Genomic DNA, 54,267 nt, shown 5'->3' with positions numbered 1-54,267 from the left:
CGCGCGCTGCGGTCCGATCACCCGCTCCAGCACTGCCGAGATGCCGAATCCCGGATGGAACCCGATCTGGACGAAGTTCGCCACGAACCGCGCCTCCGGACACGCCACCCGCAAATCGGCGACCAGCGCGAGCCCCAGTCCCGCGCCCACCGCGCTCCCCTGCACCGCCGCGACCACCGGTGTCTCGACCGCGAACAGCTTCGCCGCCGCCACATAGAACGGATTGCGCGCGCCCGTCGGCTGCGGTTCGGCGACGGGATTGGCGTTGACCAGGTCGGCCCCTGCGCAGAAAACCCGCCCCTCCGATCGTAGCACGATCGCGCGCACGTCGCGGTCGGCGTCGGCCTCCACGAACGCTGCGCCGATCTCTTCGATCATGACCAGATCGGCAAAATTATGCGGCGGTCGGGCAAAGGTGACGACGGCGACATGGCCGTCGCGGCGGGTTTCCACGGTCATCGCTCCCTTGTACCGTCGCCCGCGGCCATGCCAAGGTCCGTCGACGGGAGAGACAAGCACATGCGGTGAATCGTACGCCGCCCCGCCCCCGCTCTTTAGAAAGCCCCACCCATGCGCGAAGCTGCCATTGTCGCCACCGCCCGCACCGCCATCGGCAAGGCCTATCGCGGTGCATTCAACGCCACCGAAGCGCCGGTGCTCGCGGGCCACGTCATGAACGCCGCGGTCGAGCGCGCGGACATCGACCCCGCCCGTATCGACGAAGTCTTCTGGGGCGTCGGCAACGAATGGGGCACGCAGGGCGGCAACGCAGGGCGGATGGCGATCTTCGCAGGCGCGTTGCCCCACTCCGTTCCTGCCTTCACGCTCGATCGCAAATGCGGCTCCGGCCTGACCGCAGTAGCGCTCGCCGCGCGCTCGATCATCTGCGACGAGGTCGACGTCGCGCTCGCGGGCGGGATGGAGTCGATCAGCTACACCGTGACCAAGGACGCGCCGCGCTTCGTCAACGAAAGCGTCACCGCCCAAGTCCCTGCCGCCTACACCCCGATGATCGAGACCGCCGAGATCGTCGCCGACCGCTATGGCATAACCCGCGAAGCGCAGGACGAATACGCCGCACGCAGCCAGCAACGCGCCGCCACCGGGCTCGCCAACGGCGCGTTCGCCGAGGAGATCGTGCCGATCACCGTCGGGAAGGCGACTTTCGACAAGGCGGGCGAGCGCACCGGCACCGAGACGGTGACGATCACCCAGGACGAAGGCATACGCCCCGGCACCACCGCAGAAGCGCTGAGCGGCCTGAAGACCGTCTTCCCCGGCGGTGACTTCAGCGGCCCCGGCACCAGCGTCACCGCAGGCAACGCCAGCCAGCTCTCCGACGGCGCATCGTGCCAGCTGCTGATGGACCGTCAGACCGCGCAGGCCGAAGGCAAGACCATCCTCGGCCTCTACCGCGGCTTCCAGGCAGCGGGATGCGAGCCCGATGAGATGGGCATCGGCCCCGTTTTCGCCATTCCCAAATTGCTCGACCGCGCCGGGCTGTCGGTCGCCGACATCGGCTTGTGGGAACTGAACGAAGCCTTCGCCTCGCAATGCCTTTACTGCCGCGACCACCTCGGCATCGACCCCGAGAAATACAACGTCAACGGCGGCGCGATCGCGGTCGGGCACCCGTTCGGCATGACCGGCAGCCGCCTCGTCGGTCATGCGCTGATCGAGGGCCGCAAGCGCGGCGTGCGCTATGTCGTCGTCTCGATGTGCACGGCAGGAGGCATGGGCGCGGCGGGTCTGTTCGAGATAGTCTGAGGAGATAAGCACATGGCCACCCTCATCACCGGCGCATCCGCAGGCCTCGGCGAAGGCTTCGCCCGCGCCGTCGCGGCGCAAGGCGACGACCTGATCCTCACCGCCCGCCGCATCGACCGGCTGGAGGCGCTCGCCGCCGACCTGCGCGCTGCGCACGGCGTCAAGGTCCACGTCTTCGCCGCCGACCTCGCCCATCACGCCGCGCCCGACCACCTGGTTGCGGACATCGCCGCCGCCGGGCTCACCGTCGACACCCTCATCAACAACGCAGGTTTCGGCACCCGCGGCGTGTTCGCCGAGGCGGCGCTCGAGACGCAGACCGGCCAGATCGACGTCAACTGCCGCGCGCTGGTCGCGCTCACCCATGCGTTGCTCCCCCCGATGGTGGCGCGCAAATCGGGCGCGATCCTCAACATCGCCTCGGTCGCCGCCTTCCAGCCCGGCCCGTGGATGGCGGTCTATTACGCGACCAAGGCGTTCGTCCTGAGCTTCTCCGAAGCGCTCCACGAGGAAGTGAAGCCGAGCGGCGTCCGCGTCACCGCCCTCTGCCCCGGCCCCACCCGCACCGAATTCGCCGAAGTGGCGGGGATGGGCGACAGCGAACTCTTCGAACGCTTCGCCAGCGCGCCCGATACGGTAATCCGCGACGGCCTGTCCGCGCTGAAGGCCGGTCAGGCAATCAAGGTTTCAGGCCTGATGAACACCCTTATGGCCGACTCGATCCGTTTCACCCCGCGCGTGTTCGCCCGCCGCATCGCCGGGGCCTTGCAGAAGGCGCGGGGCTGAGGCGAGCGTGCGCCCGTTGCCACCGTCTGGCCAAGCTGCGATACGGCGTTCATGATAACCCGGCCAGGGGACACGTTCGCGGCCGAAACCGCCCGTCGCGGCGACGACGACGCGTTGCGTGCCATTCTGGCGGAGGTCTGCCGAACGACCGGCATGGGCTTTGCCGCCATCGCACGCGTGACGGAGGCGCGGTGGATAGCCTGCCAGGTTCTCGATCGGATCGAATTCGGGCTGGAGCCCGGCGACGAGTTGCAGATCGCGACCACGATCTGCAACGACATCCGCGAATGCGGCAACGCGGTCGTGATCGACCACGTCGCGGCCGACGCCGCGTGGAGAACCCATCCGACACCCATGCTCTACGGGTTCGAGAGCTATGCGTCCTTTCCCATCGTGCTGGAGGACGGCACCTTTTTCGGCACCTTGTGCGCGATCGACCCCGCCCCGCATGCGGTGAGTTCTGCCACGATCGTGAACGTGCTCGAAGGCTGCGCCCGGTCCGCCGCGAGGATATTGTCCGCGCGCTGACGCTGGCGCGGCGTCAATCCGCGAACAGCAGCACCGGCGTCTCCAGCATCCGCTTGAGCGCTTGGACATAGCTCGCCGCGTCCCAACCATCGACGACGCGGTGGTCGCAGCTGATCGACAGGTTCATCAGCTTGGCGCGGCGGATATCGTCGCCGTCAAAGACCGGCCGCTCGACGATCTTGTTGGGCCCGATGATCGCCACCTCGGGCCGGTTGATGACCGGCGTCGTCGCGATGCCCCCCAGCGGCCCGAGCGAGGTGATCGTGATCGTGCCGCCGCCCATCTCGTCCGGCTTCAGCTTGTTCGCCCGCGCGGCGTCGGCCAGGCGCGCGATCTCCGTCGCGAGCTGCCAGACGTTGCGGTCCTGCGCGTCGTGGATGACGGGGACGGTCAGCCCCGCGTCGGTCTGCGTCGCCATCCCCATGTGCACCGCCCCCGACCGCGTCACTACGCCTGCCTCATCGTCGTAGCGCGCGTTGAGCATCGGGAAGTCGGGCAGCGTCCGGCAGATCGCGACAATCATCAGCGGCAGCAGCGTCAGCTTGGGGCGGCCCCCGCGGTTCGCATTGAGGTCCGCGCGCACCGCCTCCAGCGCGGTCACGTCGATCTCGTCTACATAGGTGAAATGCGGAATGTTGCGCTTCGACGCCGCCATGTTCTCGGCGATGCGGCGGCGCATCCCGATGATCTTGATCGTCTCGTCGGCACGCGCGCGGGTTGCGCCGGGAGCTTGGTAGCCCTGGCCCGAGCCGTAGCGGAGGTAGGCGTCAAGGTCCGCGTGGCGGATGCGGTCGGAGTCGGTCTTTACCGATGCGAGGTCGACCCTCAGATCACGCGCACGGGCGCGCACCGCGGGGGAGGCGAGGACCGCCTCCTTGACCTCCCCGGAACGGGGAGGGGGAGCAGAGGGATGAACAGCCCCCAGCTGTTCAAGATCGTTCCGGGGGAACGATCGACCCTCTGCTCCCGCTACTTCAGCGGGTGGTGGAGGGGCAGCAACGGGCGGGGCGCTTGTGGCTGCCCCTCCACCAGCTTCGCTGGTCACCCTCCCCGTGCCGGGGAGGTACGCGCCCTGATCCACCGTCGCGGCCGTACGAGCCGCGACCTCCTCAACCCCCGGATTTTCCGCCTCGTACTGCTCCGCCGTCTCGACCTGAGCCTCGGTCTCCGGCGCAGCCACGACCTCCCCGCCCGCAGCCGCATCGGTCTCGATCACCACCAGCGTCGACCCGATCGCCACCTGGTCCCCGACCTCGCCCGCCAGCTCGACGACCACCCCAGACACCGGCGACTCCATCTCCACCGTCGCCTTGTCGGTCATCATGTCCGCGATCTGCTGGTCTTCCTCGACGCGGTCGCCGACCGCGATATGCCAGGCGACGATCTCGGCCTCGGAAATCCCTTCGCCGATGTCGGGCAGGCGGAACGAAAAGCGGGCCATCAGGCGTCCTTCATGATCTTTTTCAGCGCCTCGCCGATGCGGACGGGCCCCGGGAAATACGCCCATTCCAGGCTGTGCGGATAGGGCGTGTCGAAGCCGGTCACGCGCTCGATCGGCGCCTCCAGGTGATAGAAACACCGCTCCTGCACCAGCGCCGACAGCTCCGCGCCGAAGCCCCCGGTGCGTGTCGCCTCGTGGACGATCATGCAGCGCCCGGTCTTCCTGACCGACGCCTCGATCGTCTCGATGTCGAGTGGGATCAACGTACGCAGGTCGACGATCTCGGCGTCGATCCCCATCTCGGCGACCACCGCGGCGCACACATGCACCATCGTCCCGTACGCCGGGATCGTCAGCGCCTCGCCCTCGCGCACCACGTTGGCGGTGCCCAGGTCGATCCGGTAGTACCCCGTCGGCACCTCGCCCGCAGGATGCTTCGACCAGTTCTGCGCGGGCCGCTCCCAATACCCATCGAACGGTCCGTTATAGATGCGCTTGGGCTCGAAGAAGAGCGTCGGGTCGTTGTCCTCGATCGACGCAATCAGCAGCCCCTTGGCGTCGTAGGGCGTCGACGGAATGACGGTCTTGACCCCGGAGACATGGGTGAAGATCCCTTCCGGCGACTGGCTGTGGGTCTGCCCGCCGAAGATCCCGCCGCCGAACGGCGACCGCACCGTGATCGGCGAGGTGAACTCCCCCGCGGAGCGGTACCGCAGCCGCGCCGCCTCGCTGACCAGCTGGTCGAGCGCGGGGTAGATGTAATCCGCGAACTGGATCTCGGGCACCGGCCGCAGCCCATACGCCCCCATCCCGACGGCGACCCCGATGATCCCGCATTCGGTGATCGGGGTGTCGAACACCCGCGTCTTGCCGAACTTCGCCTGCAACCCCGCGGTCGCGCGGAACACCCCGCCGAAATAGCCGACGTCCTCGCCCATGACGATGACGTCGGGGTCGCGCGCCATCATCACCTCCAGCGCGGAGTTGATCGCCTGGATCATGTTCATGCGGGTGGTGGTGGGCGCCTCAGCCTCCGACGCTTGCTCGTTCACATCGCTCACCACACACACTCCGTCACCCCGGCCTTGAGCCGGGGCCCAGCACCACAAACCGCCCGCATGCTCACCGGCTGTGGCACTGGACCCCGGGTCAAGCCCGGGGTGACGAACGAATCGGCGTTCACTGCGTCTTGTCCCATGGCCGTCCGCTCGCCGTCTCTTCCGCCATCATCTGCGCCTGCTGCTCGCGCAAATGCCACGGCATCTCCTCGAACACCCCGTCGAACAAGGTATCCAGCGGCTGGTGCAAGCCATGCCCGAGAATACCGTTCTTCTCGGCCTCCTTCTGCGCCGCCTTCACCTCGTCGGCGAGCTCCTTGTCCTGCGCCGCATGCCGCGCCTCGTCCCACTCGCGCAGCGCGATCAGGTGGTCCTTCAACCGCCGCACCGGATCGCCGAGCGGCCAAGCATTGGGCTCGCCTGCCGAGCGATACTGTCCCGGATCGTCGGAGGTCGAATGCCCCTCGGCGCGATAGGTGAAATGCTCGATCAGCGTCGGCCCCTGATTGGTCCGCGCCCGCTCGGCCGCCCATTGCGTCGCGGCATAGACCGCCAGCGCATCGTTGCCGTCGACCCGCAGCCCCGCCAGGCCGTAGCCGATCGCGCGCGCCGCGAACGTCGTCGCCTCCGCGCCCGCGAACCCCGAAAAGCTGCTGATCGCCCATTGGTTGTTGACCACGTTCATCACCACTGGCGCACGGTAGACGCTGGCAAAGGTGCACGCCGAGTGGAAATCTCCCTCCGCGGTCGACCCTTCGCCACACCAAACCGCCGCGATCCGGCTATCGCCCTTGGCCGCCGACGCCATCGCCCAGCCTACGGCCTGCGGATATTGCGTGGTCAGATTGCCCGAGATCGAAAAGAATCCCGCGTCCTTCGCCGAATACATGATCGGCAATTGCTTGCCCTGCAGCCGGTCCGCGGTGTTCGAATAGATCTGGTTCATCATGTCGACCATCGACCAGCCGCGCGCGATCAGCAGCCCCTGCTGGCGGTAGGACGGAAAGCACATGTCCTCGTAATCGAGCGCATAGGCCGCGGCGACCGACACCGCCTCCTCGCCGGTCGCTTTCATGTAGAAGCTGGTCTTGCCCTGCCGTTGCGCCCGGAACATCCGCTCGTCGAACGCGCGAAGCAGCGCCATGCTGCGCAGCATTCGCCGCAGCATATCGGGCGACAGCCTGGGGTTCCATGGCCCGACGGCCTGGTTCTCGTCGTCCAGAATGCGAACGAGCGAGTAAGCCAGATCGGTGAACTCTCGCGCAGGCGCCGCAGTGTCGGGTCGCCGCGCAGCGCCGGCGGCGGGCACCTCGACCTCGGCGAAATCGACCTCGTCGCCGGGCCGGAACCGCGGCTCGGGAACGTGAAGCGCCAGCGGCGGCAGGTTCGATCGTCGGTCGCTCATCCCGCCCTTTTGCTCCCGCGCAACATAATTTCAAGCCTTCTTCATCTTCCCCCGCACGGGGAGGACAATACTCACTCCACGACCTGTTCGATCACCCCGAAGATCGGATGGTGCCGGTCGTCCTCCGCCCAGATCCGAACGGTGTCACCGCGTTTGAGGAACGGCGTCGCCGCCGCGCCACCAGCGATCGTCTCTACGGTGCGCACCTCGGCCAGGCACGAATATCCCACCCCACCCTCGTTCACCGGCCTGCCCGGCCCACCGTCCGCATCGCGGTTCGACACCGTCCCCGAGCCGACGATCGTGCCCGCCCCCAGCTTGCGCGTCTTCGCCGCATGCGCGACCAAAGTCCCGAAATCGAACGTCATGTCCTCCCCCGCCTCCGCGCGCCCGAACGGCTTGCCGTTCAGGTCGACCATCAGCCTGCGGTGCAGCTTGCCGTCCCGCCACCAGTCCCCCAGCGACTCGGGGGTCACGAACACCGGCGAGAAAGCGCTCGCAGGCTTCGATTGAAAGAACCCGAAGCCCTTGGCCAGCTCGCCCGGGATCAGGTTGCGCAGCGAGACATCGTTGGTCAGCCCGACCAGCCGCACCGCCGCCAAGGCCTCCTCGCGCGAAGCCCCCAGCGGCACGTCGCCGGTGACGACGACGACCTCGGCCTCCAGGTCGCACCCCCAGGACTCATCGGCCAGCGGTATGGGGTCGCGCGCGCCAAGGAACCCGTCCGACCCGCCCTGATACATCAGCGGATCGTGCCAGAAGCTGTCGGGCATCTCCGCCGCCCTTGCCCGCCGCACCAGCGCGACGTGGTTGACGTAGGCCGACCCGTCCGCCCACTGATACGCCCGCGGCAAAGGCGCCGCCGCATCGTGCTCGTGGAAGCGCTCGCGCGGGATCGCCTCATGGTCGAGATCGATCGCCAAATTCTGCAACGCCGGCGCGTGCTGCTCCCAGTCGTCGAGCGCCGCCTGCAACGTCGGCGCGATATGCCCCGCGTCGGCGTACCAGGCGAGATCGCTCGATACGACGACCAGCCGGCCATCGCGACCGTGCTTCAGGCTTGCCAGTTTCATGCGCGTCCTCTCGTTAGCATTTACGCTGTTGTAGCCTTCTCCGTTCGTCCTGAGTAGCCACTGAGCGACGTCGAAGTGGCGTATCGAAGGACAGGACGCCGGGCATGTCCTTCGATATGGGCAGGCTCAGCTCCTACTCAGGACGGACGGCGGGGGATTGACCACTCGCCGCAACGCCCGCACGCTCCCGCCATGACGACACTCGATGCTATCCCCGGCCGCTTCGCCTACAACGACGACCACGAGGCGTTCCGCCGCACCGTCCGTAGCTTCCTCGCCAAGGAAGGCGTGCCGCACGTCGCACAGTGGGAAGAGCAACGCCTGGTCCCCAAATACTTCTGGCGCGCCGCGGGCGAGGTCGGCCTGCTCTGCCCGACGGTGCCCGAGGAATACGGCGGCCCCGGCCTCGATTTCGGCTACAACGCGATCGTCAACGAGGAGCTGACCTACGCGGGCGTCCCCGCCGGCTTCACGCTGCAATCCGACATCGTCGCAGGCTATGTCGAGCATTACGGCAGTCCCGAACAGAAGGCCGAATGGTTGCCCAAGATGGTCTCGGGCGAGATCGTCACCGCGATCGCGATGTCCGAACCCGGCGCGGGCAGCGACCTCCAGGCGATCCGCACCACCGCGAAGAAGGACGGCAACCACTACGTCATCGACGGCCAGAAAACCTACATCACCAACGGCCAGAACGCCGACCTCGTGCTCGTCGTCGCCAAGACCGACCCCGACGCGCAACCGGCGTGGAAGGGCATGTCGATCATCCTCGTCGAGGCGACCCGCGAGGGCTTCCGCCGCGGCCGCAAGTTCGACAAGATCGGCCAGGACGCCGCCGACACCAGCGAACTGTTCTTCGCCGACGTCCGCGTGCCGATGACCAATTGCCTCGGCGAGGAGGGCAAGGGCTTCGTCCAGCTCATGAGTCAGCTCCCCCAGGAACGCCTCTCGATCGCGATCGGGGGACAAGCTTCGGCGCAAAAAGCGTTCGATGAAACCGTCGCCTTCACCAAGGAGCGCAAGGCGTTCGCAGGGGTCGTCTTCGACTTCCAGAACACCCGCTTCGTGCTGGCCGACCTCAAGACCAAATTGCAGGTCGGCTGGGCGCACCTCGACTGGGCGATCAAACGCCACCTCGCGGGCGACCTGACCAACGAGGAAGGCGCCGCCGCCAAGCTCTGGCACACCGAGCTGCAATGGGAGGTGATGGACAAATGCCTCCAGCTCCACGGCGGCGCGGGCTACATGAACGAATACCCGATCGCCCGAAGCTGGCGCGCGGCACGGGTGACGCGGATTTACGGAGGGACGAGCGAGATCATGAAGGAAGTGATCGGGCGGTCTTTGTGAAGATGCCCGTTACCCCATTCTCCGTTCGTGCTGAGCGCAGTCGAAGCACCTTGGCCAAGAACCGCTTTTCGACTTCGCTCAGGGCGAACGGAATATCGTGTGCCTTGGCGTCCCTGGCCCTCGCCACCCCCGCCACCGCCAAACTCACCCCCGCCGAAGTTAAGATGCAAACCGCGGTAACCACCGACGTCCCCCGCAATGAAGCACTTCTCGAAAGACTCGTCCTCCAGAACAGCGGCACCCTCAACCTCGCAGGCGTCCGCAAGGTCGGCGCCATGGTCCGCGCCGAACTCGAACCATTGGGCTTTCAGGTCCGCTGGATCGATATGACCGAAACCGGTCGCGCCGGGCACCTGATCGCGGTCCATAAAGGCGACGGCAAAGGCAAGCGCGTCCTCCTCATCGCCCACCTCGACACCGTCTTCGAGCCCACCTCCACCTTCACCGGCTGGAAGAAGGAAGGCACCCGCGCCACCGGCCCCGGCTCGGGCGACGACAAGGGCGGCGTGGTCGTCGTCATCGCCGCCCTGCGCGCGATGCAGGCCGCGGGCACGCTGAAGGCCGCCGACATCGAGATCGTCATGACCGGCGACGAGGAACGCTCGGGCAAACCGCTGGATGTCGCCCGCCGCGACCTGATCGCCGCGGGCAAGCGCGCCGACGTCGCGCTCGAATACGAGAATCTCGCCACCGAGGACGGCCGCGAATACGGCTCCACCGCCAGGCGCAGCTCGACCGACTGGGTGCTGACCACCACCGGCAGATCCGGCCACAGCAGCGGCGTGTTCGGCCGCACCCTCGGCTATGGCGCCATCTACGAGCTGGCGCGCATCGTCGACCGGTTCCGCCGCGACCTGCCCGAACCCAACCTGACCTACAACGTCGGCGTCATGGCGGGCGGCACGCCGGCCACGTTCGACAGGAACCAGCTGATCGCCACGGCCACCGGCAAACCCAACATCACCGCCGCCAGCGCGGTAGCCCGCGGCGACATCCGCGCCCTGACCCCCGAACAAAACGCCCGCGTCATGGCGAAGATGCAGGCGATCGTCGCGGAGCACCTCCCCGGCACGGGCGCGGAAATAACCTTCTCCGACGGCTACCCCTCGATGGCCCCCACCCCAGGCAACCGCGCGGTCTTGGCGAAGCTGAACGCAGTCAACCGCGACCTGGGCCTTCCCGATATGACCGAATTCGACCCCGCCAAACGCGGCGCCGCGGACAGCAGCTTCGTCGCCGCCGACGTCGACACGCTCGCCGGCATGGGCCCGATCAGCGGCAACGCACATGCGGAAGGGGAGTGGGTCGACCTCGCGAGCCTGCCGCGGCAGGCGCTGCGGAGTGCGGTGCTGATCTCGCGCTATGCGGGGGAACGGCGGTGAGCATAAACCTGTTGATAATTCTGGCTTTCCAAGCGCTCACACCCGCGTTGCCGTCGGCGGAGGCGCTCGCACTTGGGAGGAAGCTGGCAGAACAGAGCATCATAATCGCGACGCTACCAATACAGGCCGATGATGAGTTGGCCGAGTTGGCTGCTGAACCTGAAGCCAAGATGCTGACTGCGGACCAACGCAACGCGTTGATCGCTACGGGAAGGCGTATAGCCGTGCGGACCCGTGAGCAGGCGCTTGAAGGTATGGCGATGACCTATGCTAAAGGGCTGCCGATGAGTGATCTCCGGACCTTGGTCGCCGCTGCCGAACGTCCGGAAACGATCCGTATGCGCGCGCTGGAGCCTCGTGCCACGGCGATGGCATCGCTGTTTCTCGGCATTGTGCCTTTAAAGGTGCAAGCAGCGGCTGAATACTGCGCTCAAACCCGCTTGATGTGCACGCGCTCGAATGCGCATTGACCTCCGTGCTGTTGCGGGCACCCAACCTCTCGTCACCCCGGCCTTCCGCTTCTTCTTCTCTCAACGCCATGAGGCACGGATAACGCGGCGGCGTAGCGAACAGGTTGCGGAATTGTATCTATTCTGATACAGCACTGATATGAAGCCGATTGCGTTCCTCGGCGACAGCCTCGACCGACTCCGGGACTTTCCGGACGACGCCAGATCGGACGCCGGTCACCAGCTTCACGAGGTCCAGAACGGCAACGACCCGGACGACTGGAAGCCGATGAAGACGATCGGCCCCGGCGTCCGCGAATCAGGATCAGGGAGGACTCCGGAGCGTTCCGGGTGATCTACCTGGCGACGCTCCCGGAGGCGGTGCTGGTCTTACACGCCTTTCAGAAGAAGACGCAGGCGACACCGCAACGCGATATCGACCTGGCGGCAACGCGCCTGCGCGCATGGAGGCAGAGATGACGGACGTTCAAACCTACGACAACGTGTTCGACGCGCTGGCCGACACCCCTGCGCAGGCCGCGAACCTCAAGGCGCGTTCCGAACTGCTGTCGGCGCTGAAGGCACGCGTCCGCGCCTGGAACCTGTCGCAGGAACTCGCCGCCGCCCGGCTCGGCATCACCCGCCCCCGCCTCAACGACCTGCTGCAAGGCAAGATGGCAAAATTCTCGCTCGACGCGCTCGTGAACCTCGCCACCGCTTCGGGTCTGGCCGTGCATATCCACGTCGACGAGGCAGCCTGACGCAACGACCAGCGACTGGCCAACCACGTCTCGTCACCCCGGGCTTGATCCGGGGTGACGAGGGGATGGCGGCGAGCGGCGGGGGTGACGACAAACTTCTGTCCTACGGCCCGCCGGCCGTGCTATCGTTCGCGTGAATCGGCGTTGTCCAGCGCCCGCTCTTTCTCACTTCTGCAATTTGACCACGACCGCGACGCATTTGCGCGTCCGCAAAATGCAACGATACGCGACAACTTCGCCAACATCCGGCGAGCGCCCCAACCGTGTAGGGCATGACCTTCCAGTGACCTTTCGAGCAGACGAACAGCGTCATTGGCCTCACCTTAGCCTCACCTTCCGCCCTCTAAACCACGAGCACATTGCTCCCGAACGTCTCCCCCGCCTCCAACGCCCGATGCGCCTCCGCGGCGTCCTCCAGCGGAAACTCCCGCCCGATCTCCGGCCGGATCGCACCCGCGGCGAGCATCGCGAACACCCGGTCGACGCTCGCCTGCTTCTCCGCCCGCGTCACGCAATAGTCGAACAGCGTCGGCCGCGTCAGGAACAGCGATCCCTTCGCCGCCAGCACCCCCAGATTGACCCCCTCGATCGTCCCGCTCGCGTTCCCATAGCTGACGATCAGCCCCCGCCGCGCCGCGCAGTTCAGGCTGACCGGCCACGTCGCCTTGCCGACCCCGTCGAGGATCACCGGCACGCCCACGCCCCCGGTCAGCGCCCGCACCCGCAGCGCGACGTCGTCATCGCGGCTGTGAAGCACATGGTCCGCCCCCGCCGCCTTCACCCGCTCGACCTTTTCCGCCGTGCCCGCCGTCCCGATCACCGTCGCGCCGATCGCCTTTAGCCAGCCGACCAGCAGGTGCCCCACCCCGCCCGCCGCCGCATGGACCAGCACAATCTGCCCCGCCTGCACCTTCGCGCAGCGCTCGATCAGGAACTCCGCCGTACATCCCTTGAGCAGCAACGCCGCCGCGGTCTTCGCATCGACGCTGTCGGGCAGCTTCACCACGTCCCCCGCATCGACGTTTCGCACGCTGGCATAGGCCCCGCGGTGCCCGGTGAAGCTCCCCACCCGGTCGCCCACCGCGACCTCGACGACGCCCTCGCCGACCGCCTCGACCACCCCCGCCGCCTCGAACCCGAGTCCCGCCGGAAAGGTCACCGGATACACCCCGTTGCGGTGGTACACGTCGATGAAGTTCAGCCCGACCGCCTCGTGCCGCACGGTCACCTCGCCGGGCGCGGGCGGTGGCAGGTCGACGTCGTGCCACTCGATGACTTCGGGTCCGCCGGTGCGGTCCAGACGGGCGACTCGGGCGTGCATACGCTGTCTCCTGAATTGGGTTGCCACCGCTCTACCCCCGCAATACCCGATGTTCCAACCAACACACGCGAGAGGGTGCCCCATGAACCGCTACCTGCAGCATTACATCGACGGTGCCTGGATCGACAGCGACGGTGGCAGCGTTCACCAGGTCATCGACCCCGCGACCGAACAGCCGGTGACCGAGATCACGCTCGGCACGCAAGGAGACGTCGACAAGGCGGTCGCCGCCGCCCGCCGCGCGTTCGAGACATACTCGCAGACCACCGTCGCCGAACGCCAGGCGCTGCTGACGAAGATCATCGAGGTCTACAAGACCCGCATCCCCGATCTGGCCAAGGCGATCAGCCAGGAAATGGGCGCGCCGATCGGCCTCGCCTCGATGGCGCAGGCTCCCACCGGCCTCGCGCACTTCGCCGCGACGCTGAAGGCGCTCGGCGCGTTCACCTTCGAGGAGCAGATCGGCAAGGCGCGCGTCGTCCACGAGCCGCTGGGCGTCGTCGCGATGATCACCCCTTGGAACTGGCCGCTCAACCAGATCTGCGCCAAGGTCGCCCCCGCGCTCGCCGCAGGCGACACGATGATCCTCAAGCCCTCGGAGGAAGCCCCGGGGTGCGCCGCGATCCTCGCCGAAATCCTCCACGAAACGGGGGTGCCTGCGGGCGTCTTCAACCTGGTCAACGGCGACGGCCCCGGCGTCGGCGCGGCGCTTTCCGCACACCGCGACGTCGACATGGTCAGCTTCACCGGCTCCACCCGCGCCGGCATCGCCATCGCCCAGGCCGCCGCGGCCACGGTCAAGCGAGTCCACCAGGAACTCGGCGGCAAGGCCGCGAACCTCGTCCTCGAAGGCGCCGACCTCGCCGCCGTCCTGCCGCCGACGGTCTCTGGCGTGCTGGCCAATTCGGGGCAAAGCTGCATCGCCCCCACCCGCCTGCTGGTCCACGAAAGCCAGGTCGCCGACGCCACCGCCTTCGTCAAGGCAATGATGGAAAGCACGCAGGTCGGCGACCCGTCCGAGATGGGCGTGCACATCGGCCCGGTCGTCAACAAGGCGCAGTTCGAGAAAATCCAGGGCCTGATCCAGTCCGCCATCGACGAAGGCGCGACGCTCGTCACCGGCGGCACCGGTCGCCCCGACGGGCGCAACGCGGGCTTCTACGTCCAGCCCACTCTCTTTGCCGACGTGACGCCGGGAATGCGGATCGCGCAGGAGGAAGTGTTCGGCCCAGTCGCCACGATCACGTCCTACGCCACCCGGGACGAGGGCATCCGCATCGCCAACGACACCGCCTACGGCCTCTCCGCCGCCATCTCCGGCGACCCCGCCGAAGCCGCCAAGGTCGCCCCGAAGCTGCGCGCAGGGCTGGTGACGATCAACTCCTGGAGCCCCGACGCGGGCGCCCCCTTCGGCGGCTACAAGCAATCGGGCAACGGCCGCGAGAACGGGCGCTACGGCCTGGCGGACTTCATGGAGGTGAAGACGATGGTCGGACTGCCGGGATAGCGGTTGCGGCGGTCGGGCTCTACCTGTATACACCGTAGATACGGAGGGCGGCATGGGTGTAATCGAAACCAAGACGTTCAAGAGTGGCAACAGCAGCGCGCTTCGCTTGCCCAAGGAACTCGGCCTGCCGCCCGGCACGCGCGTGACGATCGAGCGGAACGGCAGAGGCTTTGCGGTGCAACCGCTGGAGGATCCGGAAGACGTCCGGCGCGATCTCGAAACGATGGCAAGTGAGATCAGGGCGATTTGGGACGCTGCTGGAGGTCCGCCGCCGCGCGAAATACGTGATCCCGATATCTTCCCGGATCGCCCCGGACTATATTGATTGCCGCTGCTCATCGACACCAACATCGCCATACACCTTCGCGACGGCGACGCGGACGTGACCGCACGTATCGTCGCCAGACGCGAACGCCCCGCCATTTCGCTCGTGACGCTCGTGGAGCTGGAAGGGGGCATCTATGCGCATCCCGAGCGAATAGAAGGCCGCAAGCGCGGCGTCGTGTCGTTGCTGCGCAGGGTGACGGTCGAGCCGGTGGACCGGGTTGTCGTGGAGGCTTACGGGAACATCGCTCGTCATCTGGGCTTTTCGAGACGGCTCATTCTCGACCGCCTCATCGCCGCAACCGCCATCGTCCACGACCTCACCCTCGTCACGATCAACGGCGACGACTTCCGCGATATTCCTCGCCTCCGCCTCGAAGCATGGCCCGCGCCCGCTCAATAATCCCGCGACACCCGCACGTTCGCGCTCTGCCGCCCCAGCGTCGAGATGCTCGACAGCACCGACAGCCAGCGGGTCAGCTGGAACTCCAGCCGCGTCGCCGAATAGCCCTGACCGTCGGTGACGATCTCGGCATACACCCGCCGCGTCACGTATTTGCCCGCGGCGATGGAGGTGCCCTGCCCCGTTTGCGGGTCGGCGGGCAGGATGCGAAGCCGGTCGAGCCCCGCCGCCCGGCGTACCGCATTGATCGGGTTCAACCCGCTGTTACCCCCCTGCAGCGCCGCCACGGCCGCAGCAAGCTGGAGCGCTTCGGGCGCGGACAAATTGGTAATCGACGTCCCGAACAACAGCCGTGACAGCAGCTCGTCCTGCGGCAACGCAGGGGTGCTGGTGAAGCCGATCTCGGGTTTCAGCGCCGTCCCGGTCACGCGGATGGACGCGTTCAGCCCCGTCGAGTCCGCATTCGCCTCGATATCGAGCGCCGGATTGGCAGGCACTTCGCCAGCAAAGCGAATGACGCCCCGATCGAGCTCGAACTCGCGCCCGGCGAACTCATAGTCGCCGCGGATCAGGTTCGCCCGGCCTGTGATCGCCGGATTGGTCGGCGTCCCCGCGATGCGCAGGTCGGCGCCCCACTCGCTGGTCAGCCCCAGCCCACTGACCAGCACCTGCCCCGGCGCGCGGGCATGCAGCGCCAGCGTCCACGGCCTGACGGCAGGCGCGTCGTCCTCATCGCCGCCACCGGGCACGTTGATCTCGCGGACGTTGATCCTGGGGGTCGCAGTCGCGGCGGTTGCCTGGCCCAGCCGGTAGCGACTGCGGTTCAGCACGACATCGCCCGAGATCGTCCCCCCTGCACCGTCGGATGCGAACACCAGCGGGCCACTGACCGTGGCGCCGATCTCGTCGCGCCCGATCATCACCGCATGATCGGCCTGCAGCCGCAGATCGATGCCGATGCCGCGCGCCGCGGCAAAGTCGAACCGGCCCGTGCCCGTCACCCGGCCGCCGCGTCCGGCATCGGCGGCGAACCGGTCGATCGCGAGGCGCGAGCCCCCGAACCGCCCGCTCGCCTGGACGTTGGTCAGGATCGTGCCGGTGGTCGCGCTCTCGATCCGCGCGCCTGTTGCCTGGATCGTGCCTGCGATCACGGGCGCGGAGAGCCGTCCGCGCACATCGGCACCGATCGCCACCGGCCCCGACAGGTCGAACAGCTCGATCCCGGTCAGGCGCCACAAGGTATCCGCAGGCCCGCCATAGCGGAGCTGCGCAAACAGCGGCGCATCGGCGATCCGGCGGACGAAGCTTCCCGAGCCGAGCGGGGCCAGCAGTGCCTGCGCCCGCCCGACCGTCTTGCCCCCCGAAGCCGCGACCGCGCGCAGTCCCAGCCGATCCGCGGTCAGCACGCCCGCCACGCCGACATCGATCGGCCGTGACGAGAGCACGAGCCCCGAACGCGTCAGCCCACGGATCGTCAGGTCGACGCGGCCTGTGGGCGGAGCCTCGGGAGCGATCGCGAAGGCCAGCTTGCCCGACGCCGCCCCGCCGAGCCCCAGGCCGGGAAAGCCGATGTCGAGCACCGTCAGCGGCATTGCGGTCAGCGACGCGTCGATCGCGCCGCCACCGCCCGCAAGTCGCCCGCCGACCTGCGCCTCGCCGCCTCCGAAGCTGAGCCGCGTGGGGGCGAGACGCCAGCCGTCGCCATCGCGGGCAATCACGGCCGGTGTCAGCAGCGCGAGCGGGCGGCGATCGAGCGTGCCTTGCGCCGCGACCACGAAACGATCGGGTGCGATCCGGGTCACGGTCTGGATGTCGAACGCCCGCCCGCGCGAGCCCGCGATGGAAGCGCGGACCGTTCCGACACCGCCACGCACCGAGGCGGTGCCGGCGAAGCGCGCCAGGCTCAGTCCGCCGCGGCGCAAACCTCCGCCGGTCGCGGTCGCCTCGATTGTGGTGCCCGCCGGATCGAGCCCCGCGACGAGATCGAGGTGACCCCGCCGCAATGACGTCGCCCCCGCGCGCGCGCCGCTCGCATCGAGGTGCGCTTCGACTTGCTGGATGTCGCCCACTGGGCGGAACAGGATGGCGCCCGCGATGCCGCCGCCCGCCACGCCCAGCCGTCCGTCGAACCCGCCGGGTACGACGTCGAGTGCGCCGCTCGCGCGCGTCCCTGCCACGTCGAGTCGCGCAACCGCGATGCGCGCCTGTCCGCCGGGCGGCAGTAGGATCGCACCGTCGCCGGTGAAGCTCCCCAGTCGCGAGCCTCCGGCTGCGCGGAACGCGAAGCCTTGCGGCGTGGGGTCGAGGTGCGCGCGGACCTGCGACAGTCCCAGCGCCGCGTTGGGACTTGCCAGCAGCAGATCGAGGGTCGGCTTGGCGATATCCCCGTCGAGCACCAGCCGCACCGGGCCGTAGCTCGCCTGCCGTCCGGCGCCCTCGAAATGGAACGTCCCGTCACGACGCCGATATCCCTCGCCCGCCAAGCGGATCAAAGGCGCGGTCAGCACCAGTCCGCGCAGGTGGAGGATACCGTCGGGCGTGCGTTCCAGCCCGGTGGTGATCCGCGGCAGCCCGCCCGCCAGGCTGCGGAAGAAGGCGTTGTCGAGCCGCAGCATCCGCGCCACGCCGCGCCCGACGACACGCGTGCCCTTGCCCTCGGGGCCCGGCACGACGGTCAACCGCGACTGTACGTCGACGACGCCGAGCCCGGGAATGAGATACCGGCCGAGGGCGCCATTGAGCCCCACCTCGAACCGCCCGGAGCGGAGGTCCAGCGTCAATGCGATCCGGGCGGCAAGTTTATCCGACGTCAGCCGCAGATCGTTGCCCGTCACCGTCTGCGGCGTGACCCGCAGCACGCCGGCCACCCCCAAATTGCGCAGAATGCCCCCCGCGACATCACCCACACCGGTGACCCGCGCCGCAACGAAGCGGATAGGCACGAGCACCGGGGGCGTCGACAGCCGCCCGCGTCCGCTGGCGCGCGCAATTTCGAACCCGGTCTGGTCGAAGGCGAAGCGGTCCGCGCTTAGCCGGTAATCGAACGCTGCGCTCGCGAACGCGCCGTCGACGATGGCGCGCAGCGCCACGCCACGCCCGGTCATGTTCGGAAACAGCGCCTCCGGCCGCAGCAGCCGCGCCGCGATACGAACGTTGCGATACGCGCCTCCCGCCAGATCGATCGTGCCCGTCGCATCGACCGCCAGTGCCGCCGAGCGCAACGACAGGTCGCCGCTCAACCGGCGATCGGCGAAGGTCGCGCCGCCGTTCACCAATACCTTCGGGCTCGACAGCCGCTGGAGCTTGCCCCCGACGAACGGCGCGGGCACCAGCGCGCCCTGTAGCGTGTACCGTCCAGCACGCGCCGCGAGCGCCAGGTCGATCGCGCGCACGCTCCCGGCCTGCCCAGTTGCGCGGCCGTTCCACGCCGCCCAGCGCCCGTCGCCGGACACGCCGAGGCGAACGGGCGCCCGCACCCCCGCCATCCGCGCGAGCACACCGTTGGCGGTGCCGCGCGCGGCGACGTCGATGTCGAACCGGTCGCGCGCCGGTTCCGCGTCGATCGTCAGGCGTACCCGGTCGGTCCCGGCGACGAGCGCGGCGAGATCGATCAGCGCGCGGCCCTGACGAATGTCGGCGCGGCCCTCGATCCGCCCCACCCGCTCGCGCCCCAGCACGGGCGGGGCCAACACCAGCCGGTCGACCCTCAGCGCCCCGATCGCGATATCGAACGCGGGCAGGATCGCGCTGCGCTTTGCGCTCGGCCGGGTCTGCGGCGCGTGCAGCAGCGTCGCCCTGGGCATCTCGAGCGCGCGGATGTCGAGGCGATTGGCGAACCAATTCCACGGCCGCCAGTCGAGCCGCACCGACGGTGCCTGAAACACCAATCCGTCGAGATCGTAGACGCGCAGGTCGGTGATCCGCGTGTCGGCATACAGCGATCCGTCGATCCGACCGACCCCGAACCGCAAACCGTTGGCGGTACGGATGCCATCGATCCGCTGCGCCACCCAGCGATGACCCACCTCGCTGTCGACGACTGCCAGCAGCAGGCCGAGCCCGGCCGCCAGCCCCAGCAGCGCCAGCGCGATCCGCCGCAGCCACCTCAAAACGCCTGCCCCAGCGACACGTAGACCGCAATGCGCGTATCGCCCGGCTGCGGGTTGACCGGCGTGCCGACATCGACGCGGATCGGCCCGAAGCTCGAATAATAGCGTAGGCCCAGCCCGGTGCCGAAGCGCATTCGCGTGAGATCGGGCAGGGCGGCGGTATAGATGTTGCCCGCGTCCAGGAAAGGCACCAGCCCCACGTTGCCGAACAGCTTGACCCGCGCCTCGATCGCGAACTCCGCCAGGCTGCGCCCGCCGATCGGATCGTTGTTGGGGTCGCGCGGTCCGATCGACTGGAAGCCATAGCCGCGCACCGACGCGCCGCCGCCCGCGTAGAACCGCCGCGAAGGCGCGACCTGATCACGCGGCGCCCCCAGTATCGTGCCAAGCCGCGTCCGTGCCGCCAGCACCACGCCGCCGATCGCGCGATATCCGGTCGCGTCGATCTGCGCGCGCGCATAGCCGAATGCCGTCCCCTGCAGCGACAATTCGGGGCTGATGCGCCCGCCCAGCCGAAAGCCGCGCGTCGGATTGAGCAGGTCGTCCGACCCGTCGTAATTCAGGCTGGTCGGCAGTGCTGCGATGAAGAAGGTCCGCCGTCGCGGCGCTCCCGTCGATACGACCACGTCGCGCTCGTCCGACGCCAGCAGCTCGGCGCCCAGCGACCACGTCCAGGTCTTCTGGAAGAAGATGTTGGTCTGCCGCTCCAGCGATCCCGACAGGCTGAAGGTCTTCGCCTCGTATGCGTCGCGCTGGGTATTGGCAGCGGCAAGCTGCAATGTCAGCACGCGGTCGCGGGCATGGAAATTGTTGCGCCGGAACACCACCGAGCCGAGCTGCTCCTGTGTCCCCAGCACCGAGCGCAAGGTCAGCGCGCCTTCGGGCGGAAACAGGTTGCGGTGTGTCCAGGTCAGCTCCGCACGCGCGCCCTCGCCGGTGCCATAGCCCAGTTCGCCCGCGACGGTGCGCGGCGGCGCCGGGTCCATCCGCACCGACACGTCGACCGTGCCCGGCGCGGTCCCCGGCACCGGCTTCACCTCGACGGCGGACACCAAGCTCGTCTGGATCAGCGCGCGCCGCAGGTCGTCGAGCGAGGAGACGTTGTAAGGGTCGCCCGGCGTGAATCGCGCGATATCCTGGACATGGCGTGCATCGAACACCCGGTTGCCCGGCGCCGCGACGACCTGCCCGAAGCGAAGCGAAGCGCCGGGATCGACCTTCACGTCCAGTGTCGCGGTGCGGGCGGCACGATCGACGACGATCTCGGGCTCGCTCACCGTGGCAAAAGGAAATCCCTGCCGCGCCAGTCCGGTCGTCAGCGCCGCCTGACCGCCGACGATCGTGTCGGCGTTGACCGGCGCGCCCTCCTTCACCCCGAACGCTTCGCTCAGCGGTGCCGCCTTGTCGCCCGCCGCCGCGATCCCGTCGATCGTCACGCCCGCAAACCGGTAAAGCGTTCCCGGCGTTGCATCGAGCACCACCCGCGGCAGCGTGCCCGGCTCGACTCGGGTCGCCACCCGCGCGTCGTAATAGCCCTCGCCGCGCAACAGGCTGGCAAGGAGGTCGGCGTCCTCGCGCGCGCGCCGGTCCAGTTGCGCCGCATTGGCAGGCTCGCCGTCGTTGGCCTTTAGCGTCGAAGCCTGCTCGAAGCGCTGTCGGAGCAGCGCCGAGCCAACATCGTCGATTCCCTCGATCGTCCAGCCGTAGCGCGCCTCTGTCGATGCGTCGGTGGTCGGAGCGGAGGGTGTATCGGGCGCCTTGGTCGTCAGGTCGGGCCAGTCGACGCCGATGTCGGGCAGCGGCGCCAGCGGCGATGCCAGATCGAGCCCCGCCTCCGGCGGCACCGGCGCATCTTGCGCGGCCAGGCTGGAGGGCAGGAGAAGACACACGACCGCACCCCCGCACAGCCGCGCCAAGCGGTACATCATGCGCGAGCGTCTAGGCGGTGTGTGGAGGAGGATCAACGCCAGCGGTTCAGGCCCTATACCGGCAGCACGATCCGTGCCACCAGCCCCGGTGCATTGTCGGCCAGCTCGAACCGTCCGCCATGCAGCCGCGCCACCGCCTCGATCAACGCCATGCCCAGCCCGGCGCCCGGCGTCGAGCGCGCGGTATCGAGCCGGCCGAACCGCTTCATCGCCTGCGCGCGGTCGGCCTCCGCGATCCCCGGCCCGCGATCCTCGACCTGGATGGCGACGCCCTCCGCAACCCGCGCCAGTCGCAGCACCAGCGATCCGCCGCCGCCGGCATGCTTCATCGCATTGTCGATGAGGTTGCCGATCGCCTGGCTCATCAGCTCGCGGTGAAACGCCATCGGCCGCGGCCGCACGTCGATCGCGACGCTGAACGCCAGCCCCGCATCCTCGACCACCGGCTCGTACAATTCGGCGATCTCCTCGATCAGCTCGCCGGGAGCGACGCGCGTGAAGCGATCGCGCGAGACCGACTCCGACCGACTGATCTCGATCACCATCGTCAGCATCCGCAGCACCAGGTCGGTCTCGACCACCAACCCGCTCAGCGCCGCCTCGCGCGCCTGCGGGTCTGCCAATGTCACCGCCTGCTCGGTCTTGGTCCTCAATCGCGCGAGCGGCGAACGCAGGTCGTGCGCCAGGCTGTCCGTAACGACGCGCAGTTCGCCCATCAGCGCCTCGGTCTTGTCGAGGGTGGTGTTCAGCCGCTGCGCCAGCCGATCGAACGCATCCTGCCCCCCCGCGACGACGTCGACCCGGCGCGACAGATCGCCCTCACCGACCGCATCGACGACGCCGGCGATCGCGTCCAGCCGCTGCGCGACATAGCGCGCCAGCACCAGCCCGCCGACGACGCCGAGCGCCAGGCTCAGGAACACCGCCAGCGCCAGCGCCCGCTCGATCGCGCGCTGCTCGGCGGCGATCAGATCGAGGTTGCGCCCGACCAGCAACCAGCGCCGCCCAATCGGCCTCAGCGAATAGCCGGTCTCGCGGTCGACCCACAGACCGCTGTCGCCCAGCCGCGCGATCCGGAACCCCGTCGGCACCAGCCGCGTCGCGAAGCGCTCCGGCGCGACCCCCACGATTCGCCGCCCGGCATCGTCGAGCATCGCCAGCACCAGCGACACATCGCCCGGCGCGCGTGCGCTCAGGATCGCGCGCGAAAGGGCCGCGTCGCCGCCGCTGGCCCACACTTCGCGCAGCGCATCGGCCTGTTCGATCGTCTCGCGCTGCACCGCCTGTATCGCATCGCTCTGCGTCTGCTTCCACACGAAGCCGACGAGCGCCAGGTTGGACACGAGCGCCAGCACGATCGAGAGCAACGCGATCCGCGCAGTGACCGAAAGCCGCATCACCCCTCAGGCGACAGCCGGTATCCCGCCCCGCGCACGGTATGTAGGATCGGTGTCGCGAACCCGTCCTCCAGTTTGCGCCGCAGCCGCCCGATATGGACGTCGACGACGTTGGAGCCCGGATCGAAATGATAGTTCCAGATCTTCTCCAGCATCATCGTCCGCGTGACGACCTGCCCGGCGTGCCGTGCCAGGAACTCCAGCAGGTTGAACTCGCGCGCGCCCAGCGGAATCGTCTTGCCCGCGCGCACGACATGGCGCGCGAGCAGGTCGATCTCCAGATCGCCGACCGCCAGTTTCGTTTTCTGCGGCTCGGGAACCGCGCGATCTGAACGGCGGACCAGCGCCTCGACCCGCGCCGACAGCTCGGCGAACGAGAACGGCTTGCACAGGTAATCGTCCGCTCCCGCCTTCAATCCGTCGACCCGGTTGTCGACGGTGGCGAGCGCGGACAGGATCAGTGTCGGCGTCGCGATCCCCGCCGCGCGGATCGCACTGATCATCGCCAGCCCGTCGAGCCCCGGCAGCATGCGATCGGCGACGATCAGGTCGAACACGCCCTCGCTCGCCAGGAACAGCCCGTCGCGTCCATCGTGCGCCTGCTCGACCAGATACCCCGCCTCCGCCAGCCCTTTGGCCAGATAGGTGGCGGTGGAGGCGTCGTCCTCGACGATCAGGATCCTGCGGGTCATGGCTGCTCCATAACAGGGCCCGTTCCAAATAGGGAAGGCCGGCGGAAGGCATCCCTTCCACCGGCCTTACGGCGCCCCCGGGAGTGTCGGGCGCCGATAGCGGTGCCGGAGCGTTTGGGGGAGAGTCGACGCTCCGGCTATAAACCCGGCGATAGCGCGCGGGAGCGGCCGAGGCGGTGAAGGTGCGGTGACATTTGCGTCATGGGGGCAGGATCGGGAATGGACGAGGTAGGGTTCGCTCGTTCGTGCTGAGCGAAGTCGAAGCACATCGCCCAGAGCCATACCCTTCGACTGCGCTCAGGGCGAACGGAGGATCTGGTGCAAGGACAAGCGAGCCTTACGCCTCCAATATCCCAGAAATCGCCGCCCCGACCGCATCCATGTCCGCCATCCCGTCGACCCGCCGCACCAGCCCCCGCGCTTCGTACAGCGGCAGGATCGGCGCGGTCTTCGCGCGATATTCCGCCATCCGCGTCCGCACCGTTTCGGCATTGTCGTCCGGGCGCCGCTTGAACTCGGTCGATCCGCACACGTCGCAGACCCCGGCGACCATGGGCAGCTTGAACCGGTCATGATACCCCTCGCCGCATTTGGCGCAGGTGTAGCGTCCGACGACACGCTCAATCAGCGCCGCCTCGTCGACCTGAAGTTCCACGACGAAGTCCAGCGCGCGCGCGCGCTCGCTCAGCAGCAGGTCGAGCGCATGCGCCTGCGCCTCGGTGCGCGGATAGCCGTCGAAGATCGCGCCGCCCGCACTATCGGCCTGGTCCAGACGCTCGCCGATCAGCGCAGAGACGATCGCGTCGGATACGAGCTCCCCGGCTTCCATCACCGCCTTGGCCTGCAAGCCGACCGGCGTCCCCGCCTTCACCGCCGCACGCAGCATGTCGCCGGTCGACAGCTGCACCATCTGCCGCTCAGCGACGAGCCGCGCGGCTTGCGTGCCCTTGCCGGCGCCCGGCGGGCCCAACAGAATGATATTCACGCGAACGCTCTCCCTTCGTTCGTGGAAACCGATGACGGCGCTTAACGCAAACGTCCGCCCTTGAGCTTGGATTTTTTGATAAGGTCGCCGTATTGATGCGCCAGCAGGTGGCTCTGGATCTGCGTCACCGTGTCCATCGTCACGTTGACGACGATCAACAGGCTCGTGCCTCCCAGATAGAAGGGTATCGACAGCGCGGTTACCAGATATTCCGGCAGCAGGCAGATGATCGCCAGATAGCCCGCGCCGATAACGGTGATCCGGGTCAGCACGTAATCGAAATACGTCTCGGTGTTCTTGCCCGGCCGGATGCCCGGCACGAAGCCGCCATAGCGCTTCAGGTTCTCGGCCGTCTCCTCCGGGTTGAACACCACCGCGGTGTAGAAGAATGAGAAGAACACGATCCCCGCGCCGTACAGCAGCATGTACACGGGCGAGCCGTGCTGGAGATATTGGTTCAGCGAGATGATGAAGTCGCCCCACGCGCTCTCGCCCGCCACCCGCTGACCGGCGAACTGACTGATCGTTAACGGCATCAGCAGCAGCGATGAAGCGAAGATCGGCGGGATCACGCCGGCGGTGTTGATCTTGAGCGGCAGATGGCTGCGATCCGCCTGCATCCCGCGCTGCGTCGCGCGCTTGGGATATTGGATCAGGATGCGCCGCTGCGCGCGCTCCATGAAGCAGATGAACAGCACCAACCCGATCACCGCGACAACGATGCCGACGATCCGAATCGGATCGAGCGAGCCCGTACGCCCGCCCTCCAGCAGGTTGACGAGTGTCGTCGGCAGATGCGCGACGATGCCCGCCATGATGATGAGCGATACGCCGTTGCCGATGCCGCGGTTGGTGATCTGCTCGCCGATCCACATCAGGAACATCGTGCCGCCGATCAGCGACACGATCGCCGCCACGATGAACAGCGGCCCCGGCTCCGCAACCGCGCCGCCCGCCTCCAGCCCACGGGCGATGAAATAGCCCTGCACCGCAGTCAGCAGCACCGTGCCGTAGCGCGTATACTGGTTCAGCCGCTTGCGCCCGCTCTCGCCCTCCTTCTTGATCGCCGCCAGCGTCGGCGACAGCGAGGTCGACAGCTGCACCACGATCGACGCGGTGATGTACGGCATGACGCCCAAAGCGATCAGGCTGGCCCGCGACAGCGCTCCGCCCGAGAAGGTGTTGAAGAAATCGAGCACCCCGCCCTGCGACCGGTTCGCCAGCGCCGCGATCCCGACCGGGTCGATCCCCGGCAGCGGCACGTAGCTCAGCAGCCGGAACACGATCAGCGCGCCGATCGTGAACCACAAACGCTTCTTGAGGTCGGTCGCCTGCGCGAATTTCGACAGACTGATGCTTTGCGCCATCTGGTCGGCTGCGGATGCCATCGTATTCAGGTGTCCTGGAAACAAGAACGGCGGGATAGGTCAACCCCGCCCCACCGCTCATATAGGCGCCCGGGAGCGCTTGTCTAATGCTTGGCCGCCAATGGAAGAGGCGGACCGCCCCGCCCGCCTCCGTTCGCCCTGAGCGAAGTCGAAGGGCATCGCCCGGAGCGAGATGCTTCGACTTCGCTCAGCAAGAACGGCAATTTGTCAGCAAACGGGGTTAGAGATCACGCCTTGAACGACGCCTTATGCGCCTTGCGCTCCTGGTACTTCACGCCCTTCTTGGCCGCAGCCTTTTCAGCCGCCGGCACGACGTGGATCACGTCGACCTTGCCGCCCGCCTTCTCGACCGCCTCGATCGCACCCTTGGACGCGCCCGCGACGGTGAACGACAGGACCGTGGTCAGCTCGCCCTTGGCCAGCAGCCGGACGCCGTCCTTGCCGCCACGCGCTAGGCCAGCGGCCTTCAGCGCGTCGTGATCCAGGGTCGTGTTCGCCTCGATCTTGCCCGCGTCGACCGCCTTCTGGATGGCGCCCAGGTTCACCTCGGCATAATCCTTGGCGAAGATGTTGTTGAAGCCGCGCTTCGGCAGCCGCATGTGGAGCGGCATCTGCCCGCCCTCGAAGCCGGCGATGGACACGCCCTCGCGGCTCTTCTGGCCCTTCTGGCCACGCCCGCCGGTCTTGCCCTTGCCCGATCCGATGCCGCGCCCGACGCGCATCTTGGACTTGCGGGCACCTTCGTTGTCGCGGATTTCATTGAGTTTCATGATCTGCACTCGCTTTCGCTTTTGTCGCGCTAAATTCCTTCTCCCGTCGGGAGAGGGAGGGAGCCGCTGAAAGCGGCGGAAGGGTGAGGGCGACGCGATCTTGTCGCACTCACCCTCACCCCGCGGCGCTTACGCGCCTTGCCCCTCTCCCGGCGGGAGAGGGGAAGAGGGCTCAGCCCTCCACGCTCACCATATGCTGCACCTTGCGGATCATCCCGCGAACCTCGGGGCTGTCCTCCAGCTCCGACGTCCGGTGCATCTTGTTCAGCCCCAGGCCGATCAACGTCGCGCGCTGGTCCTGCTTGCGGCGGATCGGCGATCCGGTCTGCGTGATCTTGACGGTTGCCATGTTGCTTACTCCACCCCGCTCTTACTCTACGAGCGCCGCGGCGTCGGCCTCGGCGGTCTGCGATCCGCCGCGACCGAGCAGGTCGGCGATCTTCTTGCCGCGCCGCTGTGCGACCGCCTTGGGCGAGGTCTGCTCGCCCAGCGCCTCGAACGTCGCGCGGATCATGTTGTACGGGTTGGACGTGCCGACCGACTTGGTCACCACGTCGGCGACACCGAGCGATTCGAAGACCGCGCGCATCGGCCCGCCCGCGATGATCCCGGTGCCCTGCGGCGCCGAGCGAACCGTGACGCGACCGGCACCGAAGTGGCCGTTGACGTCGTGGTGCAGCGTGCGGCCATCCTTCAGCGGCACGCGGACCATCGCCTTCTTGGCCGCCGCGGTTGCCTTTGAGATCGCCTCGGGAACCTCGCGCGCCTTGCCGTGACCGAAACCGACTCGGCCCTTGCCGTCGCCGACGACGACGAGCGCCGCGAAGCCGAAGCGCTTGCCGCCTTTGACCGTCTTGGACACGCGGTTGATGTGGACCAGCTTCTCGATCAGCTCTTCGCCGCCGTCGTCGCTGCCGGGACGCCCGCGGTTACCGCCGGGGCCGCCACGACCGCCGTCACGGCCGCCACGGTTGCCGCCCGGGCCGCCGCCGCGATTGCCGCCACGGCCACCGCCGCCGCCACCGCCGGGACCACCGCGACCGCGACCACCGCCGCCGCCACCCTGGTACCCGGTGCTCTGCGGAGCCGCCTGCTGCGTCGATTCCTGCGCGGCGGCTTCGGGAACACCCGTTTCGACCGGCGTGTTGTTGTCGTCAGCCATGTCTTAGAACTCCAGTCCGGCTTCGCGCGCGGCGTCGGCCAGCGCCTTGACGCGGCCGTGATACAGGAAACCGCCGCGATCGAAGACGACCTGCGTCACGCCCGCAGCCTTCGCCGCTTCCGCCACGCGCTTGCCGACCTCGGTCGCCGCCGAGATGTTCGCACCGGAAACCCCGCGCACGTCCTTTTCCAGCGTGGAGGCCGACGCGACCGTCGATCCGGCGACGTCGTCGATCACCTGCGCGTAGATGTGCTTGCCCGAACGATGCACCGAAAGCCGTGGACGGACCCCGGCACGCGCACGGAGCGCGGTGCGGTTGCGGCGACGCCGCTTGGCGAAAAGAGAGAGACCCTTGGTCATTACTTCTTCTTCCCTTCCTTGCGGAAGATGAACTCGCCGGCGTATTTGATGCCCTTGCCCTTGTACGGCTCGGGCTTGCGCCAGCGGCGGATTTCGGCGGCGAGCTGGCCGACCTTCTGCTTGTCGGCGCCCGAGATCTCGATCGTCGTGTTGTCCGGGGTCTTGACCTCAAGATCCTCGGGCACGTCGATGTCGACGTCGTGGCTATAGCCGAGCTGCAGCTTGAGCTTCTTGCCCGTCGCGTTTGCGCGGTAGCCGACGCCGGTGATCAGCAGCTTTTTGGTGAAGCCCTCGGTCACGCCCGTAACGAGGTTCTGCACCAGCGTCCGCTGCATGCCCCAGAACGCCCGCGCACGCCGCGTGTCGTTCGCCGGGGTCACCGCAATGCCCTCGCCCGAAACGTCATAGCTGATGTCGTCGGACAGCTTGAGCGAGAGCAGCCCCTTGGGCCCCTTCACGCTCATCACGCCACCGTCGATCGTCGCGGTCACGCCCGCAGGCACGGGGACTGCCTTCTTGCCGATGCGGCTCATCAGAACACCTCCGCCAGGACTTCGCCGCCGACGTTCTGCTCGCGCGCTTCGGCATCCGAAAGCACGCCGCGCGGCGTCGAGACGATGGTGATGCCGAGACCGTTCATGATCCGCGGCAGGGCTTGCGACCCGCTGTAGACCCGGCGGCCGGGCTTGGAGACGCGCGCGACATGCTTGATCGCGGGCTGACCCTCGAAATACTTCAGCTCGATGCGCAGGCCCGCGGCGGGGCCCATCTGCTCTTCGCTGTAGCCACGGATGTAGCCCTCGCGCTGGAGCACGTCGAGCACCCGCGCACGCAGCTTGGATGCGGGCGTCAGCACGCTGTCCTTGCGGGCGCGCTGGCCGTTGCGGATGCGGGTGAGCAGGTCACCCACGGGATCGGTCACTGCCATCTATACAGTCCTTACCAGCTCGACTTCGTCAGGCCGGGGATGAGCCCCTTGTTGCCCAGTTCACGTAGCATGATGCGCGACAGTCCGAACTTGCGATAATTGCCACGCGACCGTCCGGTCAGTTGGCAGCGGTTGCGCACCCGCGTCGGATTCGCGTTGCGCGGGAGTTCCGCCATTTTCAGGCGCGCGATCAGCCGCTCGCCGTCGTCGAGGGTCTTGTCGTTGGCCTTCGCCTTCAGCGCTGCATATTTGGGCGCATATTGCTTGACCATCGCCTTGCGGCGGTTGTTCTTCAATACCGAACTCAGTTTCGCCATGGACTTAAGCTCTCTTTTTCTTGGCCCAAGATAGGGCCTTCTTCTCTAGCCCTCTCCCGCTCGCGGGAGAGGGTTGGGTGAGGGTCTTCTTCTGAGCACATCGCCCAGCCCGGCCCTCACCAACTCCGACTAGGCGGCAAGCCGCCAAGTCTCCGTATCCTCTCCCGCGAAAGCGGGAGAGGAGTTATGTCACGCCGCCTTCTTCTCTTCGACGGCCTCTTCGATCGGGAACGGAAACCCTAACAGCCGCAGCAGCTCGCGCGCTTCGTCGTCGGTCTTCGCGGTCGTCGTCACGATCACATCCATGCCGCGCACCTTGTCGATGCGGTCATAGTTGATCTCGGGAAAAATGATCTGCTCCTTGATGCCGCAGGCGTAATTACCGCGACCATCGAAGCTCTTGGGGTTCAGCCCGCGGAAATCGCGAACCCGCGGCAGCGCGATCGTCACGAAGCGGTCGAGGAACTCGTACATCCGCTCGCGACGCAACGTGACCTTCACGCCGATCGGCATGCCTTCGCGCAGCTTGAACTGCGCGATCGACTTCTTCGCCTTCGTAACGACGGGCTTCTGCCCGGCGATCAGCTCCATCTCGGACGCAGCCTGGTCGACGCGCTTCTTGTCCTGGGTCGCCTCGCCGACGCCCATGTTCAGCACGATCTTGTCGAGCCGGGGCACCTCGTTGACGTTCTTGTAGCCGAACTTCTCGGTCATCGCCTTGGCGATCGAGTCGTCGTACATCGCGCGCAGGCGCGGCTTGGAATCAGCCATCGATCTTGGCTCCCGTCTTCACGGCCACGCGGACCTTCTTGCCGTCCTGCATCTCGTAGCGGACGCGCGTCGGCTTGCCGTCCGCGGTCACGTGCGCGACCTTGGAGACGTGCATCGGCGCCTCGATCTTTTCGAGCCCGCCCTGCGGATCGGTCTGGGTCGGCTTCTTGTGGCGCGTCGCGACATTGATGCCGCCGACGATCACCTTACCGTCCTTGGGCATCGACTGGGTGACCGTGCCGGTCCGCCCTTTGTCCTTGCCCGACAGGACGATGACCTGATCGCCCTTCTTGATCCGCATCTTCAGCTTGGGCTGAACCGTCTTGTTCACCACAGGCATCACAGCACCTCCGGCGCGAGCGAAATGATCTTCATGTGCTTTTTGCCGCGCAGCTCGCGCACGACCGGGCCGAAGATACGGGTGCCGATCGGCTCCTCGTTCTTGTTGACCAGGACGGCGGCGTTGCTGTCGAAGCGGATGGTCGATCCGTCCGCGCGGTGGATATCCTTGCGGGTGCGGACGATGACCGCCCGGTGGACGTCACCCTTCTTCACCTTGCCGCGGGGCTGTGCTTCCTTGATGGAGACGACGATGATGTCGCCCACACCCGCCACGCGACGCTTCGAGCCGCCCAGCACCTTAATGCACTGCACCCGCTTCGCGCCGCTGTTGTCAGCGACGTCGAGATTGGACTGCATCTGGATCATCGATCCGTATCCTTCTCAACTCTGGGGTCGATTTCTGACCGAGCCCCGCCTGTAAAAACAAAACCCGGCGCGAATTGCCTCGCCCAAGCTACAAAAACAAAACCCGGCGCGAGCTCAGCTCGCGTCGGGGGAGCGGCCCTCTAGCCGTTCCCTGCCCGGAGCACAAGGCCCCGGCCTGCCCTCAACCCTCGGCCGAAGCCCGCTCCGGCGTCGCATGGGTGTCCACCCGCGCAATCACCGTCCAGGTCTTCAGCTTGGATACCGGCTTGGTCTCCTCGATCCGCACCGTCTCGCCCTGCTTGTAGGCATTCGCCTCGTCATGGGCGTGGTACTTCTTCGAGCGACGGATGATCTTGCCGTAGAGCGGGTGCTTCACCTTGCGCTCGACGTTGACCACCACGGTCTTCTCACCCTTGTCGGAGACGATCACTCCGGTCAGCACGCGCTTCGGCATGGGTCGTTCCTTACTTGGCAGCCTCAGCGCCGGTGCGCTGAGTCTGGAGGGTCTTGATCCGCGCGATGTCGCGACGGACTTCGCGAACGCGGCTTGGGCGTTCGAGCTGGTTCGTTGCCGACTGGAAGCGCAGGTTGAACTGCTCGCGCTTCAACTGGCCGAGCTGCTCGACGAGCTGGTCGTCGCTCGAACCCTTGAGATCATCGATACGCGCCATCGTCATTCGCCTCCGAGGTGGCTCGTGTCGCCCAGACGCGCGACCACCTTAACCTTGATCGGCAGCTTCATCGCCGCCCGCTCGAACGCCTCCGCGGCAACCTTGCCGTCGACCCCGTCCAGCTCGAACAGGATGCGGCCCGGCTTGACCCGCGCCGCCCAGAATTCCGGCGATCCCTTGCCCGAGCCCATGCGGACTTCGGCGGGCTTCGACGAGACCGGCACGTCGGGGAAGATGCGGATCCACAAACGCCCCTGGCGCTTCATGTGGCGCGTGATCGCACGGCGCGCCGCCTCGATCTGGCGCGCGGTAATGCGGTCGGGCTCCATTGCCTTCAGGCCATACGACCCGAAGTTCAGCGAAAAGCCGCTCTTGGCGTCGCCGGAGATCTTGCCTTTGAACGCCTTGCGGAACTTGGTCTTTTTCGGTTGCAGCATCTGCTCGTTCCTTAGCGGCGGTCGTCGCGCGCCGGACGGACGCCAGACGTCTGGGCCTCCATCATCAGCCGGTCGGTCGCCATCGGGTCGTGACCCAGGATTTCGCCTTTGAAGACCCACACCTTGACGCCGCAGACCCCGTAGGAGGTGTGCGCGGTCGCCTCGGCATAGTCGATGTTGGCACGCAGCGTGTGCAGCGGCACTCGGCCCTCGCGGTAGCTCTCCGAACGCGCGATCTCCGCACCGCCCAGACGTCCGCCGCATGCGACGCGGATGCCGTCGGCACCGAGACGCATCGCCGACTGCACCGCACGCTTCATGGCGCGACGGAAAGCGATACGGCGCTCGAGCTGGTCGGCGATACCCTGCGCGACGAGCCGCGCGTCGACTTCCGGCTTGCGGATTTCGACGATGTTGAGCGAGACGTCCGACTTGGTCATCGCGCCGATCGTCTTGCGCAGACGCTCAATGTCGGTGCCCTTCTTGCCGATGATGACACCGGGGCGCGCCGCGAAGATCGAAATGCGGCACAGCTTGGCCGGACGGTCGATCACCACCTTGGAGATCGCGGCCTGCGGCAGCGTCTTCATGATGAACTGGCGGATCTTCAAATCCTCCAGCAGCAGGCGCGCATAGTCGGCGCCGTCGGCGTACCAGCGGCTGTCCCAGGTGCGGTTGATCTGCAACCGCATCCCGATCGGGTTGCTCTTGTGACCCATTATGCTTCTTCCTGCTCGCGGACGACGATGCGCAGCTTGCTGAACGGCTTGAGGATGCGGGTCGACTTGCCGCGGCCGCGCGTGGCGAACCGCTTCATGACGATGCCCTTGCCCACGCTCGCCTCGGACACGACCAGCGCGTCCACGTCGAGGTTGTGGTTGTTCTCCGCGTTGGCGATGGCGGAGGCCAGAACCTTGCGCGCGTCGACCGCCATGCCCTTGGTCGAGAACTGCAGAATGTTCATCGCATCGCCGACCTTGCGGCCGCGGATCAGCGCCGCGACCAGGCCCAACTTCTGCGCCGAGCCACGGATCTGCGTGCCGACCGACAGGGCTTCCTTGTCGCCGACCTTGCGGGGGGATTTCGGCTTGCTCATCAGCGCTTGCCCTTCTTGTCCGCGGCGTGGCCGGGGAAATAGCGCGTCGGCGCGAACTCGCCGAGCTTCATGCCGACCATGTCCTCGTTGACGGACACGGGCACGAACTTGCGGCCGTTATAGACGCTGAACGTCAGCCCGACGAACGTCGGCAGGATCGTCGAGCGGCGCGACCAAGTCTTGATCGGCGCACGCGCGTTGGTGTCCTGGGCGGTTTCCGCTTTCTTGAGCAGGTGGAGGTCCACGAAAGGACCCTTCCAGACCGAGCGAGCCATGTTAGCCCTTCCTCTTCGTCGAATGACGCGACCGGATGATCATCTTGTCGGTCGACTTGTTGTGACGGGTGCGCGCACCCTTGGTCGGCTTGCCCCAAGGCGTGACCGGATGACGACCGCCCGAGGTGCGGCCTTCGCCGCCGCCGTGCGGATGGTCGACCGGGTTCTTGGCGACACCGCGGGTCAGCGGGCGGATGCCCTTCCAGCGGTTGCGCCCGGCCTTGCCCAGGTTCTGGTTCTGGTTGTCCGGGTTCGACACCGCACCGACCGTCGCCATGCACTCCGAATGAATGTAGCGCTGCTCGCCCGAGTTCAGGCGGACGATCACCATCCCGCGATCGCGACCGACGACCTGCACATACGTGCCTGCCGAACGCGCGATCTGACCACCCTTGCCGGGCTTCATCTCGACGTTGTGGACGATCGTGCCGACCGGGACCGACCCCAGCTCCATCGCATTGCCCGGCTTCACGTCGGTGCGCTTGGCGGCCAGCACCTTGTCGCCGACGCTCAGGCGCTGCGGCGCGATGATGTACGCGACGTCCGCCTTGGCTTCACCCTCGCCATCGACCGCTACAGTGCCGTAGTTGATCAGTGCAATGAACGCAGTCCGGTTGGGATCGTATTCGATCCGCTCGACCGTGCCTTCGACATCCCAGCGGCGACGCTTGAAGTCGACGAAGCGATACCGCTGCTTGTGACCGCCCGCGATGCCGCGGCTGGTCACATGGCCCTTGTTGTTGCGTCCGCCGGTCTTGGGCTTGCCTTCGGTCAGCGCCTTGACGGGGCGTCCCTTGTAGAGCTGCGACCGATCGATGAGGACCAGCCCGCGTGTCGACGGCGTCGTCGGATTGAATTGCTTGAGTGCCATCTGCTCAGACCCCCGTCGTCACGTCGATCGACTGACCGTCGGCGAGCGTCACGATCGCCTTCTTGATGTCGGACTTGGTGTAGGGCGTGCCCTTCCACTTCTTGGTCTTGCCCTTCTGGACGATCGTGTTCACGCCGGTGACCTTGACGTTGAACAGCGCCTCAACCGCCGCCTTGATCTCGGGCTTGGACGCCGAATTCGCGACCTTGAAGACCACGGCGTTATGCTCGCTGAGCATCGTCGCCTTCTCGGTGATGTGCGGGCTGAGGATCACGTCGTAATGACGGATGTCGGCCGTCTTCTGGGGCTTGCCACCAAAAACCTTAGCCATGGAAACGGGCCTCCAGCTTCTCGAGGCCGGCGCGGGTCAGGACCAGCGTCTCGGCACGAAGGATGTCATAGACGTTGGCACCGACCGCGGGGAGGATATCCACCTCGTGAAGGTTGCCCGCCGCAAACGCGAAGCTCGTGTCGACGATATCGCCGTCGATCACCAGCGCGCGCTTGCCGAAGCCCAGCTTGGCCAGATCGCCCTTGAGCGTCTTGGTCTTGCCGCCTTCGACCGCCAGGCTGTCCATGACGACCAGCGAACCCGCCTTGGCATGGCTCGACAGCGCCATCTTCAGGCCCAGCGCGCGAACCTTCTTGTTCAGGCTCGGGTTGAAGTCGCGGACGCGGGCGCCGTGCGCCTTGCCGCCGCCAACGAACACCGGAGCGCGGCGATCGCCGTGACGGGCAACGCCGCCACCCTTCTGGCGGCCCAGCTTCTTGCCGGTGCGTGCGACGTCAGCCCGCTCGCGGGTCCCGCGCGCAGTAGCCCGACGCTTTTCGAGCTGCCAGGTGACGACACGGTGGAGGATGTCGGCGCGCGGATCGAGGCCGAAGACCTCGTCGTTGAGCTCGACCTCGACGCCCGCCTCACCGGAGAAGGACTTGGATTGGATCTTCATGTCTTAGCCCTCGCCATTGGTGTTGGCGCCAGTGGCAGGACCGGTGTCGGATGCCGGAACGCTGCCAGGATCGACTTCGCCCGCGCCCGCTGCGTTCGATGCCTCGACGCCCGCGGCCACTTCCTCGGCACTCGGCAGCGGCGGCAGCTCGTGAACAGCGCCTTCCTCGATCTCGGCAACATGCGGCGTCTCGTCATGCGCAACGCTGCGCAACGCCGCCGGATACGGCGCGTCGGCGTGTGCCGACACCTTCACCGCGTCCTTGACGAACAGCCAGCCGCCCTTGGAACCGGGGACCGATCCCTTGACGAAGATCAGGCCACGTGCGGCATCGGTGGAGACGATTTCCAGGTTCTGCTGGGTGCGATACTTGTCGCCCATGTGCCCGGCCATCTTCTTGTTCTTGAAGACCTTGCCCGGGTCCTGACGCTGACCGGTCGAACCGAGCGAGCGGTGCGAGACCGAAACGCCGTGCGTCGCGCGCAGACCGCCGAAATTCCAGCGCTTCATGCCGCCGGCAAAACCCTTGCCCTGCGTACGGCCCTGGATGTCGACGAGCTGGCCTGCGACGAAATGCTCCGCCGAAATCTCGGCGCCGACGTCGAGGAGGTTGTCCTCGGTCACGCGGAACTCGTGGACGACCGCCTTTGGCTCGACCTCGGCCTTGCCGAAGTGGCCGCGCTGCGGTTTGGCGACGTTCTTGACCTTGGCAACGCCTGCGCCAAGCTGGACGGCGGTGTAGCCGTCGGTATTCATCTCGCGACGGGAAACGACCTGCAACGCCTCGAGCTGCAGGACGGTGACCGGCACGTGCCGGCCATCATCCTGGAACAGGCGGGTCATCCCCATTTTCTTCGCGATCACGCCGGTGCGCATGACCAAACTCCTCACAGAGGCACCTCACGGGATTGCGAGGTGCGTGCCGGGACTCCATCAAAGTACTACTTTGATGGAACCCGTAGCCCGGAATAGCGAAGCGTGCCCCCGTCCCGGGCTGGTGTCTCTGTGGTACAGAAACAGACGGGAGACGCTGTCCCGGTGGCAAGCCACCAGCGGTATCTCTCATGCACCCGGGCGAGCAGGACGAGTCGTCGACTGCGCGGCGGATGCAGGCCGTTAGGCGAGTTTGATCTCGACGTCAACGCCTGCGGCGAGGTCGAGCTTCATCAGCGCATCGACCGTCTGCGGGGTCGGCTGGACGATGTCGAGCATCCGCTTGTAGGTGCGGACCTCGAACTGCTCGCGGCTCTTCTTGTCGACGTGGGGGCCGCGCAGCACCGTGAACTTCTCGGTGCGCGTGGGCAGCGGGATGGGCCCACGGATCAGTGCGCCGGTGCGGCGTGCGGTGTCGGCGATGTCGCCGGTCGCCTGGTCGAGCACCCGGTGATCGAACGCCTTCAAACGAATGCGGATATTGCTGTCCATAGTCCCTACCGATGCGAAAGAGCGGAGCCGCCACCGCCGTCCGCTGTCGCTGCGACGGGGCTAAGGCCGAAAACTCGTGCTATACTACAAAAAGGAAGCGGCCGACCCCGTCGCCGGGGCCGGCCGCTCCGTTGCAGGCCTTAGCCTATATTACTTGCTGATGCCGCTGACAATCCCCGAACCGACGGTCCGGCCGCCTTCGCGGATCGTGAACCGCTGGCCGACGTCCATCGCGATCGGCGCGATCAGCTTGATGCCGAGCGCAACGTTGTCGCCAGGCATCACCATTTCGGTGCCCTCGGGCAGCTCGACGGTGCCGGTGACGTCAGTCGTGCGGAAGTAGAACTGCGGGCGATAGTTGGCGAAGAACGGCGTGTGACGGCCCCCCTCGTCCTTCGACAGCACGTACACTTCCGACGAGAAGTCGGTGTGCGGCTTGATCGAGCCGGGCTTGCACAGCACCTGGCCGCGCTCGACCTCTTCACGGCCGACGCCGCGGATCAGCGCGCCGATGTTGTCGCCCGCCTGGCCCGAATCGAGCAGCTTGCGGAACATCTCGACACCGGTAACCGTGGTCTTGCGGGTATCGTTGATGCCGACGATCTCGACTTCCTCGCCGACCTTGACGATGCCGGTCTCGACGCGGCCGGTGACGACCGTGCCGCGACCCGAGATCGAGAACACGTCCTCGATCGGCATCATGAACGGCTTGTCGAGCGGACGCTCGGGCTGCGGCAAATACGTGTCGACCGCTTCCATCAGCTTCAGCACTGCGTCATGGCCGATCTCGGGGGTCTTGTCCTCGAGCGCCGCAACCGCCGAACCCTTGATGATCGGGATGTTGTCGCCGTCGAAGTCGTACTTCGACAGCAGCTCGCGGATTTCCAGCTCGACCAGCTCGAGGATTTCCTCGTCGTCGACCAAGTCGACCTTGTTCATGAACACCACCATCGTCGGCACGCCGACCTGGCGCGCCAGCAGGATGTGCTCGCGGGTCTGCGGCATCGGGCCGTCGGTCGCGGACACGACCAGGATCGCGCCGTCCATCTGCGCCGCACCGGTGATCATGTTCTTCACATAATCGGCGTGGCCCGGGCAATCGACGTGCGCATAGTGGCGCGCGGTGGTCTCATACTCGACGTGCGCGGTCGAGATCGTGATGCCGCGCTCGCGCTCCTCGGGGGCCTTGTCGATGTTCGCATAGCTGGTGAACGTCGCGCCGCCGGTCTCGGCCAGCACCTTGGTGATCGCCGCGGTCAGCGACGTCTTGCCGTGGTCGACGTGACCGATCGTGCCGATGTTGAGGTGCGGCTTGTTCCGCTCGAACTTTTGCTTCGCCATGTTTCCTACCTTTTGATTCGAATCCGCCGCCGCATCCGAGACCGCGCGAACGCGGCCCCATAGCGGCTGTTTTCAGGTTACGCCAGCCCGGGGCGGGCAGCGCCTCAGGCCAGCTTGGCCTTGATTTCGTCCGCGACGTTCGACGGCACCTCGTCGTAGTGCGAGAACTGCATGCTGTACTGCGCCCGCCCCTGCGTGAACGAGCGCAGCTGGTTCACATAACCGAACATGTTCGCCAGCGGCACCATCGCCTCGACCGTCTGCGCGTTGCCGCGCGAGTCGGTGCCCTGGATCTGCCCGCGGCGGCTGTTCATGTCGCCGATGACGTCGCCCAGATAATCCTCAGGCGTCACGACCTCGACCTTCATGATCGGCTCGAGCAGCTTGATACCCGCCTTCTGCGCGGCTTCGCGCATTGCGCCGCGCGCACAGATCTCGAACGCCAGCGCCGACGAATCGACGTCGTGGTACGCGCCGTCGTACAGATGGACCTCGAAATCGATGATCGGGAAGCCGATCAGCGATCCGCCCTCCGCGGTCTCGCGCATGCCCTTCTCGACCGAGGGGATATATTCCTTGGGAATATTGCCGCCCTTGACCTCGTCGAAGAACTGGAAGCCCGTGCCGCGCTCGCCCGGGATCACGGTCAGCTTGACGCGCCCGAACTGGCCCGAGCCGCCCGACTGCTTCTTGTGCGTATAGTCGATGTCGACCTTCTTCGCGAGATACTCGCGATACGCCACCTGCGGCGCGCCGACGTTGGCCTCGACCTTGAACTCGCGCTTCATCCGGTCGACAAGAATCTCCAGGTGGAGCTCGCCCATTCCCTTGATGATCGTCTGGCCGCTCTCGGCATCCGACGACACGCGGAACGACGGATCTTCGCGCGCCAGGCGGTTGAGCGCGACGCCCATCTTCTCCTGGTCGGCCTTGGTCTTGGGCTCCACCGAAAGCTCGATGACCGGATCGGGAAACTCCATCCGCTCCAGGATGATCGGCGCGTTGAGCGCGCACAGCGTCTCGCCCGTCGTCGTGTCCTTCAGACCGGCCAGCGCGACGATGTCGCCCGCGAACGCCTCCTGGATGTCCTCGCGGCTGTTCGCATGCATCAACAGCATGCGGCCGACCTTTTCCTTCTTGTCCTTGACCGAATTCATCACGACCGATGCGGTGTCCATCCGGCCCGAATAGATGCGCGCAAAGGTCAGCGTGCCGACGAACGGATCGTTCATGATCTTGAACGCCAGTGCCGACATCGGGGCGTCGTCGGTCGGCGGACGCGTATCCGCGGTGACGCCGTCGAGCTTCAATCCCTCGACGTCCTTGATGTCGAGCGGGCTGGGCAGATAATCGACGACGCCGTCGAGCAAGGGCTGCACGCCCTTGTTCTTGAACGCCGAACCGCACAGCACCGGCACGAACGAGAAGTTCAGCGTGCCCTTGCGGATCAGCGTCTTCAGCGTCGCCGTGTCGGGTTCGGTGCCCTCCAGATATGCCTCCATGACGTCGTCGTCCTGCTCGACCGCCATCTCGATCAGCTCGGAACGCGCCGTCGCCGCGGCGGCCTTCATATCGTCGGGGATTTCGGTGATCTCGAACTTGGCGCCGAGCGACTCCTCGAGCCAGATGATCGCGTTGTTCTCGACCAGGTCGACCAGACCCTTGAACCCGCCCTCGATACCGATCGGCAGATACAGCACCGCCGGACGCGCGCCGAGGCGGTCCTTGATCATCTCCACGCAGCGCTCGAAGCTTGCGCCGGTACGGTCGAGCTTGTTGACGAAGCACATCCGCGGAACGTGGTACTTCTCGGCCTGCCGCCACACCGTCTCCGACTGCGGCTCGACCCCAGCGACCCCGTCGAAGCACGCGACCGCGCCGTCGAGCACGCGCAGCGACCGCTCAACCTCAATCGTGAAGTCGACGTGTCCCGGCGTGTCGATGATGTTGATCCGGTGATCGTTCCAGAAGCACGTCGTTGCAGCCGACGTGATCGTGATCCCGCGCTCCTGCTCCTGCTCCATCCAGTCCATCGTCGCGGTGCCTTCATGCACTTCGCCGATCTTGTAGGACTTGCCGGTGTAATAGAGGATGCGCTCGGTCGTCGTCGTCTTGCCGGCGTCGATATGCGCCATGATGCCGATGTTGCGATACTTTTCGAGCGGATGGCTGCGGGCCATGACGTTGGTCCTTCGGACTAGAGATCGATGTTGGTATAACAGCCCCTAAGGGGCGAGATATTTCAGCAGCGCAAGCGCGGCAGCCAGCAATGCGGCACCGCCGATCAGCGCTTGAACGACGATCGCCCAAGGGGACAACATCTTGTCCCGCTCGAGCTTGTACTGCTCGGCCAGTAGCTTGTAGCGTTCCGCCGACAGCTTCGCCTCCTCCGCCGTCAGCTTGGCCGCCTCCGCCCGCAGCTTGCGGGATTCCGCCTCGAGCCGCGCCGACTGGCGGTTCAATTCATCAATGGACGGTTCGGGTGCAGTCGCCATCGCCGGGTCTCCTTCACCCGATATAATCGCCTACCAGCGATAATGCGAGAAGGCGCGGTTGGCCTCGGCCATGCGGTGGGTGTCTTCACGCTTCTTCACCGCATTGCCACGGTTGTTGGCGGCGTCCATCAGCTCGCCCGACAGCCGCGCGGCCATCGTGTTCTCCGAGCGCGACCGCGCCGCGGTAATCAGCCAGCGGATCGCCAGCGCCTGCGCACGCTCGGGGCGAACCTCGACCGGCACCTGATAGGTCGCACCGCCAACGCGGCGCGACCGGACCTCGATGCCCGGCTTGATGTTGGTCAGCGCATCGTGGAACACGCCGAGCGGGTCGCGCTTGGCGCGGCTTTCGACGGTCTCCATCGCGCCGTACACGATCAGTTCGGCGACCGACTTCTTGCCGTCGTACATGACGGAATTCATGAACTTGGAGAGAACCTCGTCCCCATAACGGGGATCGGGAAGGATGATGCGCTTCTCGGGGCGGCGACGACGTGCCATTTCGTATTTCCTTCTAAACTTCAGCCTCGGTGGTCGGAAAACCCGTGCCCGACTTGCGTCGGCCGGGCCCAACCGGCTTACTTCGGACGCTTGGCGCCGTATTTGGAGCGGCTCTGGCGGCGATCCTTGACACCCTGCGTGTCGAGCACGCCGCGCAGCACGTGATAGCGCACGCCGGGAAGGTCACGCACGCGCCCGCCGCGGATCAGCACAACCGAGTGCTCCTGGAGGTTGTGCCCCTCGCCAGGAATGTAGCTGATGACTTCGCGCTGGTTGGTCAGGCGGACCTTGGCTACCTTGCGCAACGCCGAGTTCGGCTTCTTCGGGGTCGTCGTATACACGCGGGTGCAAACGCCGCGCTTCTGCGGGTTCGCTTCCATCGCAGGGACCTTGTTCTTGGCCTTCTGCGGATCGCGGCCCTTGCGGACCAGCTGGTTGATCGTCGGCATTGAAGCCTTCACCTTTCACATGGTTACTTTGCGATGGCGAATGCAAGAAGGGCCATCGGCGCGGCAAGTGCCGCCCCTAGGCCCCGGATGTGCGCCCGCAATGTTCAATTCGCCCGGATAACCGGACGGAGCGCGCCTATACGGGAGGAGTCGACGCCGGTCAACCACCTGGGGTCGACGGGGCTTGCTTGCCCCGCAATGCGGCGGTAACGGGGGTGGGGATAGGGGTATAGCTCAGCTGGTTAGAGCGTCGGTCTCCAAAACCGAAGGCCCTCGGTTCGAATCCGAGTACCCCTGCCACGTCCTCCGAGACTTGGCAGGAGCGCAGGCGTTTCCAGGCATTGCAGCAGGGGTGCGAGCGTCGCGCCATCCAGAACCGCGATGCGTTCCGGCCCTCGACGTCGGATGCAATCGATCGGCGTAATGGGCGACGTCGAAGGTTCGATGGCATCGCCGATCGGCCGCAGCTGTCCACAATACCCGATTCACGGCAATACCGCGTCGAGCACGGCGTAGAAGCCCGCCGCCTTGGCAGCGGCAACGAATAGCGACGGGAGGGAATAGGACAGGTCCGTCCCCGTCCGGTGATCGGCGGGGCACTTCCTGGTCTCCTGTTCGATCGGGAGGAGATATGTGCACGGAGGATCGTAGAACGCGAACAGCCTGAGCTCTGTCTGGATCGTCCGCCTGTCGGACCGGCCGGTGCGGCAATGCCGTTTCCGACGGCATGCGATCCACGTGCATGATTGTCCGTCCAGGGGCGCAAGCGCCGCAGCGAACCGGCCGGCCAAGCGCAGCTCGGTTCGACGCTGTGGATTGCACGTCCACGGTGTACGTTCGCGCCGGTGACGTGCGCCCTTGCCAGCGCGTGACGACGCCGCTATCTCCCTCGCCCATCCGACATCGCGGACGGTTCCTCTCGCTTGCCGCAAGGCGGCGAACGGGACGCCGTGTCAGAACAAGGTTCAGCAAGCCCGTGGCGAAGACGTCCCCATCCGAATTCTTCCGGCAGGTCCAGGCCGAGACCAAAAAGGTCGTCTGGCCGTCGCGCAGGGAAACGGTGATGACCGCGGTGATGGTGGTCATCATGACCACGATCCTGGCGCTGTTCTTCCTGGGCGTCGATTCGATCTTCGAAGCGATCGTGCGGGCCCTCCTGAAGATCGCGCAAGGACAGTAATCGCCATGGCACGCTGGTACATCATCCACGCCTATTCGGGTTTCGAGGGCAAGGTTCGCGATTCGATCATGGCGGAGGCGACCCGCATGGGCCTCGACCAGCTTGTCGAGCAGATCGAGGTCCCGACCGAGACGATCACCGAGGCGCGCCGCGGCAAGAAGATCGCGGTCGAGCGCAAGTTCATGCCCGGCTATGTGCTCGCCAAGCTCAACATGAACGACGACGTCTATCACCTGGTCAAGAACACGCCCAAGGTCACCGGCTTCCTGGGGTCGATGGGCAAGCCCCAGGCGATCAGCGAAACCGAAGCCGCGCGGATGCTCAATTCCAAGGAAGAAGCCGCCGCCGCACCCAAGCAGAAGGTCAAGGTCGACTACGAGATCGGCGACGCGGTCAAGGTGCTCGAAGGGCCCTTCGCCAGCTTCACCGGCACCGTCGAGGAGCTCGATTTCGACAAGTCCAAGGTCAAGGTGTCGGTGTCGATCTTCGGCCGCGCGACCCCAGTCGAATTGGACTTCGAGCAGGTCGAGCGGAGCAAGTAGGGCGTAGCCCGCACGCGCGTAGCAAAAAGCTACGAGCGAGACGGGCTAGCCCGGCCGGCCTCGGCGCAGCCGTGGACCGACGACATGGGCTTTGCCCTTGTCGCCTCCGTCCTCCCGCTCTCGCTCCAGAGCACGTCCGGCAGCATCGACATCCGCACCATCGGATGCTAAATTCCGTGCTTCAACGGAGTAGCTGATCATGCGCACGACGCTCGCCCTCGACGACGACCTGCTTGCCACGGCGCAGGAATATTCCGGCATCAAGGAGAAGACCGCGCTCGTGAACGAGGCCCTGCGGCGGATGATCCGACAGGAAAGCGCAGAACGACTGATCCGATTGGGCGGCTCCGATCCGACTGCCATGGCCGCACCGCGTCGCCGATCGCTATAAGCGGTGCGGCTAATCGTCGATGCGTCGATCTGGATAGACCATCTGCGTCAACCCGAACCGGCGCTCTCGATCGCATTGAGGCGAGACTATGCCCTGATGCATCCGTTCACCCTTGGTGAGATCGCATTGGGCAATTTGGGAAACCGGCAGAAGGTGATGCGCGAGTTGGCCCTTCGCTTGCAGCCTCGCCTGGCGCGCGATGCCGAAGTGCTTGCAATGGTCGATCAGCACCATCTTCATGGCAGGGGAATAGGCTGGGTCGACGCTCATTTGCTCGCCTCCACCGTCCTTACATCGGACACCCGGCTATGGACCCGCGACAAGCGCTTGATGGAGGCGGCGCGCGAACTCGGCGTTGCCGCGCATCTCGCCAACTGACCGGCCGACATCGACCTCGTTCGCGCGCTACCCCGAATAGGGCCCAGGCATGGTGCGGCCGGTCAAACGTACCCTGGAAGTGTATTTGAACACTCGCAAAAGAGCGTGTCTGGAAGCGATACCGGACCGCCTCCCCTGCCAGTTATCCAGAAAGTATGCCGGATAGGCGGTCGGCAGGGCGAGCAGGCCAGCCGCGCGATACGACACCGATACGTTCGGAAGCGAACGGCCGGACGCGGGCCCAAAGCCCGCGTCCCTCCGTTCACATCAGGATCAAATCGCTCGTGCCGAACGCCTGCGCGCCGGTCGTCACCACGAAGAAGCCGTCGTCGAACTGCCCGTCGCCGTCGATGTCGAACGACACCGTCGCCTTGCCCGAGCCCGCCACGATGTTGACCGCGGCGCCGGCGAACGCGCTGACGTCGATCTTCTCGCCCGAGGTCCAGTCCTTGATCAGGTCGCCATCGAGGCTGTCGAACACGAAGCGATCGACGCCGGCACCGCCTGCCAGCACGTCGTAGCCGGTGCCGCCGTTCAGCGTGTCGTTGCCGGCATCGCCGAACAGCGTGTCGGCGCCGCCCAGGCCGAATAGGAAGTCGTCGCCCGCCTCGCCCTTGAGCTGGTTGGCCCCCGCATCGCCGGTCAGCCGGTCGCCGAAGGTCGATCCGCGCAGGTTCTCGACGGTGTTGATCGTGTCGAGCCCGACGCCGGTATCCTGCGCGCGGGTGATCGACAGGTTGACGGTCACGGCGCGCGCGGCGCCGTAGAAGTCCGCCGTGTCGACGCCCGCGCCGCCCGCGATCGTGTCGTTGCCGAGGCCACCGGTCAGCGTATCGTCGCCGGCATCGCCGAACAGCTGGTCGTCGCCCGCGCCGCCATCGATCCGGTCGTTGCCGGTCTCCCCCTTCAGCCGGTTCGCGCCCGCGTCGCCGGTCAGCGTGTCGTCGCCGCGCGATCCGCGGACGTTCTCGATGCTGGTCAGCGTATCCGTTCCCATCGCGCCGGTGACGGTGCCGCGCGCCAGGTTGGCGGTCACGCCCTGCGGACCGTCGGCATAATCGGCGGTGTCGGCGCCATCGCCCCCGTTCAGCGTGTCGTTGCCGAGCCCGCCGATCAGCGTGTCGTCGCCGCCGCGGCCCATCAGCGTGTCGTTGCCCGCATTGCCCTTGAGCACGTTGCCGACCGCATTGCCGAGCAGCACGTCGTTGCCCGATCCGCCGGTCGCATTCTCGATCGTGACGCCGTTGGCGATGGTGTAGCCGCCGAAGATGTCGTCGACGAACGAGACGACCCCGCCCCCCGTCGGCGAATAGTCGAGCGTCGCCGCGAGCAGGTCGATCTGCGCCGCGCGCGCGCCGTCGTAGCGGATCTCGTCGGTGCCGCCGGTATCCCAGATCGTCTGGTAATAGGTGCCCTGGTCGTTGGCGTCGCCGAGCCGGTAGACGGTGTTGCCGCCCTCGCGCGGGGTGACGCCGTAGCGCAGCTGCAGCTCGGCGATGTCGAACGCGCCGAGCGTCCCCGACCAGCCGCTGTCGATGTTCGCGCCGGTGTACGGCGTCGGCCCGTCGGGGTGGAAATCCCATGCGTCGTTGTACGACATCACGGTATAGACGCCCTGGTTCAGGTTGAAGAGCCCGTACGACCCGGTCGCCGCGGTCACCCCCAGCATGATGTCCGACCCGCCGCCGTTGTCGTGCGGATGCGCGAGACCGTGCGCGTGGCCGAATTCGTGGAGCATCACCGCGAACGAATAGCCGCCCTTTTCCAGGCTCTGCTGGTCGTCGAAGCTCCAGCCGCCGCTCAGCACGTTGAACACGCCGACGCCCTGCGCATCGCCGTAGGCAGGGTCCTGCGGGAAGAAATACGCGCCGTATTGCGCGGATTCGGTCTTGAGCAGCCGGAACGTCGCCTGCGCCTCGTCGGTGGTGACGACGTAATTGACCCCCAGGATGCGCGTATATTCCTCCAGCGCGACCATCACCTGCTGCTTCTCGAACGCGTTCCAGTCGATCGTCACCATCGGCCCGCCGTCGTCGCCGGTCTGGCCGAAATTCTGGTCCGAATCGCCGAAATAGACGTACGCCGTCGGCACCCCCGCAACGTCGACCGTCGGGATGTTGTCGGCGTTGCGCCAATTGATCGAATCGAGCGGGTCGAAGTCCGCCGGGTCGACCGCGGTCACATCGAGCGTATAGCCGCCGGTCTGGTCGGGATAGGCGATCACGTCGAGGTAATAGGTCCCGCTCACCGTCGGCACGAACGAGAAGCCCGAGCCGATGTTGGTCGGATAGGCGATGTCGTCGTTGAAGCCGATGAACGTCCCGTCGGGCGCGTACAGCCCCAGGATCGTGTCGAGTTCGCCCTGCGGAACGTTCAGCGGGTCGGTGTCGTAATCGGCGCCGCCCGCCAGTTCAAAGGTGTAGAGCTTGCCCGCCTCCAGCACCACCTTGTAGGTGTCGACGTCGTTGCTCGTCTCGATATGCCCGAAGGTCGTGCCGACCCCGATCGCGACCGCGCCCGCGAAGGTATCGGGCACCTGGTCGGTCGCGCGCTGCTGCCAGACGTCGATCGTGTAATCGCCGACGTCACCCGCGCCAAAGGTCTGCGCGGTCAGGAAATAGGTGCCCGTCGCGGTTGCGGTGAAGGTGAGCAGCGAGGTGATCCCCGCCCCGCCGTCGTCGTCGGCATTGATGAACGTGCCGGTCTGGTCGAACAGCGCCAGCAGCGGATCGTCGATGCCGTTCGCGCCCACCCCGCGCAGCGCCACCGAATAGGTCTGCCCCGCCACCACCGAAAGCCCGAAGACGTCCTGCGTCTCGCCCGGGGTCAGCGTGCCGGTGAAGCGGGTGTCCGACGCATTCTGGATCGTCGCGGGAATCGCGCTCGCGATCGTGCCCAGCGTCGTCGTCGGCATGTCATAGACGCGGTCGCGCGCGATCGCGGATTTGCCCATGCACAGCGGGCACCCGCATGCCAGGATCAGGTCGTCCGCCTTCGCTTCGCCCAGCGCATAGGTGTCGATATACATTCGGTGTTCCCCGGATTCGATGGCGGGCCCGTCCCCGCCGCATTTCATGAAGAAATCATGAAAGCGCGTTCACCGCAACACCATTTCTGCTAAGACCGGTGCATGAAGCGGATCGGCGGAGGCGACGGGCGAACGCATGGACGAACCGGTCCGTCATCGACGTGCGCCGCCCTGCTCGGCGTGCTCGCCTGCACCGCCGCGAACGCCGGACAGGCCCGGCCCGACCGCCACTGGATCAAGGACTTGCACAAGCCTCCTGCCACCGCCACGCCGGTCGCCGGCCTGCCCCATGCGGGTACGCGTACCTTTGCGACGCTCGACGAATACCTCGCCTGGCTGCGCGACTTCGCCGCCCCCACCGGCCGCGCCTGGTACCGGGAGGTCCGCCCCGGCCTCTTTCGACTCGAAACCGGCAACCTGCGCCCCGCCGCGCCGCCGCGCCTGTTCACCCGCGACGAGCTGGAGCGCCGGTTCGGGTTCCGGCGATAGGGGCCCCGCCTATCTCGCCGCCTACCGCCCCGCCTCCACCAACGCACGCTCCGCCGCGCTCAGGCCGAACAGGCGGCAGGTCAGCTCGTGCAGCTCGGCCTCGTCGTCGCGCAGCACCGCATAGAGCTCGGCCAGCCGCTCGCCCAGCGCCACGATCTGCTCGGCCAGCGCGGGCTCCGCCGCGGTCGCCACCCGGCGCAGCTTGTCGAGGAGCCGTTTCGCGTCGCCCTTGCCCGTCCACGCGAACGCCAGTGCGACCGCGCGCCATTGCGCCGCGACCAACGGCGACTGCTCGGCCGAAACGAACAGCCGCGCCGCCTCCGCCTCGTCGATCAGGAGCCGCACGCACCCCGCGTCGGCCGCCACGCCCAGCGCGGACGCAGGCCGGATCGTCGCGTCGATGCGGGCGAGCGCCGCCTCTTCCTGACTGGCGCGCTCCTCGTCCGCCCACGCCTTGCGCGCGTTCGCCAGGATGCGCTTGGGCGCAGCGGCTTCGATGTCGGGGATCGGCCGGACGTCGGCGAGCAGGCGATCGAGCGGCAGCGGCGGCCGCGACGTGCCCGCCAGCCGCTCGGCCAGCGCCGCACGCTCGTCCATCTGCAACGTCCGCCGTTCCTGCATCCCCTTGGCGAGCGCGGTCAGGGAGGCTCGGTCGGTCCGGTTCGCGCGCGGGATCGGCAAGGGCGCGATGAACTGCTTGTTGGCCGACTTGTATTCGCCGCGGAACGGCTTGGTCAGCCAGCCGAAGATCATGTCGGTCACCGGTGCGTTGAGCACGCCCGCCAGCAGCCAGATGTCGTCGACACGCGCCGGTACGACCCCGCCGACATCGACATTGTCGCAATAAAAGCGCCCGCCCTCATCCGCGAAGCATTGCAGCCGGGCGACCAGCCGCGGCACCAGCAGTTTGGGCAGCTCCTGCTTGTCGAGGTTCTTCGGATAGATGTAGCCGAACCACTTCGTATCGCTGTCGTTCTTCCGATTGTCCCGCGCCCGCAGCTCCGCCTCGAACTGCCGCAGATACGCCCACGCCTTCGGAAACCGCGTCGCCATCTCCTCCGGTGTGAACAGCCGCGCGCCGCCTTCATCGACATGGTACGGAAACAGCAGCCGCGTGGCCGTCCGCGGCTCCAGGAAGCGCTTGACGTCCGCGCCCGAAACGAGCGGCTTCATCACCGCATCCTCGATCTCGACCACCACCTCCTGGGCCTTGACCGCCTTCGCCTTGCCCGCCTTCTCGCGCACGTCGCGCGGCCGATAGGCATAGCGGTTCTTAGCGACCCGGCGAAGATGATAGATGTGGTCGGCGCTGGTCTGGATGCCGACAATGATGCCGCCCGTGTTCTCCGCAGATCCCAGCGACGACGTGCTGCGCCGCAGCCGCTCGATCAGCCCGCGCACCGGCGCGGGCGCGATCAGCCACGGCTTCAACGGCTGGGTGATCGCATCGTACGGCAGCGCCAGCGCGTCGTCGCGCCAGTCGACCTGGCTGATGTCGCCGTCGCCTGCAAAACCCAGCCGGATCGCCTCGTTCGGCGCCTTCGAGAAGATCTGCACCGCGGTATATACCGTCGCCTCCTCGAAGACCTGATAAGACCGGAAATCGAGCCATTTCTCCAGGTGGCGTCCACCATGCACCAGGGCGCGCAGCCCCTCGCCATATTCCAGCGTCGGCCACAGGTTCGGCGCGATATAGCCCATCCGGCCGCCGTCGTTCAGCAGCTGCAGTCCCTTCTCGATGAAGGGCAGGTACAGGTCGAAATTGCCGGTGCCCGTCGACCGGTACGGCGCCTCCCCCGACGACCCGTTCACCAGCCACGCCGCCATGTCGGCATGGACCTTCACGAAGTTCTGCAGCTTCACGTACGGCGGGTTGCCGATCACCGCGTCGAAGCTGCCGGTCGCGAAATCGCCCTCCCAGTCGAAGGTGTTGATCCGGTCGCGCTCCTCCGCATCGTCCAGCGTTCGCTTGTTGTAGAAGCGCTTGTCGACCAGGCTGTTGCCGCAGGTGATGTTGCGGTCGAGCGACGACAGCGGCCGGTTCGCCTTGGCGGTGTGCAGCCACAGCGACAGCCGGGTGATCTCGACCGACGCCGGATTGATGTCGACCCCCCACAGATTGTCCGACAGGATGGTCTCGGTCACATCGGCGTCGGACAGCCTCGCCTGGATCGCGCCCGCCGCGTACGCCGCGGTCATCGCCGCGGTGAACTCCACCTCCAGATACGACAGCGCGACGATCAGGAACGCCCCTGACCCGCACGCCGGGTCGATCACCCTGATCCGCCGCAGCCGCTCCCAATAAGCGCCCGCAGCCGCCCTCACCGCCTCCGTGCCGGGATCACCCTCGACCGGCCAGCCCGCGTCCGCTTTCCACCGCGCGATCAGCGGGTCGATCACCTCCTCGATGATCTTCCGCACGACCCATTCGGGGGTGTAGTAGACGCCGTCGCGCTTGCGTTTGGTAACCTCGGTCAGCGACGGTCGCTTCTCCGCATCCGCCTCCAGCTTCTCCAGCTCGACGATCGACTGTTCGAAGATATGGCCGAGCGTGTAGAGACCGATCGAGTTCTTGGCGTCGCCTTCGCGCGAGAAATTGTAGGTGGCGGCCAGGAAATACAGCGTGTCCGGGTATTCCGACAATTTCGCCTCGTTCTGCGACTGGCCGAAGCGGACGAACAGGCGATTGGGCAGCTCCAGCGCTTCGAGCGCCGCGTCATCGGCGAACAAGCCGCCGTTGAACCGGTGGATGCGGGTTGCGCCAAGGTCGCCGCCCGAATTCATGATCGCGAAGATGCGTTTCAGTCGCCGCCAGACCTCGTCGCCCTCGCCTTCCAGGAACTGATCCTGGCTCTGCCGCTTCAGCTCCTCCTCCAGCGCGCCCGGCGGGAAGCCGACGCGCCAGCCCATGTCCTCGGCGAACATCACGAAGATCAGCCGGTCGAGCAGCTTCTGCCCCAGCCGCACCGCGCCGCTGCGGGTCAGCGCGACGCCCTTCTTCGCCAGCGCGCCGCGCTGGAGCGTGATGTTGCGGATCAGCACCTCGCGATACGCGCGGTAATGCGCGTAGAACTTGTCCTCCAGCCGCTTTTCGCTGCGGCCCTGCTTCTCGATCAGCCGCTCCAGCCGGGTACGGCCGGCATCGCTCAGCAGCCATTCGGGCCGGAACAGAAACTGGAACAGGAACCGGTCGAACCGCGCTTCGTCGTCGGTGCCCACCAGCGTCTGCGGGTTGAACAGGTCGCCGCCCTCGATCTTGAAGCGCATGTACCGGTCGGGGAAGCCGTCCCACCAATACAGCCGGAATTCGTTCATGTCGGTGACGATCGCGTAGCGCGGCTGGACGGCCTCGTTGCCGAACAGTCCCCGGCGCGCGTTCCACAGATAGTCCTTGGCCTGCATCACCGGCGAGCGCGTATTGCCCTTGCGCGGCTGCGGCGCGTCGAGGCCGGAGCGGACATCCTTGAACTCGCATACCACCTGCGGGATCTCGGCGCGCCCGCCCCCGAACACGCCGAGCGCCAGGTCGGCCTCGCCGCGATTGCCGGTCTGCCCGGAGCCGGCAATCGAGAATTTGGGCCACAGCTCGAAGCCGCCCGCCTGCCCCCCGCCCTGCCCGCCGTCGAAGCGGTATCCCCAAAGGTCCGCGAAGAACCGCTTGGTGAACGCCCCCTCCGCCTGCGTCTCGCGCTTCAGCTCGCGCTTCGCCCATTCCGCCAGCCGCTCGCGCAGGCCGTCGTCGGTGTTCGCGGCGAGGTAATCCTCATACTCGTACGCCAGCTCGGCTTTCAGGAACTCGCGGTCGAGCAGCGGCTTGAAACGATCGGGTGTCACCCGCCGACCTTGGCGGGCGCTTGCGCGGAAATCTACCCACAGGATTTGGCAGCCGTGCTCTTGCCGCCTGCGGCGACCGCGCTAAGATCGACGGATCATGGCGGAACAGCAATATGGCTTCGACCTCGGCACCCCGGATCGCGTGGACAAGCCCTTGTTCGACTCCGACGAAATCCGCGCCGATGCACTGGCGATCATCGCCGAGGCGAGAGGATGCACCCGCGACGGCCCCTGGGATGCGGCCGAACTGAAATACCGGCGGATCATGTTTCCGCATCTGGTCAGCTGGGTTACCGACGAGGCGGAGCGCGACCAGCTGCGCTTCGCCTTCACGCGCGAGATCGAGCGGATCGAGGCGCTCCTGGCGGCCTAGCTTCGGGACGAACCGTCCTTCCCCTTCATGTCCCCGATCCGCCATCCCCCGAACAACGCCCGCGTGTCGTCGTGCGGAGCCTTCGCCGGGTCCGCCCTGCTCCATCCGGCCACCTGCGCCAGGTCGGGCGTGTCGGGCGGGCAGTGCCAATAGGGGTTCTCGCCACGCGCCAGCCGGGCGGCCTCCATCACCCGGAACGCCTCGCGGTCGCGCTCCATCCGCGCCTCGTGCATCGCGGCGAGGCGATGGCTGTGCGCCCCGGGCGATTCGCCACGGCGGCGCTTGATGTGCGGCGGCGCGTCCTGGTTCAGCACCGCTTTCTGGTGCAGGTACAGCAGTTGCAGCGCCTGGTTCGCGGTCATCGGCGGCACCGCGGGCGGCGCGTTGTGCCGCCAGTCGTCGTGCGCGTGGCTCTCGGGCAGGCCTGCCGCCAGCAACGCCATCTCCACCGCCTCATACCCTTGCGCAAGCGCCATCCGCCACTCGCGCGCGAAGGCGGGGCTGTCCTGCCGCCGCCGGTAGAAGTGGGTCGATTGCGTCCCCACCGCAGCCGCCGCCAGCCGCACGTTGCACGTCGCCGACAATGCGGCCAGGAAGCGTTGCTCGGCCGCCCGCGTCAGCCTGCCCGGATGCGCGCGCCGCACCTGCACCGTCCCATCGCGCCGCCGCACCGTAACCATCTCCCCGCCGAGGGTCCGATCCTTCTTTCGATCCTCCCCCAGCTTGCTGGCAGTTGCGGGTCGACCAGGCCCCGCATGGTCGAGGACCGTCCGGGGGACGGTCCGACCCGCAACTGGGGACCGCCAGTCCTCTTGGGCTGGTGGTGGAGTGGCCTGGCGGCGGGCAAGACGCGCCGTCGCCACCACCAGCGCCGCATCCCACTTTTGCGCGAAGTCGGGATGGGCAATGCGCCGACGCTGCATCGTCAGGTAAGACACGCCCGCCTGCTCCGCGGCGAGCCGAACATTGCCGGTCGCCTCCAATCGACGGAGGAACGCGGCGTTCTGGAGCGCCTTGGCGCGGGTGAGCGGGTGCGGCATCCGCAACGCTTCCACACACTTTTCCAACATTGCAAGATTGTTGGATTCCCGCTAACGGCCCGCGCTCCAACGCACATCGCTATGGACATCGACCGTGGGAGGGCTCGCGCCCGCATGCACCACTAAGAGGAACGTATGGCAAAGAAGATCACCGGCTACATCAACCTGCAGGTGCCTGCAGGCGAGGCCAAGCCCGCGCCGCCGATCGGGCCTGCGCTGGGTCAGCGCGGCGTCAACATCATGGAATTCTGCAAGGCGTTCAACGCGCAGACCTCGGGTGAGGAAAAGGGCACGCCGCTGCCCACCCGCATCACCGTCTATGCCGATCGCTCCTTCTCGTTCGAGACCAAGACCCCGCCCGCGACCTTCCTCATCAAGAAGGTGCTCGGGCTGAAGTCGGGCTCCAAGGAGCCGGGCAAGGCGTCCGCGGGCACGATCACGCGCAGCCAGCTGCAGGGCGTGGCCGAGGCCAAGATGAAGGATCTCAACGCCAACGACATCGACGCGGCGACCAAGATCATCGAAGGCAGCGCACGGGCCATGGGCCTGCAAGTGGTGGAGGGTTAAGATCGTGGCAAAGCTCAGCAAGAAGCAGAAGGCGATCTCGATCAACCCCGAGCAGCTTCACGGCATCGACGAAGCGATCGCGATGGCCCGCTCCGGCGCCACGTCGAAGTTCGACGAGACCATCGAGGTCGCCCTGAACTTGGGCGTCGATCCCCGCCACGCCGACCAGATGGTCCGCGGCGTCGTCAACCTGCCCAAGGGCACCGGCAAGACCGTCCGCGTCGGCGTGTTCGCGCGCGGTCCCAAGGCGGAGGAAGCCACCGCGGCGGGCGCCGACGTGGTCGGGGCCGAGGACCTGATGGAGGCTATCCAGGGCGGCACCATCGACTTCGACCGCTGCATCGCGACCCCCGACATGATGGGTATCGTCGGCCGCCTGGGTAAGGTCCTGGGCCCCAAGGGCCTGATGCCGAACCCCAAGCTCGGCACCGTCACGATGAACGTCGCGCAGGCGGTCAAGGACGCCAAGTCGGGCCAGGTCGAATATCGCGTCGAAAAGGCCGGCATCATCCACTCCGGCATCGGCAAGGCGAGCTTTCCGGAAGCGGACCTGCGCGCCAATTTCGATGCGCTGGTAGACGCGATCGTCAAGGCCAAGCCCTCGGGCGCCAAAGGCAAGTACGTCAAGAAGGTCGCGATCTCGTCGACGATGGGCGCGGGCATCAAGGTGGATACGGCGGAAGTCGCAGGCGCGTATGGCGGAAGTGCGCGGCGCTTAAGCGCCGCGGTGCGCCGGGCGAAGCTCCGGCGCACCCTTCCGGGCCGGACGAGGGCACCCCGCAAAGTGATACTTTGCGGGTGCCCGTCGCGGCTGCAGCCGCGACCGACGTGATGGCGCGCGATTCACTCGCGTGCCCGCCACAA

The 54,267-nt window shown here is 66.8% G+C and carries 60 protein-coding genes, 1 tRNA gene and 1 pseudogene (1 of these 62 only partly in view); 21 read left to right on the top strand and 41 right to left on the bottom strand.

The annotated features are described in order from the left end of the window. Positions 1-459: the 5' portion of an enoyl-CoA hydratase/isomerase family protein gene (locus ACE5C1_RS02435; RefSeq protein ID WP_374942466.1), read on the bottom strand. It extends 309 nt beyond the left edge of the window; the window shows 459 of its 768 coding nt (coding positions 1-459); its start codon is at positions 457-459; its stop codon lies beyond the left edge, outside the window. 111 nt (positions 460-570) lie between these two features. Between ACE5C1_RS02435 and ACE5C1_RS02430 the strand changes: the two genes are divergently transcribed. Genes ACE5C1_RS02430 through ACE5C1_RS02420 form a run of 3 tightly spaced genes read left to right on the top strand, consistent with a single transcriptional unit; the run spans position 571 to position 3,081 of the window. Next, positions 571-1,767 carry an acetyl-CoA C-acyltransferase gene (locus tag ACE5C1_RS02430; protein WP_374942465.1) on the top strand — a complete coding sequence of 399 codons (1,197 nt, stop codon included), beginning with the start codon at positions 571-573 and terminating at the stop codon, positions 1,765-1,767. A gap of 12 nt (positions 1,768-1,779) precedes the next feature. Beyond that, positions 1,780-2,553 (top strand): SDR family NAD(P)-dependent oxidoreductase, encoded by a 774-nt coding sequence (locus tag ACE5C1_RS02425; protein WP_374942464.1) that lies wholly within the window; start codon positions 1,780-1,782, stop codon positions 2,551-2,553. Between the two features lie 51 nt (positions 2,554-2,604). Next, positions 2,605-3,081, top strand: coding sequence for a GAF domain-containing protein (locus tag ACE5C1_RS02420; RefSeq protein ID WP_374942463.1), 477 nt, complete (start codon positions 2,605-2,607; stop codon positions 3,079-3,081). Between the two features lie 13 nt (positions 3,082-3,094). On the opposite strand, the gene ACE5C1_RS02415 is transcribed toward ACE5C1_RS02420, so the two are convergent. The 4 genes from ACE5C1_RS02415 to ACE5C1_RS02400 form a co-directional block, all read right to left on the bottom strand. After that, positions 3,095-4,522: a dihydrolipoamide acetyltransferase family protein gene (locus ACE5C1_RS02415; protein ID WP_374942462.1), complete on the bottom strand. Its 1,428-nt coding sequence runs from the start codon at positions 4,520-4,522 to the stop codon at positions 3,095-3,097. Further along, positions 4,522-5,529, bottom strand: coding sequence for an alpha-ketoacid dehydrogenase subunit beta (locus ACE5C1_RS02410; RefSeq protein ID WP_374942542.1), 1,008 nt, complete (start codon positions 5,527-5,529; stop codon positions 4,522-4,524). Before ACE5C1_RS02410 ends, ACE5C1_RS02415 begins: the two co-directional genes overlap by 1 nt. Before the next feature lie 172 nt (positions 5,530-5,701). Next, a complete protein-coding gene (locus ACE5C1_RS02405) occupies positions 5,702-6,985 on the bottom strand; it encodes a 3-methyl-2-oxobutanoate dehydrogenase (2-methylpropanoyl-transferring) subunit alpha (RefSeq protein WP_374942461.1) in 1,284 nt (427 codons plus the stop codon). A gap of 71 nt (positions 6,986-7,056) precedes the next feature. Next, the gene (locus tag ACE5C1_RS02400; protein ID WP_374942460.1) at positions 7,057-8,058 is read right to left on the bottom strand and encodes a fumarylacetoacetate hydrolase family protein; all 1,002 of its coding nucleotides are present in this window, start codon (positions 8,056-8,058) and stop codon (positions 7,057-7,059) included. Between the two features lie 192 nt (positions 8,059-8,250). Between ACE5C1_RS02400 and ACE5C1_RS02395 the strand changes: the two genes are divergently transcribed. From ACE5C1_RS02395 to ACE5C1_RS02370, 6 genes are all read left to right on the top strand, one after another. Further along, positions 8,251-9,408 carry an acyl-CoA dehydrogenase family protein gene (locus ACE5C1_RS02395; RefSeq protein WP_374942459.1) on the top strand — a complete coding sequence of 386 codons (1,158 nt, stop codon included), beginning with the start codon at positions 8,251-8,253 and terminating at the stop codon, positions 9,406-9,408. A 104-nt stretch (positions 9,409-9,512) separates the two neighbouring features. After that, the gene (locus tag ACE5C1_RS02390) at positions 9,513-10,790 is read left to right on the top strand and encodes a M20/M25/M40 family metallo-hydrolase (RefSeq protein WP_374942458.1); all 1,278 of its coding nucleotides are present in this window, start codon (positions 9,513-9,515) and stop codon (positions 10,788-10,790) included. After that, positions 10,787-11,260 (top strand): hypothetical protein, encoded by a 474-nt coding sequence (locus ACE5C1_RS02385; RefSeq protein WP_374942457.1) that lies wholly within the window; start codon positions 10,787-10,789, stop codon positions 11,258-11,260. Before ACE5C1_RS02390 ends, ACE5C1_RS02385 begins: the two co-directional genes overlap by 4 nt. A 139-nt stretch (positions 11,261-11,399) precedes the next feature. Next, the gene (locus ACE5C1_RS02380) at positions 11,400-11,594 is read left to right on the top strand and encodes a hypothetical protein (protein WP_374942456.1); all 195 of its coding nucleotides are present in this window, start codon (positions 11,400-11,402) and stop codon (positions 11,592-11,594) included. Then, positions 11,591-11,719 (top strand): type II toxin-antitoxin system RelE/ParE family toxin, encoded by a 129-nt coding sequence (locus ACE5C1_RS02375; RefSeq protein ID WP_374942455.1) that lies wholly within the window; start codon positions 11,591-11,593, stop codon positions 11,717-11,719. The genes ACE5C1_RS02380 and ACE5C1_RS02375 overlap by 4 nt, the downstream gene beginning before the upstream one ends. Continuing rightward, positions 11,716-12,000 (top strand): helix-turn-helix domain-containing protein, encoded by a 285-nt coding sequence (locus tag ACE5C1_RS02370; RefSeq protein ID WP_374942454.1) that lies wholly within the window; start codon positions 11,716-11,718, stop codon positions 11,998-12,000. Before ACE5C1_RS02375 ends, ACE5C1_RS02370 begins: the two co-directional genes overlap by 4 nt. Before the next feature lie 343 nt (positions 12,001-12,343). Here ACE5C1_RS02370 and ACE5C1_RS02365 read toward each other — a convergent pair whose 3' ends face one another. Continuing rightward, entirely contained in the window at positions 12,344-13,321 is a 978-nt protein-coding gene (locus ACE5C1_RS02365) for a quinone oxidoreductase (protein WP_374942453.1), read from the bottom strand. Positions 13,322-13,403: 82 nt separating this feature from the next. Between ACE5C1_RS02365 and ACE5C1_RS02360 the strand changes: the two genes are divergently transcribed. The 3 genes from ACE5C1_RS02360 to ACE5C1_RS02350 are packed head-to-tail and all read left to right on the top strand — an operon-like array spanning position 13,404 to position 15,555. Further along, positions 13,404-14,828, top strand: coding sequence for an aldehyde dehydrogenase family protein (locus ACE5C1_RS02360; protein ID WP_374942452.1), 1,425 nt, complete (start codon positions 13,404-13,406; stop codon positions 14,826-14,828). A 52-nt stretch (positions 14,829-14,880) separates the two neighbouring features. Continuing rightward, a complete protein-coding gene (locus ACE5C1_RS02355; RefSeq protein WP_374942451.1) occupies positions 14,881-15,153 on the top strand; it encodes an AbrB/MazE/SpoVT family DNA-binding domain-containing protein in 273 nt (90 codons plus the stop codon). Beyond that, a complete protein-coding gene (locus ACE5C1_RS02350; RefSeq protein WP_374942450.1) occupies positions 15,154-15,555 on the top strand; it encodes a PIN domain-containing protein in 402 nt (133 codons plus the stop codon). Here the strand turns inward: ACE5C1_RS02350 and ACE5C1_RS02345 are convergent. The 32 genes from ACE5C1_RS02345 to rpsL form a co-directional block, all read right to left on the bottom strand. Continuing rightward, positions 15,549-19,655: a translocation/assembly module TamB domain-containing protein gene (locus ACE5C1_RS02345; protein WP_374942541.1), complete on the bottom strand. Its 4,107-nt coding sequence runs from the start codon at positions 19,653-19,655 to the stop codon at positions 15,549-15,551. The genes ACE5C1_RS02350 and ACE5C1_RS02345 overlap by 7 nt on opposite strands. 5 nt (positions 19,656-19,660) lie before the next feature. After that, positions 19,661-21,592, bottom strand: a complete 1,932-nt coding sequence (locus ACE5C1_RS02340; protein ID WP_374942449.1) for an autotransporter assembly complex family protein — start codon at positions 21,590-21,592, stop codon at positions 19,661-19,663. 53 nt (positions 21,593-21,645) lie between these two features. Beyond that, on the bottom strand, positions 21,646-22,989 hold the full coding sequence (locus tag ACE5C1_RS02335; protein ID WP_374942448.1) for an ATP-binding protein: 1,344 nt from the start codon (positions 22,987-22,989) through the stop codon (positions 21,646-21,648). Then, on the bottom strand, positions 22,989-23,681 hold the full coding sequence (locus ACE5C1_RS02330) for a winged helix-turn-helix domain-containing protein (protein ID WP_374942447.1): 693 nt from the start codon (positions 23,679-23,681) through the stop codon (positions 22,989-22,991). The genes ACE5C1_RS02335 and ACE5C1_RS02330 overlap by 1 nt, the downstream gene beginning before the upstream one ends. Positions 23,682-24,018: 337 nt before the next feature. After that, positions 24,019-24,666, bottom strand: a complete 648-nt coding sequence (locus ACE5C1_RS02325; RefSeq protein ID WP_374942446.1) for an adenylate kinase — start codon at positions 24,664-24,666, stop codon at positions 24,019-24,021. A 41-nt stretch (positions 24,667-24,707) separates the two neighbouring features. Continuing rightward, a complete protein-coding gene (gene secY, locus ACE5C1_RS02320; RefSeq protein ID WP_374942445.1) occupies positions 24,708-26,054 on the bottom strand; it encodes a preprotein translocase subunit SecY in 1,347 nt (448 codons plus the stop codon). 227 nt (positions 26,055-26,281) lie between these two features. Next, positions 26,282-26,824, bottom strand: coding sequence for a 50S ribosomal protein L15 (gene rplO, locus ACE5C1_RS02315; protein WP_374942444.1), 543 nt, complete (start codon positions 26,822-26,824; stop codon positions 26,282-26,284). A gap of 172 nt (positions 26,825-26,996) precedes the next feature. Further along, the gene (gene rpmD, locus ACE5C1_RS02310) at positions 26,997-27,173 is read right to left on the bottom strand and encodes a 50S ribosomal protein L30 (protein ID WP_374942443.1); all 177 of its coding nucleotides are present in this window, start codon (positions 27,171-27,173) and stop codon (positions 26,997-26,999) included. 21 nt (positions 27,174-27,194) lie between these two features. Continuing rightward, positions 27,195-27,986 (bottom strand): 30S ribosomal protein S5, encoded by a 792-nt coding sequence (gene rpsE, locus ACE5C1_RS02305; RefSeq protein ID WP_374942442.1) that lies wholly within the window; start codon positions 27,984-27,986, stop codon positions 27,195-27,197. A 3-nt stretch (positions 27,987-27,989) separates the two neighbouring features. Beyond that, a complete protein-coding gene (rplR, locus tag ACE5C1_RS02300; RefSeq protein WP_374942441.1) occupies positions 27,990-28,346 on the bottom strand; it encodes a 50S ribosomal protein L18 in 357 nt (118 codons plus the stop codon). After that, complete coding sequence (gene rplF / locus ACE5C1_RS02295) at positions 28,346-28,879, bottom strand: 50S ribosomal protein L6 (RefSeq protein WP_374942440.1); 534 nt, start codon at positions 28,877-28,879, stop codon at positions 28,346-28,348. The genes rplR and rplF overlap by 1 nt, the downstream gene beginning before the upstream one ends. Continuing rightward, complete coding sequence (rpsH, locus tag ACE5C1_RS02290; RefSeq protein WP_374942439.1) at positions 28,879-29,274, bottom strand: 30S ribosomal protein S8; 396 nt, start codon at positions 29,272-29,274, stop codon at positions 28,879-28,881. Before rpsH ends, rplF begins: the two co-directional genes overlap by 1 nt. An 11-nt stretch (positions 29,275-29,285) precedes the next feature. Continuing rightward, a complete protein-coding gene (gene rpsN / locus ACE5C1_RS02285; protein WP_374942438.1) occupies positions 29,286-29,591 on the bottom strand; it encodes a 30S ribosomal protein S14 in 306 nt (101 codons plus the stop codon). 189 nt (positions 29,592-29,780) lie between these two features. Next, positions 29,781-30,362, bottom strand: coding sequence for a 50S ribosomal protein L5 (gene rplE, locus ACE5C1_RS02280; RefSeq protein WP_374942437.1), 582 nt, complete (start codon positions 30,360-30,362; stop codon positions 29,781-29,783). Further along, positions 30,355-30,663, bottom strand: a complete 309-nt coding sequence (rplX, locus tag ACE5C1_RS02275) for a 50S ribosomal protein L24 (RefSeq protein WP_374942540.1) — start codon at positions 30,661-30,663, stop codon at positions 30,355-30,357. Before rplX ends, rplE begins: the two co-directional genes overlap by 8 nt. A 38-nt stretch (positions 30,664-30,701) precedes the next feature. Beyond that, complete coding sequence (gene rplN / locus ACE5C1_RS02270; protein ID WP_258890479.1) at positions 30,702-31,070, bottom strand: 50S ribosomal protein L14; 369 nt, start codon at positions 31,068-31,070, stop codon at positions 30,702-30,704. 181 nt (positions 31,071-31,251) lie between these two features. Beyond that, on the bottom strand, positions 31,252-31,524 hold the full coding sequence (rpsQ, locus tag ACE5C1_RS02265; protein WP_374942436.1) for a 30S ribosomal protein S17: 273 nt from the start codon (positions 31,522-31,524) through the stop codon (positions 31,252-31,254). A 10-nt stretch (positions 31,525-31,534) separates the two neighbouring features. Continuing rightward, positions 31,535-31,741 (bottom strand): 50S ribosomal protein L29, encoded by a 207-nt coding sequence (gene rpmC / locus ACE5C1_RS02260; protein ID WP_374942435.1) that lies wholly within the window; start codon positions 31,739-31,741, stop codon positions 31,535-31,537. Between the two features lie 2 nt (positions 31,742-31,743). Continuing rightward, entirely contained in the window at positions 31,744-32,178 is a 435-nt protein-coding gene (gene rplP / locus ACE5C1_RS02255) for a 50S ribosomal protein L16 (RefSeq protein WP_374942434.1), read from the bottom strand. Between the two features lie 11 nt (positions 32,179-32,189). Continuing rightward, on the bottom strand, positions 32,190-32,897 hold the full coding sequence (gene rpsC, locus ACE5C1_RS02250) for a 30S ribosomal protein S3 (RefSeq protein ID WP_374942433.1): 708 nt from the start codon (positions 32,895-32,897) through the stop codon (positions 32,190-32,192). After that, positions 32,897-33,274 carry a 50S ribosomal protein L22 gene (gene rplV / locus ACE5C1_RS02245; protein WP_374942432.1) on the bottom strand — a complete coding sequence of 126 codons (378 nt, stop codon included), beginning with the start codon at positions 33,272-33,274 and terminating at the stop codon, positions 32,897-32,899. Before rplV ends, rpsC begins: the two co-directional genes overlap by 1 nt. Next, positions 33,274-33,549: a 30S ribosomal protein S19 gene (gene rpsS / locus ACE5C1_RS02240; protein WP_331041403.1), complete on the bottom strand. Its 276-nt coding sequence runs from the start codon at positions 33,547-33,549 to the stop codon at positions 33,274-33,276. The genes rplV and rpsS overlap by 1 nt, the downstream gene beginning before the upstream one ends. Position 33,550: 1 nt before the next feature. After that, positions 33,551-34,420, bottom strand: a complete 870-nt coding sequence (gene rplB, locus ACE5C1_RS02235) for a 50S ribosomal protein L2 (protein ID WP_374942431.1) — start codon at positions 34,418-34,420, stop codon at positions 33,551-33,553. Positions 34,421-34,424: 4 nt separating this feature from the next. Next, complete coding sequence (locus ACE5C1_RS02230) at positions 34,425-34,751, bottom strand: 50S ribosomal protein L23 (RefSeq protein ID WP_374942430.1); 327 nt, start codon at positions 34,749-34,751, stop codon at positions 34,425-34,427. Next, the gene (rplD, locus tag ACE5C1_RS02225) at positions 34,744-35,370 is read right to left on the bottom strand and encodes a 50S ribosomal protein L4 (RefSeq protein ID WP_374942429.1); all 627 of its coding nucleotides are present in this window, start codon (positions 35,368-35,370) and stop codon (positions 34,744-34,746) included. Before rplD ends, ACE5C1_RS02230 begins: the two co-directional genes overlap by 8 nt. 3 nt (positions 35,371-35,373) lie before the next feature. Continuing rightward, complete coding sequence (rplC, locus tag ACE5C1_RS02220) at positions 35,374-36,246, bottom strand: 50S ribosomal protein L3 (RefSeq protein ID WP_374942428.1); 873 nt, start codon at positions 36,244-36,246, stop codon at positions 35,374-35,376. A 240-nt stretch (positions 36,247-36,486) separates the two neighbouring features. Continuing rightward, positions 36,487-36,795, bottom strand: a complete 309-nt coding sequence (gene rpsJ / locus ACE5C1_RS02215) for a 30S ribosomal protein S10 (RefSeq protein ID WP_374942427.1) — start codon at positions 36,793-36,795, stop codon at positions 36,487-36,489. 150 nt (positions 36,796-36,945) lie between these two features. Continuing rightward, entirely contained in the window at positions 36,946-38,136 is a 1,191-nt protein-coding gene (tuf, locus tag ACE5C1_RS02210) for an elongation factor Tu (RefSeq protein ID WP_374942426.1), read from the bottom strand. A gap of 104 nt (positions 38,137-38,240) precedes the next feature. Further along, positions 38,241-40,316: an elongation factor G gene (gene fusA / locus ACE5C1_RS02205; RefSeq protein WP_374942425.1), complete on the bottom strand. Its 2,076-nt coding sequence runs from the start codon at positions 40,314-40,316 to the stop codon at positions 38,241-38,243. 45 nt (positions 40,317-40,361) lie between these two features. Continuing rightward, entirely contained in the window at positions 40,362-40,631 is a 270-nt protein-coding gene (locus ACE5C1_RS02200) for a hypothetical protein (RefSeq protein WP_374942424.1), read from the bottom strand. Between the two features lie 30 nt (positions 40,632-40,661). Continuing rightward, positions 40,662-41,132, bottom strand: coding sequence for a 30S ribosomal protein S7 (rpsG, locus tag ACE5C1_RS02195; protein ID WP_374942423.1), 471 nt, complete (start codon positions 41,130-41,132; stop codon positions 40,662-40,664). A gap of 77 nt (positions 41,133-41,209) precedes the next feature. Next, a complete protein-coding gene (gene rpsL, locus ACE5C1_RS02190; protein ID WP_188449622.1) occupies positions 41,210-41,581 on the bottom strand; it encodes a 30S ribosomal protein S12 in 372 nt (123 codons plus the stop codon). Positions 41,582-41,804: 223 nt separating this feature from the next. Here rpsL and ACE5C1_RS02185 point away from each other — a divergent pair. The 5 genes from ACE5C1_RS02185 (at position 41,805) to ACE5C1_RS02165 (ending at position 44,072) form a co-directional block, all read left to right on the top strand. Next, a tRNA-Trp gene (locus ACE5C1_RS02185) sits at positions 41,805-41,881 on the top strand. Positions 41,882-42,557: 676 nt separating this feature from the next. Next, positions 42,558-42,761 carry a preprotein translocase subunit SecE gene (gene secE, locus ACE5C1_RS02180; RefSeq protein WP_374942422.1) on the top strand — a complete coding sequence of 68 codons (204 nt, stop codon included), beginning with the start codon at positions 42,558-42,560 and terminating at the stop codon, positions 42,759-42,761. Positions 42,762-42,766: 5 nt separating this feature from the next. Beyond that, positions 42,767-43,303 carry a transcription termination/antitermination protein NusG gene (gene nusG / locus ACE5C1_RS02175; protein ID WP_374942421.1) on the top strand — a complete coding sequence of 179 codons (537 nt, stop codon included), beginning with the start codon at positions 42,767-42,769 and terminating at the stop codon, positions 43,301-43,303. Between the two features lie 199 nt (positions 43,304-43,502). Then, complete coding sequence (locus ACE5C1_RS02170) at positions 43,503-43,694, top strand: type II toxin-antitoxin system VapB family antitoxin (protein ID WP_374942420.1); 192 nt, start codon at positions 43,503-43,505, stop codon at positions 43,692-43,694. A gap of 3 nt (positions 43,695-43,697) precedes the next feature. Then, the gene (locus ACE5C1_RS02165; RefSeq protein ID WP_374942419.1) at positions 43,698-44,072 is read left to right on the top strand and encodes a type II toxin-antitoxin system VapC family toxin; all 375 of its coding nucleotides are present in this window, start codon (positions 43,698-43,700) and stop codon (positions 44,070-44,072) included. Positions 44,073-44,334: 262 nt separating this feature from the next. Here the strand turns inward: ACE5C1_RS02165 and ACE5C1_RS02160 are convergent, their stop codons facing one another. Further along, entirely contained in the window at positions 44,335-47,100 is a 2,766-nt protein-coding gene (locus tag ACE5C1_RS02160) for a pre-peptidase C-terminal domain-containing protein (RefSeq protein WP_374942418.1), read from the bottom strand. 102 nt (positions 47,101-47,202) lie between these two features. Between ACE5C1_RS02160 and ACE5C1_RS02155 the strand changes: the two genes are divergently transcribed. Then, positions 47,203-47,589, top strand: coding sequence for a hypothetical protein (locus ACE5C1_RS02155; RefSeq protein ID WP_374942417.1), 387 nt, complete (start codon positions 47,203-47,205; stop codon positions 47,587-47,589). Between the two features lie 21 nt (positions 47,590-47,610). Here the strand turns inward: ACE5C1_RS02155 and ACE5C1_RS02150 are convergent, their stop codons facing one another. Beyond that, positions 47,611-51,423 (bottom strand): Eco57I restriction-modification methylase domain-containing protein, encoded by a 3,813-nt coding sequence (locus ACE5C1_RS02150; RefSeq protein ID WP_374942416.1) that lies wholly within the window; start codon positions 51,421-51,423, stop codon positions 47,611-47,613. Between the two features lie 97 nt (positions 51,424-51,520). On the opposite strand from ACE5C1_RS02150, the gene ACE5C1_RS02145 reads away from it, so the two are divergent. Next, positions 51,521-51,796, top strand: a complete 276-nt coding sequence (locus ACE5C1_RS02145) for a hypothetical protein (protein WP_374942415.1) — start codon at positions 51,521-51,523, stop codon at positions 51,794-51,796. Here ACE5C1_RS02145 and ACE5C1_RS02140 read toward each other — a convergent pair. Then, on the bottom strand, positions 51,793-52,836 hold the full coding sequence (locus ACE5C1_RS02140) for a hypothetical protein (protein WP_374942414.1): 1,044 nt from the start codon (positions 52,834-52,836) through the stop codon (positions 51,793-51,795). The genes ACE5C1_RS02145 and ACE5C1_RS02140 overlap by 4 nt on opposite strands. A 135-nt stretch (positions 52,837-52,971) precedes the next feature. Here ACE5C1_RS02140 and rplK point away from each other — a divergent pair, with 135 nt between their 5' ends. Beyond that, positions 52,972-53,403 carry a 50S ribosomal protein L11 gene (gene rplK, locus ACE5C1_RS02135; RefSeq protein ID WP_374942413.1) on the top strand — a complete coding sequence of 144 codons (432 nt, stop codon included), beginning with the start codon at positions 52,972-52,974 and terminating at the stop codon, positions 53,401-53,403. A 4-nt stretch (positions 53,404-53,407) separates the two neighbouring features. Continuing rightward, positions 53,408-54,097 (top strand): annotated as a pseudogene (gene rplA, locus ACE5C1_RS02130) (50S ribosomal protein L1); the annotation flags it as partial. Between the last annotated feature and the right edge of the window lie 170 nt (positions 54,098-54,267).

Source organism: Sphingomonas sp., from assembly GCF_964263785.1.
Taxonomy (GTDB): Bacteria; Pseudomonadota; Alphaproteobacteria; order Sphingomonadales; family Sphingomonadaceae; genus Sphingomonas.
Note: the sequence above shows the minus strand (reverse complement) of the source record. Positions and strands in the feature narration are given on the sequence as shown.

Bases quoted from the DNA above. Each gene is read 5' to 3' on its own strand.
- rplO (WP_374942444.1), bottom strand. From the start codon at position 26,824: ATGAAACTCAATGAAATCCGCGACAACGAAGGTGCCCGCAAGTCCAAG.
- ACE5C1_RS02365 (WP_374942453.1), bottom strand. From the start codon at position 13,321: ATGCACGCCCGAGTCGCCCGTCTGGACCGCACCGGCGGACCCGAAGTC.
- tuf (WP_374942426.1), bottom strand. From the start codon at position 38,136: ATGGCGAAGCAAAAGTTCGAGCGGAACAAGCCGCACCTCAACATCGGC.
- ACE5C1_RS02355 (WP_374942451.1), top strand. From the start codon at position 14,881: ATGGGTGTAATCGAAACCAAGACGTTCAAGAGTGGCAACAGCAGCGCG.
- fusA (WP_374942425.1), bottom strand. From the start codon at position 40,316: ATGGCCCGCAGCCATCCGCTCGAAAAGTATCGCAACATCGGCATCATG.
- ACE5C1_RS02430 (WP_374942465.1), top strand. From the start codon at position 571: ATGCGCGAAGCTGCCATTGTCGCCACCGCCCGCACCGCCATCGGCAAG.
- ACE5C1_RS02410 (WP_374942542.1), bottom strand. From the start codon at position 5,529: ATGAACATGATCCAGGCGATCAACTCCGCGCTGGAGGTGATGATGGCG.
- ACE5C1_RS02370 (WP_374942454.1), top strand. From the start codon at position 11,716: ATGACGGACGTTCAAACCTACGACAACGTGTTCGACGCGCTGGCCGAC.
- ACE5C1_RS02380 (WP_374942456.1), top strand. From the start codon at position 11,400: ATGAAGCCGATTGCGTTCCTCGGCGACAGCCTCGACCGACTCCGGGAC.
- ACE5C1_RS02200 (WP_374942424.1), bottom strand. From the start codon at position 40,631: ATGGCGACTGCACCCGAACCGTCCATTGATGAATTGAACCGCCAGTCG.
- rplV (WP_374942432.1), bottom strand. From the start codon at position 33,274: ATGAGCAAGCCGAAATCCCCCCGCAAGGTCGGCGACAAGGAAGCCCTG.
- ACE5C1_RS02415 (WP_374942462.1), bottom strand. From the start codon at position 4,522: ATGGCCCGCTTTTCGTTCCGCCTGCCCGACATCGGCGAAGGGATTTCC.
- rplC (WP_374942428.1), bottom strand. From the start codon at position 36,246: ATGCGCACCGGCGTGATCGCGAAGAAAATGGGGATGACCCGCCTGTTC.
- rpsN (WP_374942438.1), bottom strand. From the start codon at position 29,591: ATGGCGAAACTGAGTTCGGTATTGAAGAACAACCGCCGCAAGGCGATG.
- rpsH (WP_374942439.1), bottom strand. From the start codon at position 29,274: ATGGCAGTGACCGATCCCGTGGGTGACCTGCTCACCCGCATCCGCAAC.
- ACE5C1_RS02340 (WP_374942449.1), bottom strand. From the start codon at position 21,592: ATGATGTACCGCTTGGCGCGGCTGTGCGGGGGTGCGGTCGTGTGTCTT.
- ACE5C1_RS02425 (WP_374942464.1), top strand. From the start codon at position 1,780: ATGGCCACCCTCATCACCGGCGCATCCGCAGGCCTCGGCGAAGGCTTC.
- rplX (WP_374942540.1), bottom strand. From the start codon at position 30,663: ATGCGGATCAAGAAGGGCGATCAGGTCATCGTCCTGTCGGGCAAGGAC.
- ACE5C1_RS02145 (WP_374942415.1), top strand. From the start codon at position 51,521: ATGGCGGAACAGCAATATGGCTTCGACCTCGGCACCCCGGATCGCGTG.
- rpsG (WP_374942423.1), bottom strand. From the start codon at position 41,132: ATGGCACGTCGTCGCCGCCCCGAGAAGCGCATCATCCTTCCCGATCCC.
- rplB (WP_374942431.1), bottom strand. From the start codon at position 34,420: ATGGCACTCAAGCAATTCAATCCGACGACGCCGTCGACACGCGGGCTG.
- rpsQ (WP_374942436.1), bottom strand. From the start codon at position 31,524: ATGCCGAAGCGCGTGCTGACCGGAGTGATCGTCTCCGACAAGGGTGAG.
- ACE5C1_RS02230 (WP_374942430.1), bottom strand. From the start codon at position 34,751: ATGGCTAAGGTTTTTGGTGGCAAGCCCCAGAAGACGGCCGACATCCGT.
- ACE5C1_RS02330 (WP_374942447.1), bottom strand. From the start codon at position 23,681: ATGACCCGCAGGATCCTGATCGTCGAGGACGACGCCTCCACCGCCACC.
- ACE5C1_RS02160 (WP_374942418.1), bottom strand. From the start codon at position 47,100: ATGTATATCGACACCTATGCGCTGGGCGAAGCGAAGGCGGACGACCTG.
- secY (WP_374942445.1), bottom strand. From the start codon at position 26,054: ATGGCATCCGCAGCCGACCAGATGGCGCAAAGCATCAGTCTGTCGAAA.
- rpsC (WP_374942433.1), bottom strand. From the start codon at position 32,897: ATGGGTCACAAGAGCAACCCGATCGGGATGCGGTTGCAGATCAACCGC.
- rplN (WP_258890479.1), bottom strand. From the start codon at position 31,070: ATGATCCAGATGCAGTCCAATCTCGACGTCGCTGACAACAGCGGCGCG.
- ACE5C1_RS02140 (WP_374942414.1), bottom strand. From the start codon at position 52,836: ATGCCGCACCCGCTCACCCGCGCCAAGGCGCTCCAGAACGCCGCGTTC.
- ACE5C1_RS02155 (WP_374942417.1), top strand. From the start codon at position 47,203: ATGAAGCGGATCGGCGGAGGCGACGGGCGAACGCATGGACGAACCGGT.
- rpmD (WP_374942443.1), bottom strand. From the start codon at position 27,173: ATGGCAACCGTCAAGATCACGCAGACCGGATCGCCGATCCGCCGCAAG.
- rplR (WP_374942441.1), bottom strand. From the start codon at position 28,346: ATGACCAAGGGTCTCTCTCTTTTCGCCAAGCGGCGTCGCCGCAACCGC.
- rpsE (WP_374942442.1), bottom strand. From the start codon at position 27,986: ATGGCTGACGACAACAACACGCCGGTCGAAACGGGTGTTCCCGAAGCC.
- ACE5C1_RS02170 (WP_374942420.1), top strand. From the start codon at position 43,503: ATGCGCACGACGCTCGCCCTCGACGACGACCTGCTTGCCACGGCGCAG.
- ACE5C1_RS02395 (WP_374942459.1), top strand. From the start codon at position 8,251: ATGACGACACTCGATGCTATCCCCGGCCGCTTCGCCTACAACGACGAC.
- nusG (WP_374942421.1), top strand. From the start codon at position 42,767: ATGGCACGCTGGTACATCATCCACGCCTATTCGGGTTTCGAGGGCAAG.
- rpsJ (WP_374942427.1), bottom strand. From the start codon at position 36,795: ATGGACAGCAATATCCGCATTCGTTTGAAGGCGTTCGATCACCGGGTG.
- ACE5C1_RS02420 (WP_374942463.1), top strand. From the start codon at position 2,605: ATGATAACCCGGCCAGGGGACACGTTCGCGGCCGAAACCGCCCGTCGC.
- rpsS (WP_331041403.1), bottom strand. From the start codon at position 33,549: ATGGCTCGCTCGGTCTGGAAGGGTCCTTTCGTGGACCTCCACCTGCTC.
- rplE (WP_374942437.1), bottom strand. From the start codon at position 30,362: ATGGCTGATTCCAAGCCGCGCCTGCGCGCGATGTACGACGACTCGATC.
- rplP (WP_374942434.1), bottom strand. From the start codon at position 32,178: ATGCTGCAACCGAAAAAGACCAAGTTCCGCAAGGCGTTCAAAGGCAAG.
- ACE5C1_RS02360 (WP_374942452.1), top strand. From the start codon at position 13,404: ATGAACCGCTACCTGCAGCATTACATCGACGGTGCCTGGATCGACAGC.
- ACE5C1_RS02400 (WP_374942460.1), bottom strand. From the start codon at position 8,058: ATGAAACTGGCAAGCCTGAAGCACGGTCGCGATGGCCGGCTGGTCGTC.
- rplD (WP_374942429.1), bottom strand. From the start codon at position 35,370: ATGAAGATCCAATCCAAGTCCTTCTCCGGTGAGGCGGGCGTCGAGGTC.
- rpsL (WP_188449622.1), bottom strand. From the start codon at position 41,581: ATGCCGACGATCAACCAGCTGGTCCGCAAGGGCCGCGATCCGCAGAAG.
- rpmC (WP_374942435.1), bottom strand. From the start codon at position 31,741: ATGGCGCGTATCGATGATCTCAAGGGTTCGAGCGACGACCAGCTCGTC.
- ACE5C1_RS02405 (WP_374942461.1), bottom strand. From the start codon at position 6,985: ATGAGCGACCGACGATCGAACCTGCCGCCGCTGGCGCTTCACGTTCCC.
- rplF (WP_374942440.1), bottom strand. From the start codon at position 28,879: ATGAGCCGCATCGGCAAGAAGGCAGTCCCCGTGCCTGCGGGCGTGACC.
- rplK (WP_374942413.1), top strand. From the start codon at position 52,972: ATGGCAAAGAAGATCACCGGCTACATCAACCTGCAGGTGCCTGCAGGC.
- ACE5C1_RS02335 (WP_374942448.1), bottom strand. From the start codon at position 22,989: ATGCGGCTTTCGGTCACTGCGCGGATCGCGTTGCTCTCGATCGTGCTG.